The following is a 55896-nucleotide window of genomic DNA, read 5'->3' on the forward strand; positions in this document are numbered from 1 at the left end:
TCTGGCCGATGCGGTCCGCGGGCGGAGAGGCCGACATCCACGGCACCGACGGCGGCGCCGACGGCGCGGGCCTGGCCGGGATTCCCGTACTGTCCGCGCTGCATGCCCTGCACGACGCGGACCACCCGCGCGCCCGGCCGTTCCACGTACGCATCGAGGCCGACGACCAGGTCGTCACCGACTTCGACCGGCCCGTGATCCAGGTGGCGGTCACCAACTCCGCGTCCTCCGCGTCCTCCACGCCCTCCGCGTCCTCCGCGCCACCGGAGGGAGCAGCCGAGGGCGCCGGCGGGCCGGACCCGGACCGGCCGGCCGCGGATGCCGACCTCGCCGACGGGTATGTGGACGTGGTGGTCAACTTCGCGGTGGATCCGCTCGCCCGGGCCCGCCGGGTGCTGAAGCTCGGCCACGACAACGACGACGACACGGTGACGGTGCGGGCCCGCCGGGTGAGCGTGGCGGGCCAGCGCTTCTGGCTCAACTCCGACGGACAGGACAGCGGCACCGAACGCCGGTGCACCTGGAACGTCGTCCCCCAGCGCCTGCGGGTGATCGTCCCGGCCGGGAGCTGACGGTCCGCCCGTCCCCGCGCCGCCCACCCGACAGCCGGACGACAGCCGGACAACAGCCGGACCCAGACTGCGGAAGGTCACTCATGCAACTGCGTCAACTCGGCGACGTACAGGTCAGCGCCATCGGGCTCGGCGGGATGCCGATGTCCATCGAGGGCCGCCCCGACGAAACCCGCGCCCTCGCCACCATCCACGCCGCCCTGGACGCGGGCGTCACGCTGCTCGACACCGCCGACGCCTACCACCTCCACGCCGACGAGGTGGGTCACAACGAGTCGCTGATCGCGAAAGCACTGCGGACGTACGGCGGCGACACCTCCGGTGTCCTGGTCGCCACCAAGGGCGGCGCCCTGCGCCCCGGCGACGGCTCCTGGACGTTGGACGGCTCGCCCGAACACCTGCGGGAGGCCTGCGAGGCGTCCCTGCGCCGGTTGGGCGTGGACGCGATCGGGCTGTACCAGTTCCACCGGCCGGACCCGAAGGTGCCGTACGCGGAGTCCGTCGGCGCGATCCGCGACCTGCTGGACGCCGGCAAGATCCGGATGGCCGGGATCTCCAACGCCGACCCCGACCAGATCCGGCAGGCACAGGAGATCCTCGGCGGCCGGCTGGCCTCGGTGCAGAACCAGTACTCCCCCGCGTTCGTCAGCAGCCGGCCCGAGCTGGACCTGTGCGACGAGCTCGGCATCGCGTTCCTGCCGTGGAGCCCGCTCGGCGGGATCAGCGGCGCGGCCGAGCTCGGCGGCAAGTTCGCGGCGTTCGCGGAGGTGGCCAGGGAGCACGACGTCAGCCCGCAGCGAGTCTGCCTGGCGTGGATGCTGGCCACCTCTCCGGTGGTGATCCCGATCCCGGGTTCCAGTCGGCCGGAGACCGCCCACGACTCCGCGGCGGCGGCCGACCTGGTGCTCACCGCGGACGAGAAGACCGCGCTCGACGAGGCCGTCGGCGTTTTCTGACCTCGGTGGGTCAGCCCGCGAGGCCGAGTTCCTCGGCGGCGGTGGCGCTCGACTCGGCCAGGAACGTCGAGCAGCGCTCGGCCTCGTCCGCCTCGCCGATCGAACCGGCCGCCTTGGCCAGCGCCGCCAGCGCACGGAGGAAGCCGCGGTTCGGTACGTGTTCCCACGGCACCGGGCCGTGGCCGCGCCACCCGCTTCGCCGCAGCGAGTCCAGGCCGCGGTGGTAGCCGACCCGGGCGTACGCGTAACCCTCCAGGTCGCGACCCTCGGCGAGCGCGTGCTCGGCCAGCATCGCCCAGGCGAGGGAGTACGTCGGGTGGGCGCGGGCAACGTCGGCGGCGTCCGTGCCCTCGTCCAGGGCGGCGCGCGCGGCGGTGTCCTCCGGGAGTTCGGTGGCGGGCGGCTCGCCCAGCAGGTTCATGCTCATGCGCCCATCCTGCCGCCTGCGCGGGTGCGTACCCGCGCCGCCCGGGTCGAGCCCCCAAGCACTTGATCGCGTACGCGATCATGCGCCGGACATGGTCGCGGCGACGCCCCTCGTAGGCCCGGGGTTACCGGGTCGTCCGAAGCGTCGCCGCTGTCCATTAAGTTTCGTGGACCTGACGAAACGCGCGCAATACTCCAACCAGGGAGAGTTCCCGGTAATCGTGGCCGGAAACGGCCGTCGTACCTCTGGGTCGGTAAACGTTGATGAAACCCGGCGGTAAACGTTGCATCCGCGGTGACGAGACGTGACGCGACGGCGACAGAGCGAAGGAGCCAGGACGGTGGACACCGTCCTGGCTCCTCGGGTTCGAACGAAGCGCGCCGCCGGCTGCACCGGCCCGACGGCACGCACACCGGCCGTGCCCCACGAAGGGGCCGGCCCGGCGGCGTCACTTGCCGAGCGTCGTACCGGTCGACCGGAGGTTCTCGCAGGCCTCGACGACCCGCTTGGCCATCGACGCCTCGGCGGTCTTGCCGTAGGCACGCGGGTCGTACGCCTTCTTGTCGCCGACCTCGCCGTCGACCTTCAGCACGCCGTCGTAGTTGCGGAACATGTGGTCGACCACGCCGCGGGTGAAGGCGTACTGCGTGTCGGTGTCGATGTTCATCTTCACCACGCCGAAGTCGAGCGCGGAGCGGATCTCCTCCAGCAGCGAGCCGGAGCCGCCGTGGAAGACCAGGTCGAACGGCTTCTCCTTGCCGTACTTCGCGCCGACCGCCTCCTGGATCTCCTTCAGGATCTCCGGGCGCAACTTGACGTTGCCCGGCTTGTAGACGCCGTGCACGTTGCCGAACGTCAGCGCGGTGATGTAGCGGCCGTTCTCACCCAGGCCGAGTTCCTCGGCGGTGCGCAGACCGTCGCCGACCGTGGTGTAGAGCTTGTCGTCGATCGCGCCGACGATGCCGTCCTCCTCGCCACCGACGACCCCGACCTCGATCTCGAGGATGATCCGGGCGGCGGCCGCCTTCGCGAGCAGGTCCTTGGCGATCTGGAGGTTCTCCTCCAGCGGCACCGCCGAGCCGTCCCACATGTGCGACTGGAACAGCGGCTCCTCACCGCGCTTCACCCGCTCTGCCGACAGCTCCAGCAGCGGCCGGACGAACTTGTCCAGCTTGTCCTTCGGGCAGTGGTCGGTGTGCAGGGCGACGTTGACGGGGTAGCCCTTGGCGACCTCGCGGGCGTACGCGGCGAACGCGGCCGCACCGGTGACCATGTTCTTCACCGTGGAGCCGGACAGGAACTCCGCGCCGCCGGTGGAGACCTGGACGATGCCGTCGCTCTCCGCCTCGGCGAACCCCCGGAGCGCAGCGTTCAGCGTCTGCGACGAGGTGACGTTGATGGCCGGGTAGGCGAACGCGCCCTCCTTGGCGCGGTCGAGCATCTCGGCGTAGGCCTCAGGCGTGGCAACAGGCATGGGCGCTCCTCGAACTGGTCTGTCGGTCCTGCTCACGCCAAGTATCGCCGAGGCGACCGTGCCCGGGCAGGCCACCCTCCCGGCTCAGCGCGTCGCGACCGCCGGACAGGACCTCCGGCACCCCGCGTCAGCGGGCTGGATGCCAGGGCACCCGGCCGGCGTCGCTGGCCCGGGCGAGGTCGATGTGCACCTGGTAACGGTCGCCGCGGTACCACGAGGTGATCTGTTCGACCGGCCGGCCGCCGGCGGTGGAGGTGCGGTCCAGAACCAGCAGCGGCGCGCCGACGGTGACGCCGAGGATCCGGGCGGTCTGCGCGTCGGCCACCTCCGACCGCAGGGCCTGCTTGGCGGCGTCGATCACCACGCCGTACGACCGGGAGAGTACGGCGTACAGGGACTGCGACAGGTCACGGTCGAGCAGGCCGGGCGCCCGGTCCGCGGCGTACCAGCCGTTCTCCAGCGCCATCGGCACACCGTCGGCGATCCGCAGGCGTTCGACGCGGTAGGCGGTCTGCGACGCGGTCAGCCCCAGCGCCCGGCGGACCGGTGCCGGCGGAACGGCCTCGACCGAGCGCAGCACCACGGTCGCCGGCTCGTGGCCGCGGCGGCGCATGTCCTCGGTGAACGACGTGAGCTCCAGCATGGAGTCGACCCGGGGCGCCGCGACGAACGTGCCCTTGCCCCGCACGCGGTAGAGCCGGCCCTCGGTGACCAGCTGGCCGATCGCCTCCCGCACCGTCATCCGGGACACCCGGTGCGCGGCCATCAGGTCGCGCTCGGACGGGATCGGCGCGTCCGGGGCGAGTTCGTCCTCGATCAGCGACTCCAGGATCCGCCGCAGCTGGGTGTGTTTCGGCACCGGACCGTCCGTGACCACCCGGTGACGATCGTCCACCGTCGGCACCTCCCGTCCGGGCCGCCCACCAGGCGTTCTAGGGTCGCTCCGACACCGTGAGCGGCGTCGTCGCAGGCATCGTGCCACGACGGCGTACGCCCACACACGAGCCTCGCTGACGATTTCGGAGTCGCCGCATGACCACCCAGATGGCCCGGGAGATCGCTGAGCAGCCGGACGCGGTTGCCCGGACCCTGGACGGTCTCCGTCCGCTGCGCGGCGAGCTCCACCGCCTCGCCGAGGGCACCCGCCACATTCTGTTCGTCGCCCGCGGCTCGTCCGACAACGCCTGCGTCTACGGCCGCTACCTCGTGGAGACCCACGCCCACCGGATGGCGGGACTGGCCGCGCCGAGCGTGGCCACCCACTACCACGCCGAGGTCGACCTCACCGACGCGCTGGTCGTGTGCGTCTCGCAGTCCGGTGAGACCCGGGAGATCGTGGAGACCCAGGAGTGGGCGGCCGGGCGAGGGGCCCGGACGGTCGCGGTGACCAACGACGGCGAGAGCTCGCTGGCCCGCGGCGCAGACCTCACCCTCGCCACCGACGCCGGCCGCGAGTTCGCCGTACCCGCGACGAAGACCTACACCACCCAGCTCGCCGCGATGGCCGTCCTGGCCACCGCCCTCGCACCCGACCCGACGTCCCTGGACGCCGACCTGGCCCGGGTCCCGGAGCAGATGTCCGCGCTGGTCGAGCGGCGGGAGGGTGTGGACGCGGCGGCGGCCCAGCTCGCGAAGTCGGCCGAGACGCTGGTCTCCGGGCGCGGGCTGCTGTTCGGCACCGCGCTGGAGGTGGCGCTGAAGCTGGAGGAGACCTGCCTGCGTCCGGTCCGCGGACTGTCGTACGCCGACCTGCGGCACGGCCCGATCGCGGTGGTCGACGCCGACGTGGCCGCGATCGTGGTCGCGGCGAAGGACGGGCCGGTGGTGGGCGGGCTCACCGAGGTCGCCGCCGACCTCGGCCGCCGGGGTGCCACCACGATCGGGATCGGCGGCGACGCGGCGTTCGGTGCCGCGTGCGCGCTGTCGGTGCCGGGTCCGGACCTGCCGGAGATGGTGGCGCCGCTGGCCACTGTCGTACCCGGGCAGCTGATGGTGGAGAGCCTGGCCCGCCGGCTCGGCCTGGACCCCGACGCACCGCGCGGGCTGTCCAAGGTCACCCAGACCGACGCGGGCTGACCAGCCCGTCGCTCCCCTACGCCTGGAGCTCGCCGACGGCCCGCGCCCGGATATTCGGTCGCGGGCCGTCGCGTACCCGCACTATGGTCGCGGCCATGTGCGCGTTCGCGTTCTTCGTCCGCCTGCGGTTCGACCACCCCCGCCGACCTCTCGGTGACGGTCTGATCCAGGTGTCCTCGCGCTGACCCGGGCGTTTCCCCTGCGCGGCGCCCGCCTTCTGGCTGACCCAGGCATTCCCGACCTCCCGAGTGCTCTCGGTGGGGCCTTCACGGCTCCCGTTCGTGACCGCACCTCGAGGACGTCATGCCTGCCCGTTCGCCCCGCTCGTCCACCCCTGCCCGCTCGTCCACCCCTGCCCGTCGTCGTCCCGCCCGGCCGGCCACTGTCAACCACCACGGGATCCACCTCCTGCGGTCCGGTACGGCGGTGCGCGGCCTGGTCGAGTCCGCCGGCCTCGGGCCGGACTCCCTGGTCCTGGACCTCGGCGCCGGTCCGGGAACACTCACTGCTCCCCTCGCCCGCACCGGCGCCCGTGTCCTCGCGGTCGAACGCGACCCCGAGTTCCTCGCCCGGCTGGAGCGCAGGTTCGGCGCCCATCCGAAGGTCCGGGTGGTGGCCGGCGACCTGGTGACGGTGCCGTTGCCGCGACGGCCGTTCCAGGTGGTCGCGTCCATCCCGTACGACCTGTCGACCCGGCTGCTGCGCCGGCTGTTGCCGGACGCGACCGGCGGCGCGAGCGGCCTGGCCGCCGCCGACCTGGTGGTCGAGTGGGGGTTCGCCCAGCGGGTCTGCCGCGCGGTACCCCGCGACCTGGAGGCCGCCCGGTGGGGTGCGACGTACGAGTTGCGGGTGGTCCGCCGGGTCCGGGCGGCGGCGTTCACGCCCGCACCGGCGGTGGACTCCGCGCACCTGCGGATCCGGTCCCGCCCCGGGCTGGCCGGCCGGCGCGTTCGGCGGGTGCTGTACGCGATGCTGGCCGAGGCGTTCCGTCGGCCGGACCAACCGGCGCGCACCGCGGTCGCCGAGGTGGCCGTCCGGTCGGTCGCCCGCCGGGTGCTCGGTGACGCGGGCCTGGACCGGGGAGTGCGGGCGGGTGCGGTCCCGGTCGACCGGTGGGCCGACCTCGCGCGGTCGGTGATCGACCTGTCCCGGCGGCGGTGAAACGACGACGTCGCACGGCAGCAGCGACACGGCGCAGCAGTAGTCGCCGTCACCTCACCTGCGCCCCCGGGCCACCGTCGCCGGACCACCCAGCACCGGGCGGGTGTCGACCGTGCCGTCCACGATCCCGTCGGCGAGGTCGGCCAGCCGGATGCGGTTGCGCCTGGCATACCCGCGCAGCTGGGTGAACGCCTCGTCCACCCCGAACCCACCGCGTTCGGCGAGGATGCCCTTGGCCTGCTCGATCACCACTCGGCTGTCCAGCGCCGACCGCAACTGCTGAGCGAGTACGCCGGAGTGCCGCAGCGCCCGCTGGCGAGCGACCGTGGCGGCGGCGACGTCGGCCAGCCCCTGGGCGAGCACCAGCGCGTCGTCGCCGGGCCAGGTGTCGGTTCCGGTCCCGGGCGCGGGCGCGACGCGGTGCAGTGTGACGGCGCCGATCACCTCGCCCGGCAGGCGCAGCGGTACGGCGTACGCACCGGTGTAGCCGGCGCCGAGGGCCAGCGCCGTGAACCGCGGCCACCGGTCCAGGGCCGCCACCAGGTCGGGGGTCCCGACCGCGGTGAACGTCCGGTAGCAGTCCGCGCCCGGGCCGTCCGGCCCGGCCAGCGCGGCGGCCTCCACCTGGGCGACCACGTCGTCGGAGGAGGCGGCGACGCCCAGCGTCCCGTCGGCGTCGGCGAGCAGCACTCCGGCCGCGCCGACGTCCAGCAGTGACATGACACCGCGAACGAGCGACCCGAGCGGGTCGTCGGCCCCGCGGTCGTCCGGCGACCCCGCGAGCGCCACGAACGCCGCGATGAGTTCCCGTTCGGTCACTGTCTGCATCGGGCACACAGTAGACCTGCTCGCCCAGACTGTCGTCACCGGACCGGCCGGACGATCGGGGAGGGATGTCAGGAGGCGAGACGGCGAGGTGACGTCCCGAAACGGCATGGTCACGTTTTGTCCGGCAATCCGGTAACCTCGGGTTCCGGCACCGCTACCGGACCGCTATGGTCATCTCGCGATGGCCGCAGGTGGCCATCCGGCAGCCGCCCAGGTCCCTGGCAGCCGCCCAGGTCCCTGGCAGCGGCCTCTCACTCGCGGCGTCCGACGCGGTCCCGACCCGGAAGCTCGACGCGAAGTCGAGGAAGCACGCCCCAGCCGACCACGCGCCACCGCGCATCGCCGGCGAGCAGCGTTCACAGCCGCCGCGGGCCCGGTACGAGACGCCGGTTCGAGCCGCCCCGCGCCGACCTGACATCCCGCCGAGCACCGTTCCGTACGCCCGGTGCGCCGCGCGGTCGCAGGAGGGGGCGACCGCAGGCCCGCCGAGCCGGCTCACGCCGGTGCTCCCGGCCGGTGGCGAGGGGGACCTCCGCCGGTCCCGGCGCCGGAGCGGATCTCGGAGGCGGATCCGCTCCGGTGCCCACCGACCTTCCCGGGACCGGCCACCCGCCTGTTTCTCCGGCCGGCCCGGGGAGGTCGCCCGCCCTCGGGCTACGGCGTTCGGCGGAGGCCGGCCCGCTGGTCGGCTCGTGTGGTCGGCCGTTCGGCAGAGGTGCCGGCCCGTCCGCGTGACGAGGCTGGACACATGAGCACACGACCGACCGCACCGACGCACGCCTCGCCCCCCGCTCCTGCACCCGCACCGGTCCGCTCCGCGCGCCGGCCGGTCCGGCTGGGGTACGCCGCCACCGCCTGGTCCGCCCTCTACGCAGGCCTCGGCCTCTTCTGGACCGCAGGCGGACCCGGCTTCCCGTTCGGGCCCGGCCACGATCCGGTGCCGATCGAATCCGCCCTCGGCTCGGTACCTGCCGCCGTCGCCGCACCCGCCCTCGCCACCTTCGGGGCTCTCGGCGCTGTCCTCGGCCTGGCGGCCACCCGCGCCCTGGCGGCCGGTCGCACCCTCGGGCTGGCCGCGCCGGTGTTCGCCGGGTATGCCGCGGTCAGTGCGCTGGCCCTGCTGGTGGTCGTCCCGGACCGGCGGGTGCTGATGCTGGTGGCGTACGCGCCGATCCTCGCCGGGGTCGGCCTCTGCGTCCTGGTCACCGGTTCCTCGATGCCGCACCTCGGCGACCCGGGGCTGTGGACGGTCACCAACCAGGCGGTGTTCGTGCTCGGTGGCCTTGCCTGGGCCGGTCTGGCGGTGGCGACCATGCGCCGGCATCGCGCCGCCTGCCTGGACTGCGGCCGTGCGCCCGGACGGGTCTCGCGCTGGACCACACCCGCGGCCGCGGCGAGGTGGGGACGCTGGGCGGTCGGGGTGGCCGTGGCCGTACCCCTCGGCTATGCCGCGACCCGGTGGGCGTGGGCACTCGGCCTGCCGCTCGGCATCGACGCGGAGTTCTACCGGGAGGGCAAGGAGGACGGACTGTGGATGGCCGGCGCCGCCCTCGGCTCCCTCGGAATCCTCGGCGCGGTCCTCACCCTGGGACTGGTCCAGCGCTGGGGCGAGACCTATCCGCGCTGGGTGTGGTTCCGGGCCGGGAGGACCGTGCCGCCGAAGGTCGCGGTGGTCCCGGCCACGCTGGTGTCGGTCATCGTCACCTCGGCCGGACTGGAGTACTGGCGGTTGATCCGGACGCCGGTGTTCGCCGACCAGTGGTGGGCCACCATGGGGCCGGAACTGCTGTGGCCGCTGTGGGGTGCCGGGCTCGCGGCCGCCACCCTGGCGTACCACCTGCGCCGGCGTGGAACCTGCCGGACCTGCGGGCAGGGCTGATCGACGGCCTCGGCGCGCGCCGGTCCGGTCCGCTCCGGCTACGGTAGGCGCGCGGGGTCCCCGATCCGGAGGTGGCGAGTTGTCCGAACGCAGGCCGGTCGAGTGCTGGCTCGCCGACATGGACGGCGTGCTCGTCCACGAGGGTCATCCCGTTCCCGGCGCCCCGGAGTTCGTTTCCCGGCTACGCGAGTCGGGCAAACGGTTCCTCGTCCTCACCAACAACTCGATCTACACCGCGCGCGACCTGAGCGCCCGGCTGCAGGCGGTTGGACTCGACGTCAGCGAGGACCTGATCTGGACGTCCGCGCTGGCGACCGCGACCTTCCTCGCCGACCAGGCGCCGGGCGGCAGCGCCTTCGTGATCGGCGAGGCGGGGCTGATCACCGCCCTGCACGGCATGGGGTACGTCCTCACCGACCGCAACCCCGACTACGTCGTCCTCGGCGAAACCCGCACGTACAGCTTCTCCACCATCACCACCGCCATCCGCCTCGTCGAGCGCGGCGCGCGGTTCCTGGCCACCAACCCCGACACGGTCGGTCCCTCGCCGGAGGGTCCGCTGCCGGCGACCGGAGCCGTGGCCGCGCTCATCACCAAGGCGACCGGCGTCGAGCCGTACTTCGTCGGCAAGCCGAACCCGCTGATGATGCGCAGTGCCCTCAACCGCATCGAGGCGCACTCGGAGAGCACCGCGATGGTGGGCGACCGGATGGACACCGACGTCATCTCCGGCATCGAAGCCGGTCTGCGCACCGTGCTGGTGCTGTCCGGCGTCACCCGGCGTGAGGACATCGAGCGCTATCCCTACCGCCCGTCGCTGGTGGTCGACTCCATCGCCGACCTGGTGGACGGGATCTGACCTGTCGGCCCGGTCGGGCCTGACGGCGGGTCGGGCCTGACGGCGGGTCGGGCCTGACGGCGGGTCGGGCCTGACGGCGGGTCGGGCCTGACGGCGATCAGGCCTGGTCGGCGACGGCGCCCGCGCCGGTGTGCTGGCCGTAGCGGTGCCGGCGTACCCACGCGTGCATCGCCACCGCCGCGGCCGCACCCGCGTTGACCGAACGGGTCGAGCCGTACTGCGCGATGGAGAGGACGTCGGTGCACGCCTGCCGGGCTGCCTCGGACAGGCCCGGGCCCTCCTGCCCGAACAGCAGGACGCACGCCCGGGGCAGGTCGTACGTCTCCAGCTCGACGGCACCGGGCAGGTTGTCCACGCCGAGGAGCGGCAGGCCGTGCTCGGCTGCCCACGCCGCCAGCGCCGGGACGTCGGGATGGTGCCGTACGTGCTGGTACCGGTCGGTCACCATCGCGCCGCGGCGGTTCCAACGTCGCCGGCCCACCACGTGCACCTCGCGGGCGAGGAACGCGTTCGCGGTACGCACGACCGAGCCGATGTTCAGGTCGTGCTGCCAGTTCTCCACCGCGACGTGGAAGTCGTGCCGGTGCTGGTCCAGGTCGGCCACCACCGCCTCCCGGCGCCAGTAGCGGTAGCGGTCGACCACGTTTCGCCGGTCGCCGTGCCGCAGCAGCTCCGGGTCGTAGCGCGGGTCGTCGGGCCACGGCCCCACCCAGGGGCCCACGCCGACCTGCGGGCCGGGGAGGTCGGGCTCCTCGGGCTGAGGTTCGTCGGACCCGCCGGGCTGCCCGGGATCTTCACGGAGTCGCACCGCACCATCTTCGACGGACGCCGCGGGCACCGGCCCGCGACCCCCGCCTCGGCGATTCCGGCCGGGGTCCGGCCTTCTCCGGCCGCGCGTACCGGACCGGAGGGGCATCCGTGCGCATTCCGGGCGGGCCCACCGAATCATCCTCGGTACCAGATCGGACGGCGCCGAGAGGTTCCGGGGTTGGCCAGCTAGGCTCGCTGAGTGCCACCCACGACGACACTCGCGCTCCTTCCCTCCTGGCTCGACGCGCAGCAGATCCTGCACACGCTCGGCCCCTACGCACTGGTCGGGGTGCTGCTCATCATCTTCGCCGAGTGCGGGCTGCTCGTCGGCTTCTTCCTCCCGGGCGACTCGCTGCTGTTCACCGCCGGCCTGCTGGTGGCGACGGGCTCGATCGGCGCTCCGCTGTGGCTGGTGTGCGTCCTCGTCGCCATCGCCGCGACGGTCGGCAACCTGGTCGGCTACGGCATCGGCTTCCGAGCCGGGCCGAGGGTGTTCGGACGGCCGGACTCGCGGCTGTTCAAGCGGGAGTACGTCGACAAGACGCAGGACTTCTTCGACAAGTACGGTGCCCGCGCCATCGTGCTGGCCCGGTTCGTACCCATCGTCCGGACCTTCATCACCGTGACCGCCGGCGTGGCGAAGATGGACTTCCGCCGCTACGCCACCTACACCTCGGTCGGTGCGGTCATCTGGGGCGCCGGGGTCACCGTCCTCGGCTTCTTCCTGGGCCGGATCGAGGTGATCCGGTCCAACATCGAGCTGATGCTGGTCGCGGTCGTTCTCGTCTCGGTCGTCCCGATCGGCCTGGAGTTCCTACGGATGCGTGCGGCCCATCGAAGCCGGCAACCGGCGACGCCGACGCCGGAGGCGGAGCCCGAAACGCCGCAGGCCGACCGGCACAGCTGACGGCACACCTGACGACACACCCGACCGGTCCGGGGCCGCGGCTCATGTCCGCGGCTCCTGCCTACTGGTCGCCGGGCGGCGTCTGGGACGGCGTGCCCAGCGCACCGAAGTCGATCGCCGGCGCGGCGCGCACCTGCGCCTCCTCGACCTCGAAGTACTCCGCCTCCTCGAAGCCGCAGCGGGCGGCCAGCAGGCTGGAGGGGAAGGCCTCGACGCGGGTGTTGTACGCCCGTACGTTCGCGTTGTAGAAGCGGCGGCCGGCGGCGATCCGGTCCTCGGTCTCGGCCACCTGCCGCTGCAGGTCCAGGAACTCCTCGTTCTCCCGGAGGGCCGGGTGCCGGTCGGCCACCGCGAACAGCCGCCGCAGCGCCTCCGCGAGGGCCGCCTCCCGCCCGGCCCGTACGGACAGGTCGGCGCCTCCACGCGCCGCCGCCTCGGCCCGCCGGGTGACCTCGGCGAACACCTCCCCGTGGCCGGTGACGTGGGTACGCACCGAGGCGAGCAGGCCGGGCACCAGGTCGTAACGGCGGTGGAGTTCGACGTCCACCTGCCGCCAGGAGTCCTGGACGAGGTTGCGCTGGCTGACGAACCGGTTGTAGGACACCACCCCGCCCGCGACGACCAGCACGACGAGGACGACGGCGGCGGCAATCCAGATCACGAGGACCTCGTTTCAGCGGCGGGCCGGACTCGTCCGGGACAGTAGGGCTAACTACCCCAGGCCGAGGTCGGTGAGTCCGTAGACGTACCGGTAGGGCAGCCCGGCCGCCTCGACCTTCGCCTGCGCACCGGTGCTCCGGTCGGCGAGAACCGCCACCGCGACCACTTCGGCGCCCGCCTCGCGCAGCGCCTGCACCGCGGTGAGCACCGAGGAGCCGGTGGTGGAGGTGTCCTCCACCGCGAGCACCCGCCGGCCGGCCACGTCAGGTCCCTCGATCCGGCGCTGCAGGCCGTGCCGCTTCTCCTCCTTGCGGACGACGAAAGCGTCCAGCCGCCGGCCCTGCGCCGCCGCCGCGTGCAGCATCGCGGTGGCCAGCGGGTCGGCGCCGAGCGTCAGACCGCCCACGGCGTCGAAGTCGAGGTCGCCGGTGAGCTCCAGCATCTGCCGTCCGACCAGCGGCGCGGCAGCACCGTCGAGGGTGATCCGGCGCAGGTCGATGTAGTAGTCGGCGGTCTTCCCCGACGACAACGTGACGGTCTCGCGGACGATCGCCTTGGAGGTGATCTGGTCGAGGAGTTGCGAACGCTCACTGGGCACGGCGGCAAGCTTAGGGCGTGTCCCGCGGCTCGGGCGGCGAGGCCTGTCCCTGCGCAGTAGGCGTCAGCGCCGGCGCATCCGCACGCCGCGGGCGGCGGCTCGCACCAACGGCCGCGGCGCGTATCGTGCGGCACCGGCGACCATCTGGTAGCGGGTCGTCGGCACCACCACCGGGCCGGCCCGGCCCGAGTCCAGGTGGCGCAGGGTGGCCTCGACGACCTCGGGTGGGGTCAGCCACATGAAGTTCGGCAGTCCCCGCACGCGCAGGCCGGACCGCTGGTGGAACTCCGTACGCACGTAGCCCGGGCACACCGCGAACGCGCGCACACCGGTGCCCCTCAGGTCGTTCGCGACCCCCTCGGTGAACGTCGTGACCCAGGCCTTCGCCGCGCCGTAGGTGCCGTACGGCGCGAACCCGGCCACGCTGGAGACGTTGATCACCGCACCGGTACGGCGCGCCAGCATGCCGGGCAGGGCCGCCTTGGTGAGCCGCAGCACCGCGACGACGAGTACGTCGAGAAGGCGTTCCTCGTCGTCGGAGCCGCTGTCCAGGAAGCCTTCGCCCAGTCCGTAACCGGCGTTGTTGACCAGCAGGTCGACCGGCGGCTCGCCGGTGCGCAGGCGTTCCTCGACCGTACGCAGGTCGGCCTTGTCGGCCAGGTCGGCCGGGAGGACCTCGCAGTTCACCCCGAACCGGCCGGAAAGCTCGGTGGCGAGAGATCCGAGCCTGGCCCGGTCGCGGGCCACGAGCACGAGGTCGAAGCCACGACCGGCGAAGGCCTCGGCGTAGGCGCGGCCGAGGCCGGCGGTGGGTCCGGTGACGAGAGCGGTAGGCATGGTCTCCGGACTCAGACGCGCAGGCGCCGGGTCGTGGTGAACCAGGGGCGGGCGGCCGGCAGCCACAGCATCACGGCCGCCGCGGTACCGGTGAGGAGGAGGGCGAGCCCCACGATGGAAAGGCCGGTCAGGACGGTGTTGAAGACGTTCGCGACCGCGAGGACCGTGGCGACGACCCGGGCCCGGGGCTGCCCCTTGCCGTTCATCACCGCCATCAGGATCCACAGCGCCACGGCCAGCACGCCGAACACGACGTACAACGTCAGGCTGGTGTTGACGGTCGCGTCGATCTTGTCGGGGGTGAGCGGCTGCTTCTGCCCGCGGAGCATCTCGCGGGCGTCGTTGGCGAGCCGGTCGCGGGAACCGAACACCGCGATCGCCGACACCGCCGACAGCGCGGCACCGAGATACATGAGGTAGACGGCGAGCTGGACGACGCGGGGACGCTCGGCCGGCCGCGCGGGCGCGTCCTCCTCGCCGCGAGGCCACGCGGGCATCGGTGGCATCCCGGACATGCCGGAGGCCCCGGACCTGCCGGACGTGCCGGAGGTCCCGGACGTGCCGGGCCCGGCCGAGTTCGTCTCGCTCATGCGGACCTCCTGGTCGTGTGTCCTCATCCTCGCCAACGCGGGTACGCCTACCGACTGCCACCATGCCATCGGTGCCGGTCGCGGCGCGCGACCGACCCCGGACGGAGCCCCGCTCGCGCATCCGCCGGATGCGCTGCCGGTGGCCGCTCCAGGCTGAGCGCGGCGGCTTCCGGCAGTAAGGTCGGTCACCGTGACGCACCCACGGATGGCCGCCCGCCTGCAGGGTCTCGGAACGACGATCTTCGCAGAGATGTCGGCGCTCGCGCTGCGAACCTCCTCGATCAACCTCGGCCAGGGCTTCCCCGACACCGACGGCCCGACGCGCATGCTGGACGCCGCGGTCGACGCGATCAGGTCCGGTGACCACAACCAGTACCCGCCGGGCATCGGCATCGCCGCCCTGCGCGAGGCGGTGTCCGCGCACCAGCGCCGCTTCTACGACCTGGAGTACGACCCCGACACCGAGGTGCTCGTCACCGCCGGCGCGACCGAGGCGATCGCGGCCGCGCTCCTGGCCCTGGTCGAGCCCGGCGACGAGGTGGTCGCGCTGGAGCCCTACTACGACTCCTACGCGGCCGGGATCGCGATGGCCGGGGGTCGGCGCGTACCCGTCACGTTGCGGGCGCCGGACTTCCGGCTCGACGTCGACGCGCTGCGCGCCGCGGTCACCTCGCGGACCAAGCTGCTGCTGGTCAACTCACCGCACAACCCGACCGGGACCGTGCTCACCGCGGACGAGCTGGCCGCGATCGCCGAGCTCGCCGTCGAGCGCGACCTGCTGGTGGTGACCGACGAGGTGTACGAGCACCTGTCCTACGACGGCGCGCCGCACATCCCGCTCGCGACGTACCCCGGAATGCGTGAGCGGACCGTGACCATCTCCAGCGCCGGGAAGACGTTCGCCGTCACCGGCTGGAAGATCGGTTGGGTCTGCGCCACGCCGCCCCTGGTGGCCGCGGTGCGCACCGCCAAGCAGTTCCTCACCTACGTCTCCGGCGGGCCGTTCCAGCCGGCGGTCGCCGAGGCGCTGGCGTTCGGTGACGACTACTACGACGGCCTGCGGGCTTCCATGCAGGGGAAGCGCGACCTGCTCAGCGAGGGGCTGTCGTCCCTCGGGCTGGACGTGTTCGTGCCCGGCGGGACCTACTTCGTCACCACCGACGTACGCCCGCTCGGCTACGACGACGGCGTGGAGTTCTGCCGAATGCTGCCCGAACGCTGCGGCGTGGTCGCCATCCCGCACGAGGTGTTCTACGACGACAAGCAGGCCGGGCGGCCCCTGGTGCGCTGGGCGTTCTGCAAGCGGGACGAGGTGTTGTCGGAGGCGGTGGAGCGGCTGCGGTCCGGCCTGCGTGGCGGTCCGCGCTAGGGATCCTCGGCGGCCGGGCCGACGGGCTCCCTCGGGCCGTCGGCGTACAGCCGGGTGACCTCGGCGGCACTGCGCACCATCAGGTCCCGCAGCTCCGGTGGTTCCAGCACCTCGAGGTCCGGGCCGAACCGGAAGAACTCCATCCGCGCGTGGGTGGGCGTCTCGATCGGCAGCGTCGCGCGCACCCACCCGTACTCGTCCGGCGGCCCGGCGGTCTCACGCAGCGCCCGGGCCGCGTGCGGGCCGAGGTAGTACGGCACCAGGTCGCGGGCCAGCGGTGACAGCCGGACCACGGCCTCGGAACGGAACAGCCGGGCGCGGTAGTCCTCGGCCCAGGCCGCCCAGTAGGCGGCGAGGTCGAAGTCGGCGGCGCGTTCGAAGCGGTCCGGCCGCAGGGTGAGCGCGCGGATCCGGCCGACCCGGTAGCTGCGGAAGGCGCCGTCGACGCGGGCCGCGACGTACCAGACTCCGGTCTTGAGGACCAGGCCGTACGGCTCCAGCGCGCGGGTCACCTCGTCCCGGCCCCACGGCTCGTAGCGCGCCTCGACCAGCTGCTGGTTCCACACCGCCTCGGCCAGCGCCGCCAGGTGCTCGGGCCGTTCCACCTCGCGGAACCAGTTCGGCGCGTCCAGGTGGAACCGCTCCCGGATCCGGCCGGCGCGCGAGCGCAGCTCCGGCGGCAGCGCGGCCAGCAGCTTCACCTGCGCGGCCGCGAGCACCGAGCCGAGGCCGAGCTCTGCCGCCGCGTCGTCCGGGATGCCGGCGAACAGCGACTCCGCCTCGTCGCCGGTCAGCCCGGTGAGCTTCGTCCGGAACCCGCCGAGCAGCTGGTAGCCGCCGGCCGGGCCGCGGTCGGCGTAGACCGGGACGCCGGCGGCCGACAGCGACTCGACGTCGCGGTAGACGGTGCGGACCGACACCTCCAGCTCCCGGGCCAGCTCGGGCGCGGTCATCCGGCCGCGGGTCTGGAGCAGGAGCAGCAGGGACAGCAGTCGACTGGCGCGCACCTCCGCTCCTTCCATCCCTCGAGTCCTGGGCTCGGGCGCTTCGTACTCCGGTCCGGTCCCCGGGGCGTTCGTTGGAATGTTCTCGTACGTACCTGACAGTACGTGGCAGGTATCCCGGCAAGGGTTGGCCACGTGCCCGGCGATGGGCATGAGCATCAACGACGAACCAGGGAGAACCCACCCATGTCAGCCTCTTCGAACGCTCCGGCGCCCAGCACCCCGAGCGCGACCACCGTTACCGCGAGCGCGGCCGGCGACCGGCGCGCCGGCACCGAGCCGGGCGGCACGTTCGCCTCCACGGCGTGGGAGGAGACCCGGCCCGAGCCGGACGAGGAGTCTCCGCGGGTGGCGCACGCGTACACCACCAACACCTTCACCGGCGCGATCGACGGCACCGGCACAGCTCACCACGTGATGTTCTACGGGCCGGGTGAGGGGCAGTGGGGCGCCGGCCGCTACCACGGCTACGAGAAGGTGACCGGCACCGTCGGCGGGCGTACGGGCAGCTTCGTCCTCGCCCACGACGGCGCGTTCGCCGGCACGACGGTACGCGCCGACTGGACCGTCGTGCCCGGGTCGGCCACCGGCGAACTCGCCGGTCTGCGCGGCCGGGGAAGCTTCGTCGCCGAGCAGGGTGTCGGTGCCGTGGTGTACACATTCGACCACACGTTCGACGAACGGCAGCACTGAAACCGACAGCCAGACCGCCGGAGCAAAGGAGCCCCGCGATGAGTGACACCGTCCGGCCCGAGCCGGAAGCGCAGCACGATCCCGCCGGCGAACAGCCCGCCGGCCAGTCCACCGCCGAGTTGTACGACGCCTGCATGGCCCGGACCGCGGCCCTGCTTCGCGACGCCGACCCGAGCACGCCCGTCGACGCCTGCCCGGGCTGGACCGTCGAGGCGCTGGCCGCGCACCTTGCGGGGGCGCTGGCCGACTTTCTTGCCCGGCGGTTCGACGTGGCCGACGGCGACGACTTCGGGGAGCGGACCGTGCGCGAACGCCAGGGGCAGGCCGTGGCCGAGTCGCTCGCGGAGTGGGAGCGGCACCGGGCGCGCGCCGGCGACCTGCTCGCCTCGCCGATGGGTGGTGTTCTCGTCGCGGAGGTCGTCTCCCACGAACAGGACCTGCGGTGCGCCCTCGGGCGACCCGGTGCGCGTTCGGACCAGAGTGTGCGGGCCGGCCTGGACAGGCCGCTGGACCAGATCGACCAGCGGCTGCGCCAGTCGGGCGGGCCGGCCTTCCGGCTGGTGATCGGCGACGAGGAGCAACGGATCATCGGTGAGGGCGAGCCGGTCGCCACGCTGCGGGCGTCGGCGTACGACCTGCTCCGCACGATCGGTGGCCGGCGCACCCGCGACCAGGTGCGCGCCATGGACTGGGACGGTGACCCCGAGCCGGTGCTGGACTCGCTGGCACTGTTCGGGAGCTACCGCGACACTCCGTTGCGGGGCGAGTAGTCCGGCCCGGGCCGGGCGAGTCGAAGTCCGGGACACCGGAGAAGGAGTGGAGTCATGGCGCTCGAGTTCGGGCGGCAGCAGGTGCTGGCGTACCGCGCCGCCGCGCAGGGTCTGGACCGGTCCACCGACGATCCGGCCAAGCTGGGAGTCCTCGACCTCGGCGTGCAGCACAGCGCCGCGCACACCGCCCGGCTGGCCCTCGGCGCCCGGCTTCCCCGGCTGCCGGAGGGGGACGCCGACCCGTTCGCCGACGGAGGTGCATACGCGATGCTGTGGTCGGTACGGGGAGCGCCTCACCTGCACCGGCGCGGCGACCTCACCCACCTGGCCCGGGCGCTGTGGCCCCGCAGTGAGGCCGACGCGCACTCCAGGCTCGCCGCCGAACGCAAACCGCTCAAGGAGGCGGGCATCGGCGCACTGGAGGCGTTCGCCACGGCGGCCAGGGCGCTGCGGACGGTGGTGACCAGGCCGATGCCCAAGGGCGAGGTGAGCGCCGCGGTCACGCGGAAGCTGCCGGACGCGTACGCCTACGACTGCCGGACCTGCAAGGCACGCCACGTCTACGGCGGGCTGCTGCAGCAGGTCGGCCTGCCCGCCGGCGTACGCCAGGAGTTCGACACCTCCCCGCCGGTGCTGGCGCCGCTGGAGAAGCGGCCCGCGGTGCCCACCAAGCCGGCCGGGACCGCCGACCTCGTCCTCGCCTACCTCCGGCTGCACGGCCCCGCGACGGCCGGCGACGCGGCGAGCTACTTCGGCACCTCGCAGGCGGAGCTTCGGCACAGCTGGCCGGACGGGCTGGTCGAGGTTCGTGCCGACGGCCGGAAGTGCTGGCTGCCGGAGGAGGACCTCGCCGCGCTGCGCGGGGCGCCCGTGCCCGACCACGTGCGCCTGCTGCCGCCGCTGGACCCGTTCCTGCAGTCGCGCGACCGCGACCTGCTGGTTCCCGACCCGGCGCGGCAGAAGGAGGTCTGGAAGATCCTCGGCAACCCCGGTGTCCTGCTGGTCCGCGGCGACGTCGCCGGGGTGTGGCGGGCTAAGGCCGCGGGCCGGAAAGGGCTGGCGGTGACAGTGCGGGAGTTCGGCCGGATCAGCAAGGCCGAGCGGGCGCTGGTCACGGAGGAGGCCGACCGGATGGCCGGTGTCCGCGGACTCACGGAGGCTGCCGTGACGTACGAATCCTGACAAATCCGCCGGCGGCCGGGAGCCGCCGGCGGACCGGGAATACCCGCACGGCGCTGAACGCTGAAGCAGATCAGTTGAAAGTTGAACGATCTAGGGAGGCGGCAGCCGTGCAGTTCGGCATCTTCACCGTCGGCGACGTGACCGTGGACCCCACCACCGGCCGGGCACCGACCGAGCACGAGCGGATCAAGGCGATGACCGCAATCGCGCTCAAGGCCGAGGAGGTCGGGCTCGACGTCTTCGCCACCGGCGAGCACCACAACCCGCCGTTCGTGCCGTCCTCCCCCACCACGATGCTCGGCTGGATCGCCGCCCGTACGCAGAAGCTCATCCTGTCCACGTCGACCACGCTGATCACCACGAACGACCCGGTGAAGATCGCCGAGGACTTCGCGATGCTGCAGCACCTGGCCGACGGGCGGGTGGACCTCATGCTCGGCCGCGGCAACACCGGCCCGGTCTACCCGTGGTTCGGGCAGGACATCCGGCAGGGCATCCCGCTGGCGGTGGAGAACTACGCGTTGCTGCACCGCCTGTGGCGGGAGGATGTCGTGGACTGGGAGGGGCGGTTCCGCACGCCGCTGCAGGGCTTCACCTCCACCCCGCGACCGCTGGACGGCGTGCCGCCGTTCGTCTGGCACGGGTCCATCCGCAGCCCGGAGATCGCGGAGCAGGCCGCCTACTACGGGGACGGCTTCTTCGCCAACAACATCTTCTGGCCGAAGGACCACTTCCGCCGGCTCATCAACCTGTACCGCACGCGCTACGCCCACTACGGCCACGGCACGCCGGAACAGGCGATCGTCGGCCTCGGCGGGCAGGTGTTCATGCGGGCCAACTCCCAGGACGCGGTCCGTGAGTTCCGGCCGTACTTCGACAACGCCCCTGTCTACGGGCACGGGCCGTCGCTGGAGGACTTCACCCGGGAGACCCCGCTGACGGTCGGCAGCCCGCAGCAGGTCATCGAGAAGACGCTGACCTTCCGCGAGACGTTCGGCGACTACCAGCGGCAGTTGTTCCTGATGGACCACGCCGGATTGCCACTGAAGACGGTGCTGGAACAGCTCGACCTGCTCGGCGAACAGGTCGTGCCGGTGCTGCGGGAGGAGTTCGCCAAGGGCCGCCCGGCCGGCGTACCGGAGGCTCCCACGCACGCGTCCCTGCTGGCGCGCCGCGCCGGGAGCGGTGAGTCCGACGGGTCCGCCGAGAACACCGAGCGCAACAAGAACACCGAGAACGCCCAGAGCGTGAGGAGTTGATCCCGTGAACGCGCGTACGCCGCTACGGCTCACGGTCGTTTCGGCCGGGCTGGGCGTCCCCTCGTCCACCCGGCTGCTGGCCGACCGCCTCACCGACGCGACCCGGCGGGCACTGGCCGGCCGGGGGCGGGACGTGGAGGTCACGGTGGTCGAACTCCGCGACCTGGCCACCGACGTCGCCAACAACCTGGTGGCCGGCTTCCCCTCGCGGCGGCTGGCCGACGCTCTCGCGTCGGTGTCGGAGGCGGACGGCCTGATCGCCGTCACCCCGGTGTTCTCCGCCTCCTACAGTGGGTTGTTCAAGTCGTTCTTCGACGTTCTCGACAACGACGCGTTGACAGGTACGCCGGTGCTTGCCGCCGCGACCGGTGGAACGGCGCGGCACTCACTTGCCCTGGAGCACGCGCTGCGGCCGCTGTTCGCGTACCTGCGTGCGGTCGTCGTACCCACCGCGGTGTACGCGGCCGCGGAGGACTGGGGCGGGCGCGGCGACTCGATGACCGAGGGACTGCCCATCCGGATCGAGCGCGCCGCGGGCGAACTCGCCGACCTGCTGGCCGGCCGAACGCAGGGCGACGTACGTGCCGCAGACGACGGACAGGTGAACGGCACGCCCCGCGCCACGGAAGAGACCGTCGTTCCGTTCGAGCAGTACCTGGCCGCACTGAGACCCGACTAGAAGCGTCACCCCAGGCCCTACCCCAGTCACCTGCCACTCGAGCACTTCGGAGGGACCGCGATGACCGAGAGGTTCAACACCTTCCGCCCCGACGGCGAGGCCACGGCCGACCGCTGGGCCGGGGCGCTCCACCTCTTCGACCGGACTGACCAGGCCGGCCGGGCCGACCCCACTGAGGAGACGCCCGCGGACCGGTGGGAACGCGCAGGCCTGATGTTCGAGGAGCGCCGCTACATCGAGGCCGCGCGCCTGCTGGCCGGGCTCGTCGAGGAGTTCCCCCGTCACACCGCGGCCCGGCTCCTGCTCGCTCGTGCGTACTACCACTCGGCTCAGCTGAACCGGGCCGAGAAGCAACTGCGCACACTGATCGAGCACGACCCGGTGGAGCCGTACGCACACCTGTTGCTGGGCAGGGTTCTGGAGCGTCAGAACCGCCCCGATGAGGCCCGGACCTGGCTGCGCAGAGCGGACGCGTTCACCGCCGACGCATAGCCGCGTGCTCGACGCGCGACGAACTGCCGCCCTGTGGACCAGGATCACACGATTCTGGTCCACAGGGCCTTTTCAACTGGGTGGCGACGACGATTTCCCTTGTGGACAACGGGCTACTTGTCGGTGATGGCCGGTAGGGTTCGAGCGTGTCTTCGACTACCCACGAGTCTCCTCGCAGCGGAGGCGGCGCACTCCCGCCCCATCCGTTGCTGGATGCCTTGGGCATGGTCACCGCCGGCAACGACGTGGTGTTGTCCACGTCCAATATGGACTGGATCCCGGCGTCACTCCCCGACTGCGCCGTCGGCAAGCTCGCGAGCGACGTCGAGGTGGCCTGCGTGCCTCGCGTACTCCTGCAGCACGTGGAAGAGGATCCAGCCCAACGACGGCTGGGCGTCCACGTCCGCGGGAAACCTGCCACCGAGCGCGGACAGGTCCGAAAGCGCCCCGCCGGCCACGATCTCCCTGGAACGCGCTGCCTGCGCGTGGAACGCCGACAGCACATCGTCCACGGACTCCTCCGGGCGCACAAGCCATCGTCCGTCCGGCCCGTCGTCCGCCCAAGGGTCGGCGACCGGCTCCGCCAGGAAGCCCCACACCAGCCAGCGGCGTTCGACGTTGGTGAGGTGTTTGAGCAGTTGGAGCGGCGTCCAACCCGACGGAAGCCGGCTGGTTCGCAACTCCTGCTCGGACAGGCCGTCGAGCTTACGAATCACGACGTCGCGGTAGTAGTCGAGGAAGCCGGCCAAGAGGTCGCGGGGATCGGTGAGAGCGTAGTCGGGCTCGGAGGGTTCACTCACGAGCCAGACCCTAGCCATCACCGCCGAAGAGTGCCCGCCGGAGTTCCGGTGGCGGCGTCGTCCGGACCCCCGGCGGTCACGAGTACGTTCGCACCGGCGCGATCACACCTGACGGCTCACGTCAGACGCCGGCGCGAGACCCTCATACCGGGGCCGTCCCGTCCCCAGGTTCGCCGACCGTACGTCGACAGTTGAGCGCTGAGGCCGAGAGCACGGCCCAGCGCGGAGGGCCGGCGTCAGCCGAGGCCGACAGTGCGGCCCTGCGCGGCCGACCGCAGGATCGCCTCGGCGACCTCGACGATCGCCAGCCCCTCCCGCATTCCCACCACGTCGCCGCCACCGGTACTCGGATCCGCGTCCGTGTGCGTGTCTGTCTCCAGGTCCGGGCCGGCTCCGTCGCGGTTGCGCAGGATCGCGTCCCGGAAGGCGGTGAGTTCGGTACGCAGGGGTTCCGGTTTGGGGATGGCGTACCGGATCATGTCGCCTTCGGTGACTCCGCGGAACGACGCCATCGTCTCCCACTCCAACGGGCGGAGACCGTTGGCATGGAACGTCAGGTCGGCCGCGATCGTGTCCGCGACGAACGCGCCTCGTTCGCCGGTGACCACGGTGACGCGTTCCTTCATCGGGGACAGCCAGTTGACCAGATGGTTGACCACCGTGCCGTCGTCGAGCTGGCCGACCACCGCCACCAGGTCCTCGTACTCCCGGCCGCTCTTGTGCGCGGTACGGGCCGACACCGACAGGTAACGCCCGCGGGTGACCCACGCGGTGGAGTCGATGTCGTGGGTGGCGAGGTCCTTGGTCACGCCGACGTCGGCGATGCGGTTGGGGAACGGGCCCTGCCGGCGGGTGATCACCTGGTAGATCTCGCCGAGTTCGCCGTGGTCGAGGCGGCCCCGGAGAGCCTGCAACGCGGGGTTGTAGCGCTCGATGTGCCCGACACAGCCGACCAGCCCCTGCGCCTCGAACGCCGCGGCCAGCTTCTCCGCGCCCTCCACCGTGCTCGCCAGCGGCTTCTCCACCAGCGCGTGCACCCCGGCGGCGGCGAGCACCAGACCTACCTCCTCGTGGAACGCGGTGGGTACGGCGACCACACACAGGTCGATGCCCGCGGTGACCAGCTTCTCCACGTCGGGCAGCACGTCCAGCCCGCCCGCCACGCCGTGCGGGTCACCGCCTGGATCGGCGACCGCGACCAGCTCCACGCCGTCCAGCGACCGCAGCACCCGCGCGTGGTGGCGGCCCATCATGCCCAGGCCCAACAGCCCGGCCCGCAGCGCTCTCATCCGGACACCGCCCCGGTCACCTCGGCCACGACCTGCGCCAGGTCGCGGTCGGACAGGCCCGGGTGCACCGGCAGCGAGATCACCTCCCGGCTGGCCCGCTCGGTCTCCGGCAGGTCGAGGTCACGTCCGGAAGCTTCTGCGAACGACCGAAGCCGGTGGTTCGGGATCGGGTAGTAGACGCCGGTGCCCACCCCCGCCTGGGCGAGGCGCGCCTGCACACCGTCCCGGTCGGGCAGCCGCACGGTGTACTGGTGATAGACGTGCTCGGCGTCACCGGCCACCCGCGGAGTGACCAGGCCGGCGACCCCGGCCAACTGGGCGTCGAGGTACGCGGCGTTGGCCCGGCGCTGTTTGGTCCACCCCTCGATTCGGGCCAGCTGGACCCGCCCGATCGCGGCCGCCACGTCGGTCATCCGGGCGTTGAAGCCGACGAGTTCGTTCTCGTACCTGCGTTCCATGCCCTGGTTGCGCAGCAGCCGAACCGTGCGGGCGAGGTCCTCGTCCGCGCACACCACCATGCCGCCCTCGCCGGTGGTCATGTTCTTGGTGGGGTAGAAGCTGAACGCACCGAAGGTGCCGAACGCGCCGACCGGCCGGCCCGCCCACCGTGCAAGGTGGGCTTGACACGCGTCCTCGAAGAGCGCCAGGCCGTAGCGGTCGGCGAGCCGGGTCAGCGCGGTCAGGTCCGCCGGGTGGCCGTAGAGGTGCACCGGCATGATCCCGACCGTGCGCGCCGTCACGGCAGCCTCGACCGCCGCGGGGGCCAGGCAGAAGTGGTCGGGTTCGATGTCGGCGAACACCGGCGTCGCCCCGGTCAGCGCCACGGAGTTGGCGGTGGCGGCGAACGTGAACGACGGCACGATCACCTCGTCGCCCGGCCCGACACCGGCCGCCAGCAGACCGAGGTGCAGGGCGCTCGTCCCGGCGTTGACCGCCACGCAGGGCCGGTCGTCGACCAGGGCCGAGAACTCCTGCTCGAACACGGCGACCTCCCGGCCCTGCACCAGCATGCCGCTGGCGAGGACCCGGTCGACCGCGGCACGTTCCTCCGCGCCGATCATCGGCATCGCGGCCGGGATCGGGTCGGGCAGTACGTCGCCCGGCACCCCTTCTCGTACCGCCCCGTTGTTGCTCACGTCATCGACCCCCGTGGTCGTCCTGGGCTCGCTCCCGGCCCCCGCTACTGCTCACGGCCCGCACTACTGCTCTCGACCTCGCGGCCCCGGCGGCCCTCGCGTCTCCCGTCGTGCACGTCCTCGCGCAGGAGACCTCCGCGCTCGGTGTACGTGGCACCCGTACGCGGACACAGCCAGCGTCCGGCGCCCCTGCCCTCCAGTCGTACCCCCGCACGGCCGACCCACCCGACCCTGCGCGCTGGTACCCCGACCACCAGGGCGAAGTCCGGTACGTCCTGTACGACGACGGCGCCCGCGGCCACCATCGCCCACCGGCCGACCGTCACCGGCGCGACGCACACCGACCGGGCGCCGAGCGAGGCGCCCTCGCGGACCGTCACCCCGACCGCCTCCCAGTCGGCCGCGCGTTTGAGCGTGCCGTCCGGGTCGACCGAACGCGGGTACTGGTCGTTGGTCAGCACCACCGCGGGTCCGACGAAGACGCCGTCCTCCAGCACCGCCGGCTCGTACACCAGCGCGTGGTTCTGCATCTTGACCCGGTCACCGATCCGGACGCCGGCACCGACGTAGGCGCCGCGGCCGACGATGCAGTCCGCGCCGATGACGGCGTCCTCCCGGACCTGCGCCAGGTGCCACACAGCGGTCCCTTCACCGACCCGCGCCGTCGAGTGCACGTCGGCGGAGTTGGCAACGAAAAGTGCGGACATGAACTCAGAGCGTAATCATCGCGGCTCATTCCGGGGCCGCGACGCGCATCACCTTCCGGATCGCCTCCACGGTGTCGTCGATCTCCCGCTTGGTCAGCGTGGGATGCACCATCCACATCAGCGAGGTCTCGCCGAGTTCGCGGGCGACCGGCAGCGGGTGTTCGGGCCGGCCCACACTGTCGAACGCCTTCTCGCGGTAGATCTCCGCGCAGGCACCCTGCAGGCACGGCACCCCCTCCGCCTCGATCGCGGTCATCACCGCGTCCCGGTCCCATCCAGGCGCGAGGCGCTCGGGCCGGACGAAGGCGTAGTACTTGTAGTACGCGTGGCGCACGTCCGGCGGCGGGACGGGCACCCGCAGTCCGGGCACGTCGGCGAGGCCCTCGTCCAGCACCGCCGCGTGCGCGCGACGGAGTTCGGACCACTTCGGCAGCCGCGCCAGCGCCCGCCGGCCCTGCGCGGCCTGCACCTCGGTCATCCGCGCGTTGGTGCCGAACGACTCGTGCAGCCACCGGAACCCCGGCGGGTGCCTCCGCTCGTACACCGCGGCGTAGCTCTTGCCGTGGTCCTTGCGTTCCCACACTGTGCGCCAGATCTCCTCGTCGCCGGTGGTCACCGCGCCACCCTCGCCCGAGGTGGTGAGGATCTTGTCCTGGCAGAACGACCACGCCGCCGCGTGTCCCAGCGTTCCGACCGACCGGCCGGCCAGCCGCGCGCCGTGCGCCTGCGCGCAGTCCTCGACCACCACCAGGTCGTGCCGGGCCGCCAGGGCCATCAACTCCGCCATCGGCGCCGGCCAGCCGCCCAGATGCACCGGAATCACCGCCCGGGTCCGCGGCGTACGGACCGCCTCCACGGTCGCTGCGGTGAGCGCCTGACTCACCGGGTCGATGTCGGCGACCACCGGCCGGGCGCCGACCGCCACCACGGCACTGGCGGTGGCCACGAACGTCCGCGCGGGTACGACCACCTCGTCGCCCGGTCCGACCCCGACCGCGTGCAGGGCGAGTTCGAGCGCGACGGTTCCGTTGGACAGCGCCACCGCGTACGGCGCGCCGACAGCGGCCGCGAACTCGTGTTCGAACGCCCGCCCCTCCACGCCCGTCCAGTAGTTGACCCGGCCCGACCGGAGCACCCGCACCGCCGCCTCGATCTCGTCCTCGGCGAAGACCGGCCAGGGAGGGAAGGCCGCCGTTCGGACGGGGGTGCCACCCGCGACCGCGAGCGCATCTCCGGAGGTGGCAGACGTGCCGAACATGCGCGGTCAGCCTCCCAGGGTGAGGTCGGGCAGGATCGCCCCGGCCGACCACGTGGGTTCACATGGGTACGGCGGCGACGCCGGCCGCGTACGAGGCGTCCGGGCCGACCGTGGACGTCGACCGCGACGTCCACCCCTCTCGTCCCCGCATCCCGGCGTTGGTACGCACCGACCCACCGGAGGCAAGTGGATGGCCTTCCCGCGCGCCCCGGCGAAAGATCCTGTCTCCGCACTACGGCGAATGAGAATGGGCCACACCGCAGCGCCGCTCATCGACCGATCGCGTCGTCCAGCAGGGCTTCCAGACGCGCCGCCATGACCGTGCGCGAAACGTGCCGTTCCACGTAGGCGCGACCGCGCGCACCCATCCGCGCCCGCTCGTCCGCACCCAGCTCACCCAGGCCCCGGAGCGCGGCGACCAGTGCGGGCAGCGACGGCTCACCCGGCTCCGCCGAGCCGCGCACCGCGCATCCGGCCTCGACCAGCCGGCGTTCCAGGTCGCCGCCGACGTTGGTGACGACCGGGAGCCCGGCGGCGAGGTAGTCGTACAGTTTGTTCGGGCTCAGCGCCTCCTTGAACAACTCCGCCTGGGCGAGCGTGTGCAGCCCCACGTCGGCGGCGACGAACACGTTCGCCAGTTGCTCCTTCGGCACCGCGGGCAGGAAGCGCACGTTGCCGATGCCCTCCTCGCGCGCCCGGGTCACCAGGCGCGCCTTGTCCAGGCCATCCCCGACCAGGAAGAACGTGCACCCGGACAGCTGTCCGGCCGCGTCGAGGACCAGGTCGAGGCCGTTGGCGGGACCGTGGGCTCCGGCGTAGACCGCGACGAAGCCGTCCGCGCCGAGGTCGGCGCGCGCCTTGTCCCGCGACACGGTGGGTACGAAGTCGGCGGGTTCGGCGCCGTTGCTGATCAGTACGACCTTCTCCGGTCGTACGCCGAACGCCGCGAAGTGGTCCTGCCAGCCGTCGGCGACGGCCACGATCACGTCCGCGGATCGGTATACGAACCCCTCCAGGGCGACCAGCATCCGGTGCGTCCGGGAGCCGTCCGCGAGGTAGCCGAGCTCCACCATCGACCGTGGCCACAGGTCCCGGATCTCCAGGACGAACGGAACCCGCCGCAGCCACGCCAGCAGCCGGCCCGCCAGCGGGGTGAGCAGCGGCGGCGACGACGCGTACACCACGTCGTACCGGCCCGAGCGCAGGCCGGCGACCAGCGCGCCCACCGCGTACGCCAGCCAGTTCAGTACGCGGCCGGGACCGTTGGACTCGTAGTTCGGGACCGGGACCGTCACGAACGCCGGCGACCGGCTGGAGAAGCGCTCCCGGGTGGTGTAGTTGCGGTTGCCGGCCACGATGCGGTGGGACCAGCGCGAAAGCCGCCCGAAGAGCTCCACGTGGCGGGTGCCTCCGCCCTGCGACCGCGGGAGCGCGGACTGGTTGAGGACCAGCACCCGCCGGGGGCGCTGGGGACGTCGGAAACCCTGCGGACGGGGGGAACTCTCGCCACGGCTCATGAGGGTGCTCGGCCTCCCGAAAGGCGCGGACGTGGTCGCGGCCGGCCCGCCTCGGACAGGCCACGGCGGATCAGCCGCCGAATTCGCCGGCGGACGCTCCGTCGCCTGGTGGCGTCGTCGCCTGCCGGCATGAGGTAGACGACGGCCACCGCCAGCAACATGCCGTGGGTGAGGAGGACCGTCAGCATCGCGGTGTTGGAGACGCTGAAGGCCGACTGGGCGAGAGCGGCCAGGGCGAGTCCGGCCGGCAGGCCGCGGGCGGCACTGTCGGCGAAGTGCAGCACCGCGGCGAGGATCCCGGTGAACACGAAGACCCCCACCAGCCCGAAGTTGGCGTAGGCGTCGGCCCACAGGTTGGCGTTGGCGCTCATTTCCGGATTGCCGTAGTAGACCTGGCCGATCAGGAACGGCGGCTTCAGGTCGTACGGATAGTTCACCCAGTGCGACAGCACGCCGTAGCCCAGGTGTCCCTTGGGACTCTGCAGGAAGAACTCGAAGTGGTACTTCGTGTTGACCGCGCTGGTGAGCACCAGCCTGCGGACCAGGATCGACGACAGGCCCCACCCGCCGCGGGCGAAGTCGATGGCGGTGACCGCGAACACCCCGCATCCGGCCAGGACGCCGACGCGGCGGCCGATCCGGGTGAGGTCGGTCGTCCGTGCCAGCACCACCACCCCGGCGGCCAGCAGCGAGGAGAACAGCAACTGCTTGAACCCGGTGAGCGAGACGAGGTACAGCTCGGTGAGCACGCCGAGGGCGGCCCAGCTCCAGCGCCGCGTCATCAGACCGCGGGCGATGGCGACCGGCGCGATCACGTTGCCGAGCCAGGGGACGACGTACTTCGCCACCTTGGGCACCTCGCCGAAGGAGTCCCGGTAGGTGTCGCGGACCGCGTAGATCTCCGACAGCGTCACCAGCCGCAGGTGCAGGCCGTAGTAGCCGACCACGACACCGGTCATCACCAGCCAGAGCAGGGCATACGCCGGCCAGTAGATCCGCGGCGGGATCGCCGGCGGGCGGAACGCCCACAGCGGGACGGAGTAGATCCCGCCCAGCAGCCAGAACGCCGCCGCCACCCCGCCGACCATCAGCCACACCGCCGTGGACGGGTTCGTGGTGAACATCGGCAGGACGTGCACCGGGGCCACCACGACCAGGAACAGCATCCAGTACACGATCGCGGAGGGGCGTTCCCACGACTGCGGAAGCCGTCGCGCGCACAGCAGGTAGGTCGGCGCCACCACGATCCCGACCAGCGGGTTGGGCGGCACCTTCTCGAAGCCGAGGTAGGCGAACGCCGGCGCGATCACCAGGTAGTGGCACGCCATCAGGCCGAACGCGTAGACCGCCAGCCAGGCCACCGTGCGGCCACCGACCCGCGGCACGCCCCGCGGGACCGGCCGGCGGTCTGTGCGGCGCCGTCGCGGGACGTGCGCCCGTCCGGTGCGCCGGCCGGTCGCTGCCGGGCCGGTCGCTGTTTGGGCCGATGCTGGGCCGGTCGTCGCCGCGCCGGTCTTTGCTTGATCGGTGGCTGCTTGGCCGGTCGTTGGTGGGCTAGCCACGGCGCAGCACCCACCAGACCAGCGCCAGGACGCCGCCGTAGGAGAACACCAGGACCCCCGCGTAGGCGGCGACGCCGGCGAGGTCCGAACCCCCGAGCAGCCACACCAGCCACGGCACCCCGACCACCAGCAACAGCCGGACGGCCTCCCAGCCCAGCGCGACACCCTGACGTTCGACCAGGTTGAGGACGTTGGAGACCGGGCTGGCCACGAACTGCGCGAGGAACGCCACGGCCAGCAGTTGGGCGTACGTCCCGGCGCGTTCCCACTGCGCCCCGAACACCAGGCCGAACGCCCACGCCCCAACCAGCGACAAGGCGAGCGCCGGTCCGGCGCCGAGCACCGCGAGCCGGCGTACGGCGAGCCAGGTGAGCCGGGGCAGCTCACCGGTCGCGTCCCGCCGGGCGCTCGCGCCCCGCCCCAGGAACACCTGCGCCACCGCCTGGCCGACGACCGCGGCGGGCAGGGCGAGCAGCCGGGTGGTGAACGCCAGCCACCCGGTCGGGTTCTGCCCGTACGTCAACGAGAACAGCAGGTACGGCGCGTACTGCCCGATGTTGTTCAGCAGCGCCGTCCACGTGGTGAGCAGCGGGAACCTGCGGAAGCGGCGGATCGCCGCGCGGACCTGCCCGGGCGTCACCGGCTCCCGCCGGCCCGCCGCCGGAGGCGGGAACAGTCCGCCGCGGGCGATCGACGCGAGACCGGCGGCCCGGCCCACGCCCATGCCGAGCAGCAACCCGAGCGGCGCCAGTCCGGCGAACCCGAAGCCGAGTTGCGCGCCGGCCGTGCCCACGCCCTGCAGGGCGCTGCGCCCGGCGAGGTCGCGGTACCGCTCGGCGCGGACGAGCACCGCGCTCAGCAGCTGGAACACCGCGATCACCGCCACCGTCGGCGGCACCAGCCACCACGCCGACCGCAGGCCGGCCAGCGTGGGGTTGACCGCCCACAGACCCGCACTGGCCAGGCCCAGCAGCCAGATCGCGACCGCCACCACGACCGTGCCGGCCAGCCCGGCCCGCAACACCGCGCGGGTCTCGGTGACGTCGCGCGCCAGCGAGACCGCGAGGTCCAGGCGCAGGCCTGCCAGCACCGCTCCGATCGAGACGACGCCGGTGAAGATCTGCAGCAGTGCGAAGTCGGCCGGACCGTAGAGACGGGCGAGGACGGGAGCGGCGGCGATCAGCAGGCCCTGGCCGAGGACCGTACCGAGGACGATCTCCGCGACCCCGCGCCGGGCACCGGACCGTCGGGGCGGCGCCGACCTCGCACCGTCCACGTCCTTCATGCCGCGGGGTTCGGGAACGGCGGTTCCCACCGGCGCGGCGCCGGCCGCGGTGAGGTCGGGCGCCGCGCGGTCGATGCCACTCATCGGGTTCCGGCGGCGCGCACGTCGCCGGGCAGGAGGCTGTCGTACAGCGCCAGGAGCTTCGCCGCCTCCGGCCCGAACGAGTACCGCTCGTAGACAGCCTTGCGTCCGCGCCGGCCCATCGCCGCCGCCTCCACCGGGTCCGACAGCAGCCGCGACACCGCCTCCGCGGCCGCCTGGCCGTCCTGGGGGTCCACGGTGACGCCGGCCTCGGCCTCGTCGAGGATCTGCTTCCACAGCGGGAAGTGCGACGCCACCACCGGCAGCCCCTCGGCCATGTACTCGAACATCTTCGTCGGGAGGTTCCACTTGTACGCCTCCGGTCCGACCTGCAGGATCAGGCCGACGCGGGACTCACCCAGCAGCTCGCGGACCCGCTTCGGCGGCTGGACGCCCACGTAGTCGATCAGCCCGGCGAGTTCCGGCTCGGCCAGCCGCGCCTCCAGTTCGGGCGGCACGAACGCCCCGATCAGCGTCAGCCGCTCGCCGTGCCGGGTGCCGGCGATCCGGGCCACGTCGAGCATGGCCGACAGCCCACGCAGGTCCGACAGGCCGCCGACGTAGACGATCCCGCGCGGCCGCCGGTCGTACGGGATCTCCGGCGGGCACTCGGCGTTCTCCTGGCCGCCTGCCGGCCCGGCGGTCGGGTCGTCGCCGGGCAGGATCGGGAAGTTGTTCACCACCACCATCCGGCGTGCGCCGGCGTAGACGCTCTCGACCAGCGGCGACGCGGCCACCACCACGGTCACCCCCTGACCGGCGAGGCGGACCAGCAGCCGGGTGGCCCCCGCGACCACGGGCCGCAACCGGGGCGGGATCCAGGGTTTGGCCAGGATCTGTGCGGGCAGCGGCTCGTGCGCGTCGAAGACGACGTTGCGCCCGCACAGGCGCAACGCCGTCGCCAGCGGGACGAGCTCGGGGTCGTGGAAGTGGTAGACGTCGGCGGCCTCGGCCAGTAGCGGCCGGAACAACCGCCACACGCCGACGGTCATCCGGGCGGCCCGGCCGGACGGCGGCGGCACCGGCACCACGCGTACGCCGTCCTGCTCGTAGGGCCGGTCGGCACGAGGGTCCTGCAGATGGTCGGTGCGGGCGTACAGCACGACGTCGTAGCCGGCCGCGGCGAGCGTTCGGCACTGCTTGTGGAAGATCCGGATGTCGGTGGCGGCATGGACGGTCGACACGTGAACAGCCCTGGGCCGCCGGACCGCGCCGGTGTGCGTGCCGACGGGGCGCGCGTCGGATGCGGGGTTCGCGGTCATCGCCTCGTCCAGATGGTGGTGGTCAACGGCTCCGCTCCGTCCACAGGTCTCGCGTCGGGCCCTGGGGAGGGTCCGCACCCCCAGCACTTCTCCCCCGGCCGGGCGTACGAGTAAACGGCGCCGCGCCGCGTACAGTACGTACCTACTCCGGTACGCCGTGCAAGGACAGCGCGAGAACAGCGACGAGGACGACTCAGAAGGTCGCGCCGGTGGAGTTGCGCCGGTGGAGCTGTGGGGGTATCTCCGACTGATCCGCGCCCAGTGGAAGTTGTTGCTGGCGTGTGTGGTGGTCACGGTCGCCGTCGCGGCGATCGTGGTCCTGCGTACGACGCCGACGTACCAGTCCACGACCCTGTTCGTCAGCTTGGCGCCGGGGGACGATTCCACGACAAGCGCCTACCAGGGCAGCCTGTTCTCCCAGCAGCGTGCGCGTTCCTACGCCGACCTCGTACGCGGTGAGGCGGTCACCACCGCAGTGGTGAAGAAGCTCCGGCTGCCCATGTCGGCCGCCGAGCTGAGCTCCCGCATCTCCGCCCGGGTCCTTCCGGAGACCATCCTGCTCGAGATCGCCGTCACCGACACCGACCCCGCCCGCGCCCGGCAGGTCGCGACCGAGGTCGCGCCGCAGCCGTGGGGCGACATCCCGCTGGAGGTGCTGGCCAGCGGCCCGCTGCCGCCCAAACCCAGCGAGCTCCTGCAGTCCCGGGCCATGGAACTGTTGCTCGGCGACCTCGAACGCCGCGCGGACGTGGTTCTCGTCGACGCGCCGCCGTCCGGTCGCGGACCACGGGGTTAGCCGGCCGGGACGGCCTGGCTGGAGGGCGACGGCGAGCCGTCCTGCGGAGACTGCCGGCCCCAGGGCGTCCGGGTCCAGTGCCGGCCGGCGTCGGTGGTGACCCAGACCGCCTCTCCCCTGACGAGGTAGGCGCGATTGCCGTCGGCGGAGATGTCGGGACGATCCCCGCTTCGCGCCTCGTCACCGGACACGCAGGCCATCAGCTTCCAGCTCCGCCCACCGTCGGTGGTGCGGTTGACCAGCACTCCGGCACAGTTGGGGACGTCGGTACGAGCGACCAGCCCGGTTCGTTCGTTCACGAAGTCCAGGTCGGCGCCCCCTCTCACGTTCCCGCGCCTGCTCCATGTTGCGCCGCCGTCGCCGGTCGCCATCACCTCGCCGCCGTCGCACAGGACGAACGCCCTCCGTGACGACAGGGTGCTGAAACCGACCACCTCGACACCCTTCCCGCAGGGGACCACGACGTCGCCGCTGGGCGTGTGCAGCCGGGGTGCGGGCCTGGGCTCGAGGTACCAGTTGCCACTGGCCCCCTCCAGCCTGGTCCAGGTCCGGCCGGCGTCGGTGGTGACGTACGTCGCGAGCTTGCGACAGTCGGCGTCCGCGCCGATCAGGGACGTGTTCCGCGCGTCCTTCGTGATCACCCGGACGATGACCTCGGCCGGACGTACGTCGGCGAGGTCGAAGGTCCGGCCACTGTCGGTGGACAGCTGCAGGGTCGCCCCGCCCCGGCCGCATTTACCGGTGGTCGCCCGGGCGACGGCGGCGTCCGCGCCGATGTCGACCAGCGCGCGGGACCGGACGGGCGGGCTCGCGGGCGCGCCGGTGGGCGACGTCCCCGGAGTCGCCGGGGGTTCCTCCCCCGGCGACGGGGAGCCGGCCGAGTTGTCCGTAACCGAGTTGCCCGTCTTCGAGTTCTGCGTGGCCGTCCCGAGGACCGCCTCACCGGCCGAGTGCCGGATCGCCATCGTGACGAACATCGCGTCCGCCACCACGAGCCCGACCAGTCCGGTGACTGCCACCATGCCCTTCCACCGCATGTGTGGTGCATTCCCGGGATACGAAAACCCGACACCTCGGTCGGCGCGACGGGGTCACCCGCTAGCCTGACCGCCATCCGGCGGTCACCCGCCTCCGTACGCCACCTTCCACGACCGGGTGCCCGCGACCCCACCTCGACGAAGGGGAGTTCAGCGACCGTGGCCCGCGTCATGCTCGTCTACGGCACCCGGCCGGAGGCCATCAAGATGGCTCCCGTCGTCCGGGCACTCGGCGAGTCCGCCGACATCGAACCAGTCGTCGCCGTGACCGGCCAGCACCGCGAGATGCTGGACCAGGTACACGAACTCTTCGGCATCCGCCCCGATCACGACCTGGCGATCCTCGCCGCGCGGCAGACCCTGGGGCAGGTGACCACCCGCGCGCTGACCGGGCTCGAGCCGCTCGTCGCCGAGGTCGCACCGGACGCGGTGGTGGTCCAGGGCGACACCACGACGACGTTCGCCGGCGCGCTCGCGGCGTTCTACGCGCAGGTTCCGGTGGTCCACCTCGAGGCGGGCCTGCGTACCGACAACCGCTACTCGCCGTTCCCGGAGGAGATCAACCGCCGGCTCACCACCGAGCTCGCGACCCTCCACCTGGCGCCCACGCGGACCAACCGTGCCCACCTGGAGGCCGGTGGGGTGGCGCCGGAGGCGATCACCGTCACCGGCAACACCGTCATCGACGCGTTGTTCGAGGTCGCCGGGCGCCGGCCCGCCTACACCGACCCCGACCTCGCCCGCACGGTCGACGCGGCGGCGGCCACCGGCCGGCGGCTGGTCGTGGTCACCGCCCACCGCAGGGAGTCGTGGGGCGAGCCGATGCGGGAATCCTTCCGCGCAGTCGCCGAGGTCGCCCGGGCCCACCCTGACACCGACTTCGTCTTCCCGGTGCACCGCAACCCCGTGGTCCGGGAGGTGGCGGCGGCCGAACTCGGCGCCGAACCCAACGTGCTGCGCACCGAGCCGCTGTCGTACGCCGAGTTCGCGCACCTGCTGGCCAGTGCCCACCTGGTGGTCACCGACTCCGGCGGCGTCCAGGAGGAGGCACCGAGCCTGGGCAAGCCGGTGCTTGTCCTGCGGGACACCACCGAACGCCCCGAGGCCGTGACCGCGGGCACCGTCCGGCTGGTCGGCACGGATCGGGAGACGGTCCGCGACGCGCTCACCGAACTCCTGGACGACGATCAGGCGTACGCCGCGATGGCGGGTGCGGTCAACCCGTACGGCGACGGCAAGGCGGCCGCCCGCAGCGTCGCGGCGATCGAGGAACTGCTCGGGCTCGGCGTACGCCTGCCCGACTTCACCGGCTGAGCGCGTCAGCGGCCGACCGACGCCAGACACCGCGGGTGTCCACCACCTCGGCACCGGCGAGGTGCTCGGGCTCGATTCCGGCGAACTCGTCGTGGTCGACCAGCAACGCGAGCACCCCGGCCCGTTCGAGCGCCTCGGCCGCACCGACCAGCCGCACCCGGTCGTACGCCCGCAGGGCCGTGGGCAGCGTGCGCACGTGCGGCTCCACCACCAGCACCGGGACGTCAGGCAGGGCGGTGGCCACCCCGGCCACCACGTCCACGGCCGGGCTCTCCCGCAGGTCGTCGACGTTCGCCTTGAACGCCAGCCCGAAGCAGGCCACCGGCTCACCCGGACGCGACCGGGCCGCCGCGACGATCCGGCGTACCACCTGGCCCGGACGGTCGTCGTTGACCTCTCGCGCCGTCCGCATCAGCCGGGTGCCGTCGGGTGCGGCCGACACCAGGAACCACGGGTCGACCGCCACACAGTGTCCTCCCACACCGGGGCCGGGCCGCAGGATCTGCACGCGGGGATGCCGGTTGGCCAGCTCGACGACGTTCCAGACGTCGACCCCGAGCCGCTCGGCGACCTGCGCCAGCTCGTTGGCGAAGGCGATGTTGACGTCGCGGTAGGCGTTCTCGGCCAGCTTGGTGAGCTCGGCGGTCCCGGCGTCGGTGAGGTGCAGCTCGCCCTGGGCGAACGTCCGGTAGACCTCGGCGGCCCGCTGCGCGCACGCCGGGGTGATCCCGCCGATCACCCGGTCGTTGGTGACGATCTCGATCATGATCCGGCCCGGGAGCACGCGTTCGGGGCAGTACGCCACGTGCACGTCGACCGGCCCGGCGGCCCGCTGGTGGGCCAGCACGAGGTCGGGCCGCAGCTCCGCGAGCCATTCGCTCACCTGCAGGGTCGTGCCCGGCGGGGAGGTCGACTCCAGGATGACCAGCGCTCCGGGGCGCAGCCGCGGTGCGATCTCCTCGGCCGCCGCGCGGACGTAGGACAGGTCCGGTCGACGGCCGTCCTTGAACGGTGTGGGCACCGCGATGATGTACGCCGCGGCCTCCGGCATCCGGGTGGACGCGCGCAGCCGGTCCATCGACACCGCGCCGCTGACCGCCACCGCGAGGTCCGGCTCGACGAACGGCACCTCACCGCGGTTGACCGCCCGGACCGTGTCGGTGTTCACGTCGACGCCGCGGACCTCCACGCCCTGGGTGGCCAGCGCGGCCGCGGTCGGGAGACCGATGTAGCCCAGGCCGACGACGGCCACCCTTCCTATTCCTCGCGTCACGACTCGCGCCCCCGCTTCGACAGGCTCTGTGGCCTCCGGACGGCGGCGAGCCTATCCCCACGCCAGGTCGCGGCGATGGAGGCGTCCGTGGTCTGTCAGCGGCGTGCCCGCACGTGCAGCCCGGCCTCGGGGTCGACCACGACCTCCTGCGCCGCGGCCACGCCGTCGGCCAGCAGCCCGGCCTCCACCGGGACGTTGCGGCGGACCAGGGTCAGGGCCACCGGCCCCAGGTCGTGGTGGCGGGCACTGCTGGTGACGAAGCCGACCTCGCGGTCGTCGAGGGTGACCGGCGCACCGTGGCCCGGCAGCCGGTCGACCGAGCCGTCCAGGTGCAGGAACACCAGCCGGCGCGGCGGGCGGCCGAGGTTGTGCACCCTGGCCACCGTCTCCTGGCCGCGGTAGCAGCCCTTGTTCAGGTGGACCGCCGAGCCCAGCCAGCCGACCTCGTTCGGAATGGTCCTGTGGTCGGTCTCGAAGCCCAGCCGCGGCTGGTGGGCGGCGATCCGCAGCGCTTCGTACGCCCACAGCCCGGCGGGCGGCCCGGCCGTCTCGGCGTACGCGGCCAGCTCGCCCCGCGGCACGAACAACTCGCGTCCACCGACCGGGTCGCCACCCCGCCGGACGAGGTGCCCGCCGGCGTCACCGTCCACGCGCGGCTCCCACACCACGGCGTAGTCCGCGGTCACGTCGGTCACCTCGACCCGCAGCATGAACCGCATCGAGTCCAGGAAGCCGGCCGCAGCGGCGGCGGTGCCCGGCTCGACGTGCATCCAGAACGCGGTGCCGTCGTCGACGCCGTACAGCGCGTGCTCGACGTGGCCGTGCGGCGAGAGGATCAGCGTGGTGGCGCCCTCACCGGGCCCGAGCCGCTCCAGCGCCTGGGTGCTCAACGAGTGCAGCCAGCCCAGCCGGTCCGGTCCGCCGACCCGCACGACGCCGCGGTGGGACAGATCGACGAAGCCGGCCCGGTCGCGTTCCAGGCGGCGCTGCTCGATCAACGGCTCGCCGTAGTGCGCGGCGACGCCGGAGTCCGGGGGGTCGCCGGCCACCGCGCCCGGCAGACCGAGCAACGGGCTCTGCGCCTGGGCGGGCTGGCCGGGCTGGCCGGGCTGGGCGGGCTGGCCGGGCTGGGCGGGCTGGCCGGCCTCAGGCTGGTCGGGTGTGCTGGAGGAGCTGGTCACGCGTTCGAGGTTACGACCCGGGTGCCACTTGGCCGAGCGGTCGGGGGTTCCTACGGGCAGTCGGTTCCTTCGCGACATTCGGCGCACTGCCCGAAGACGGTCAGGTGGCGTACGTCGGTGTCGAAGGCGTAATGCTCGCGCAGTCGTTCGGCCAGCGGCTCGACCGCGTCCGGCGGCACCTCGATCACCCGGCCACAGGCACGGCACACCAGGTGGGCGTGGTCGGCGGTGGTGGCGGCGTGATAGGTCGGGGCGCCGTGGCCGAGGTGGGCGTGCGAGACCAGGTCCAGCCCCTCGAGGAGCTCGAGGGTGCGGTAGATCGTCGACATGTTGACCCCGCGCGCCTTGCGCCGGACGGCGTTGAGGACCTCCTCGGGCGTCGCGTGCCCGAGATCCTCCACCGCCTCCAGCACCAGCTGACGTTGCGGGGTCAGTCGGTACCCACGGGCGCGCAGCTCCTCGTGCAGCGCGCCGGCGGCCACGGCGTCGTGGCCGTGGTGGTGGTCGTGCGAATCGCCCATCAGGTCGAGTCTAGGGTCGGCGCCGGCGGACGACGGCTGTCGCGGCGCGAGCCGTCCGGGGTCAGTCACCTTCCGGGGCGGGCGGCGCCCCCTCGGGTGCGGCGGCCTCCGATCCCGGAGCTTCGGCCGCCGGGGAGCCGGACGTGCCGTTGCCGGGCGGCGCCACCGCCCCGGCGCGTTCCAGCTTGGCCCACAGGTGCGGCTGCAGGCTCTCCCCGCGCGCCGCCATGTCGAAGGTCCACATCAGCGCGCCCTGCACGAGGCCGTACAACCGCTGGCCGCCGGAGTAGTCCTTCGCGGTGGTCGTACGAGCCACCAGGTCGGTGGCGAGCTCGATCTTGGCGCCCTCGATCCGGCCGTACCACACCTCGGCGTACCCGGTGGGATGCGCGAGCACCACCTCCAGGCCGTGGTCGGGCTGCGGCCGCCAGAAGCCCGTCTCCATCGCCAGCGGCCGGACGGCGGTGCCTTCCTCGTCCAGCAGCCAGGTGCGGCTCGTGTAGTAGAGGAACGCCTTGCCGTTGTGGCTGAAGACGATTTCCTGGCCGAACGTGAACGGCTCGATCGTGGGGTAGTCGCCGTGCCCCTTGCCCTCCCAGCGGCCCAGCAGGAAGGCCAACTGGACGCAGTCGGGGTGCAGATCGCCGGGGATCTGGAACGGCGCCGGCGTCGACAAGGCGGATCAACTCCCGTTTCGCTGGTCGGTGTCCTGTGGGCCACGCCGGGGGCGGCGGAGCAGGTTACGGAGGACGTACGCCCCGAGCATGCCGACGGCGAGCACGAGCACGAGCAGCACCGCCACGAACGCCGCCTCCCACACGCGCCCGAGTCTAGGGTCTGCCCTGCGGATCCCGGGTTTGCGGTCCGACCGGGCAGGCGAGAGGCGCCGGAGCGACCCGGAGACAGGCCGGACGCTGCCCCGGGGTCGACAGACCTGGAACAGGCCGGACAAAATGGACCCCGGGACGAAGTCGGGCAAGTGCCCCCTGCCGGTCGTACGAAGCGGGTCCGCCCCACCCGCCCCGTACGATATTGCTCGGCCGGCAGGTGCGACATCGTCAGCGAAGCGGGGTATCCCCTTCGGAAGACAACCGGGGCAGCCGGTCGCGCGTCAGTGCTGTCGAAGGTTCCCACGTTCGGGACACCGTTCGCAGACGCGCTGACGCGCGTCGAGTTCAGCCGGGGCGGACGTCCGCCACTCACGGGGGATGAGGAATCAGGGACGCTAATGAGTGACTACCGCACCGACGAAGGGTTGCGTTCGATCCGCATGCGCGAGGAGGAGGAGGACAGCCCGGGTGGCCGCCGCTCCGCCGGTCATCGCCGCCGATCGAGCCGCACCAAGACCACACTGCTGATCCTGCTGTCCCTGGTGCTGATCCTGGGCGGCGGCGTCGCGCTGACCGGCTACCTGCTGTCGGAGAAGTTCGGCAACCAGGTGTCGCGGGTGCCGGCGTTCTCCCAGTTGCCGGAGGCCCTGCGGCCGAAGAAGCCCGCGAAGGGCGCACCGGGCGCGAACGCCATGAACATCCTGCTCGCCGGCAGCGACGCCCGCACCGACGACGCCAGCGGCGGCACCACCGGCGCCGGCAAGGGCAAGGCCTGGGAACGCGGTGGCCAGCGCAGCGACACGATCATGCTCCTGCACATCACCGGTGACCGGAAGGCCGCCTATCTGATCTCGATTCCCCGGGACTCCTGGGTGTCGATCCCGGGGCACAAGCCCAACAAGATCAACGCCGCCTACTCCTTCGGCGGCCCGCCGCTCTACATCCAGACGGTGGAGAAGCTGACCGGCCTGCGGATCGACCACCTCGCGGTGATCGACTGGACCGGCTTCAAGGCGCTGACCGACGCGCTCGGCGGCGTACAACTGACCTTCCAGCAGGAGACCCGCTTCGCCAGCGGGAAGATGTACGCCGCCGGCCAGCACACCCTGTCCGGCGAGGAGGCGCTCGACTACGTGCGGGAGCGCCACCACCTGCGCAACGGCGACTTCGGTCGGATCCAGCGCCAGCAGAACTTCCTGCGCGCGCTGATGCGGCAGACCCTGTCCAACGGCACGCTGACCAACCCGCTGAAGCTCGGCCGGGCGCTGGACGCGATCACCCACAACCTCTCCGTCGACGAGGAGTTCAGCACCGGGCAGATGCGCTCGCTGGCCCTGGAGATGAAGGATCTCCGGCAGCACAACGTGACGTTCATGACGGCGCCGCACAAGGGCACCGGCATGGAGGGCAGCCAGTCGGTCGTCTTCCTCGACAAGGCCAAGGACGACACCTTGTGGAAGGCGATCCGCGACGACCAGGTGGGTGAATGGCTGAAGGCCAACGGCCAGGACGAGGTGCTCGGCGAGCGGGTCCGCTGACGCGGCATCACCCCGCGGGCAGGGCGCCGGAGCAGGGCCCCGGTCGTACGTGGTGAAAGGCAGTTGAACGAGCCAGGCAGTACGAAACTCACGAGCGAGGGCATTCCCGGTGCGCGAACCGCGCGGGGAGCGCCCTCGCTCGTTTCTCTGGAAGGTCCAAGAGACGCCCGGCCGGGTACGGCGCAGGTGCCGTTCGGTCAGTACGCGCCGTTGCGGCTGAGCACCGCGCCGACCGTCTTGGCGAGGATCACCAGGTCGGCTGACAGCGACCAGTTCTCTACGTAGTAGAGATCGAGGCGCACCGAGTCGTCCCAGGACAGGTTGGACCGGCCGGACACCTGCCACAGGCCGGTGATGCCGGGCCGGACGAGCAACCGGCGGCGTACGTCCTCGGCGTAGGCGTCGACCTCCGCCGGCAGCGGTGGCCGCGGGCCGACCAGGCTCATCTCGCCACGCAGGACGTTGAACAGCTGCGGAACCTCGTCCAGCGACAGCTTCCGGATCACCTTGCCCACCCGGGTGATCCGCGGGTCGTTGCGGATCTTGAACAGCACCCCGTCGTGCTCGTTGGCCGCCCGCAGCTCCGCCAGCCGCTGCTCCGCGTCGACGACCATCGACCGGAACTTGAAGCAGGTGAACTCGTTGCCGTGGACGCCGACCCGGGTCTGGCGCAGCAGCACCGGCCCGCCGTCGTCGCACTTGATCGCCAGCGCGATCACCAACATCACCGGGGTGGCCAGGATGGTGATGATTCCGGCGCCCACCCGGTCGAAGATGTTCTTGACGATGCGGCGCGCGCCGGTGAACTCCGGCTCCTCCACGTGCAGCAGCGGCAGGCCGGCCACCGGCCGGTGGTGGATGCGCGGGCCGGCGACGTCGGTGAGGCTGGGCACGACCACCAGGTCGACGCCGAGGCCCTCGAGCGACCACGACAGCCGGCGCAGCAGCCGCGACGAACGGCCGGGCAGGGCGCTTACCACGACCGTGTCAGCGCCGGAGCGCTCGACGGCGGAACGGACGTCGTCGAGGTAGCCGTAGATCGGCAGCCCCTGGTCGGCCACCTCGTCACCGGGGTCCTTGGACAGCCGCGGCAGGCAGGCGCCGACGACGGAGAAACCCATCTTCGGCTCGCGGCGCATCACCTCGAGCAGTTCGGCCACTCCCGCCGGCATGCCGACCAGCAGGACGCGGTGGACGAGCTGGTCGCGGGCACGCAGCCGGTGCAGAAGCTTCCGGGCGCTGAAGCGCCCGGCCACCAGGAGCACAGCACCGATGGGGAACGCAAAACCGAGGAAGGCCCGGGACAACTCGATCTTGGCGAGGTAGCAGACGATCGCGATCAGCCCGGCGGTCAGGACGCTGCCGCTCAGCACGAGCTTGTACTCGTCCGCACCGGAGCCGAACGTGCGACCGGAGTAGCCTCCGCGCACGGCCAGGACGGCGATCCACACGACGGCCACCATCACCACGACGGCGGAGTACGGCACTCCGCTGAGGTTGGAGCCGCGCCATCCCCCGGCGATGTTGGTGGTCGGCTCGCCGAACCGCGTCACGGCGGCGAGCATGCCGGCGCACAGGATCAGCACCGTGTCCAGCACCATCACCACCGTGGCGAACCACGCCATACCGCGGGCGGTGGCCCGGCGATCCGGCAACGGGGCCGTGGTGCCGGGCACGGCCCGCCCGGCGATCGTTTCGTCGAGTTGCTTCAGCGTCACCATGTGTTTGTTTCCGTCCCCCCGAACGTCTTCTGCGTATTACGTACCACGGGGCTCATCGGTTGCCGGCGAAATCGGTGCAAGCCCTGGGCATCGTTACGGGCCACTCATATCGTCCGCCTGGCAGCCGAGGCTCACCGTAGTCCCTCACGCAATACCATTCGACATCAGATCGGCTGAGGGGGATGAAGTGGGACATCTCAGTACCAACCGCAGGGCCGTGGTCACCGGCGGTGCCGGGTTCCTCGGCAGCCACCTGTGCGAGCGGTTGCTGGGCGACGGCTACGAGGTCGTCTGCCTGGACAACTTCCTCACCGGGCGGCCGGAGAACGTCGCACACCTTCTTCCCCACCAGGCTTTCCGGCTCCTGCGGTGCGACGTGACCGACTACATCCACGTCGGCGGGCCGGTCGACGTGGTCCTGCACTTCGCCTCCCCCGCCTCACCGATCGACTACCTCCAACTCCCGATCCAGACTCTGAAGGTCGGCTCGATCGGCACCCTCCACGCGCTCGGCCTGGCCAGGGACAAGGGCGCGCGCTTCGTTCTGGCCTCCACCTCCGAGGTGTACGGCGACCCGCTGATCCACCCACAGGAGGAGGAGTACTGGGGGAACGTCAACCCTGTCGGGCCCCGCGGGGTCTACGACGAGGCCAAGCGGTTCGCGGAGGCGCTCACCATGGCCTACCGCTCCACCCACGGGCTGGACGCCGCGATCGTACGGATCTTCAACACGTTCGGGCCCAGGCTGCGGCCGGGCGACGGCCGGGCCATCCCGACGTTCGTCCGCCAGGCACTCAAGGGCCAGCCGATCACCATCGCCGGTGACGGCTCGCAGACGCGCTCGATCTGCTACGTCGACGACACGGTGGAGGGCATCCTCGCGATGGCCCACTCCGACCACCCGGGGCCGGTCAACCTGGGCAACCCGCACGAGCTGTCCGTGCTCGACCTGGCCCGGTGGATCCGGGACCTCACCGGGTCGGCCTCCGAGCTCGCGTTCGTCCCCCGCCCGCAGGACGATCCGCGCGTACGCCAACCGGACATCTCACGCGCCCGCGACCTTCTCGGCTGGGAGCCGAAAGTGCCGGTCGAGGACGGCCTTCGACTGACCATCGAGTGGTTCAGGGCCCACCCCGAGCTGGTGTGAGCTGGTCTGCGCTGATCTTTGCCGGACACGCGACGCGGGGCGTCCCGGATCCCGGTGGGCGGTGACCCGCCGGAAAGGGACGCCCCGCGAGGCGTTCGTCCTGCGTTCGTTCTGCGTTCGTTCTGCGTTGGTTCAGCGCGAACGGCGATGCGGCTCAGGCCGGGGTGAGCGCGAGCTCGACCTCGGCGATCTTGCCGAGCTCGGCCTGCACCGAGCCCTCCGCCGTGGCACCGCGCGGCGCGAGCGCACGCACGGTCCAGGTGCCCGGCCCGGCGAAGAAGCGGAACACTCCGTCAGCGTCGGTGGGGACCTCGGCGGTGAACTCTCCGGACCCGTCCAGCAGGCGCACGTAGGCGCCCGACACCGGGGCGGCGTCCGAGCGGACGACACCCTGGATCACTGCTTCCTTGGCCAGGTTGACCCCGGCCAGAGCGGCGCCGCCGGTGGGCGCGCCGCAACCGTCGTTGGCACTCATGAGGCATCTCCAGGCTGGTCACCGAGCGAAACGGGAACGCCCACGAGGGAGCCGTACTCGGTCCAGCTCCCGTCGTAGTTCTTGACGTTCGGCTGCCCGAGAAGCTCGTGCAGCACGAACCAGGTGTGCGAGCTGCGCTCGCCGATCCGGCAGTAGGCGATGGTGTCCTTGTCGAAGTCGACGCCGGCCTTGCCGTAGATCTCGCGCAGCTCGTCGTCGGACTTGAACGTGCCGTCCTCGTTGGCCGCCTTGCTCCACGGCACGTTGACCGCGGTGGGCACGTGGCCGGCCCGCTGGGCGACCTCCTGCGGCAGGTGCGCCGGAGCGAGGAGCTTGCCGGAGTACTCGTCGGGCGAGCGGACGTCGACCAGGTTGAGCTGGCCGATGGCGTCCACGACCTCGTCGCGGAACGCGCGGATGGACAGGTCGGGGTCGGAGGCGACGTACTGCGTGGGGGCGTACGACGGCACGTCCTCCACCAGCGCGCGGCTGTCGAGCTCCCACTTCTTGCGGCCGCCGTCGAGCAGCTTGACGTCCTGGTGGCCGTAGAGGCGGAAGTACCAGTAGGCGTACGCCGCGAACCAGTTGTTGTTGCCGCCGTAGAGGATCACGGTCTGGTCGTTGCTGACGCCGCGGGACGACAGCAGCTTCTCGAACTGCTGCTTGTCCACGAAGTCGCGCCGGACCTTGTCCTGCAGGTCCTCACGCCAGTCCAGCTTGATGGCGCCCTTGATGTGGCCCTTGTCGTAGGCGCTGGTGTCCTCGTCGACCTCGACCAGAACGATGTTGGGGTCGTCCAGATGCTCTTCCACCCATTCGGCGGAGACGAGGACGGAGTCACGGCTCATGCGGAAACCTCCATGCGAGCGGTTGTGGGACGTTGGCCGCTGAGCGCGGCGGCGAGCATTTGGGGCGTGGCGGCCCTGGATCGTCCGGGGGCACTGCGGACGGCGTGAGATCCGAACCCGCTGGTACTGAGGTCGGCGCGGAGCGCGGGCGGCGGGAGGAGCGGACGGCCGTCGGTCAGGAGGCCGGACACAAACAGGTCGAAGTGCGGCAGTTGTCCACCGCACGGCGCTTGGTCAGCAGGGTCCTCCGCAGCACGAGCATCAGCGTACGGACCCTGCACGACACTGTCACGGTCGTCTCACATGTTGGGAATTCAGGTCAATTGGTGAGACGACTACCAGAGGCCCCCGGAACGCGTCAGGCGATCAGCCGCCGGGACCGGAACGGGCCGCGCCGCTCGCCTCGCGACAGCCGGGTCGCCGATCCCGCCCGGCGTACCGCCCGGCCGTAGATCGCCGCCATCCGCTGGGCGTACTCCGACGGCGGATTTCGCCTGGCCCGCCGCCGGGCCTCCTCGCCCACGCACGCCCGGCGCACCGGGTTGGTCAGCAGGTCCTCCAGCGCCTCGGCGTAGCGCATCGGGTCCGGCCCGGCGAGCACACCGGTGCCCGCCAGCGGGCCGCTGGCGTACAGCGCCTCGTCGGCGAGTACCGCGGGCAGCCCGGCCAGCGCCGCCTCCTGGATCACCAGCCCCTGCGTGTCGGTCAGGGAGGGGAACGCGAACACGTCGCTCGCGGCGTACGCGGCGGCGACCTCGGCGGGCGGCAGCTGGCCGGTGAGCACGGTGCGGTCGGCGACACCGGCCTGCTCCAGCAGCCGCTGCACCCAGCGGCTGTCGTACACCGCGCCCACCAGCAGCAGCCGGGCCGCGGGCACGACGTCGCGCAGCCGGCCGAACGCCTCGGTCAGCAGGTCGATGCCCTTCTCGCGGTTGACCCGTCCGACGAACAGGACGACCGGCTCGTCCGGCCCGATCCCGTACCGCCGGCGAAACGCCGGCCCCGCGTCGGCCGGGACGTCCTGCAGCGACACACCCGTGGGCGCGACGTAGATCCGGTCGTCGTCGATCGGCAGCCGGCAGCGGGTGAGGATCGCGGGAGTGGGAACGAGCACGGCGTCGGCGTCGGCCAGCAACAGGCCGGTGCCGGCGTCGACCAGGGCGTCCCGGCGCTCGGTGCGGTTGCCGCCGCGCGGCAGCGCCAGCTTGGGCGAACCCAGCCGGCGGGCGTAGCAGCGCAGAACCCCCTCGATCACCGAGGTGGGCAGGCGGTACGCGTCGGCGTAGGCGCGCAGATCGGTGTGGTACGTCTGCACCAGCGGCAGGCCGAGCCGGCGCGCGGCGAAGATGCCCAGCAGGCCGACCGGCCCGGGCGTGTGCACGTGCACCACGTGCGGGAGCCAGTGCGCGACCCGCTCCACGTGCCGGCTGCGCGGCCAGGCCGCCAGCCGGAACTGCGCCACACCGCACGGCAGCGACCGCAGCCGCAGCAGCTCCTCGTCGGCCGGCTGGTCGGGGTGCTTCGGCACCACCAGCAGGCTCGCGTGGCCGAGCTCGGCCATCGCGGCGGTGAGGCTCTGCAGCGAAGTCACCACGCCGTCACGGCGCGGGAGGTAGGTGTCGGTGAAGTGCGCGACCCGCAGCGTCGGCCGGGCCGTACGGGCCGCGGCGGCCGGGTCGAGCGCGATCACCGAGGCGAGGTCGCCCCGCACGGACGTACGGCCGCGGCGGATGCGACGTGCCCCCATCAGTGGGCGGAGGTCCATGGACCGGCTCCTTGTGTCGGCCTGCGTGACCCGGACGATTCGGGACATCATGACCCAGACCCCACGTGTGCTCCCATCGGGGATCGCCCGGATCCGCCCGGCACCCGCTGTTCCACACGCGCGTTCCTACCCGGGATGGAACGCCCGTAGGCGTGGCCTTTCGGCCCGAATCCGGCCCGAACGGAGGTAAGCCGAGGGTTCGGTGCGGCCGGCCCGAACACTGTCAGACCGACCGCGCGTCAGCGGCCCGGTCCACGGCGGCGACGACCTGGGTCCGGCGCGGCACGCCGCTCGCCCGCGTGACGACCCGGCCGTCGGCGGCCAGGACCAGCACGGTGGGCGTACTCCGGACGTCCAGCCGGCGGACCAGCTCCAGATGGGACTCCGCGTCGAGTTCGACGTGGGCGACGCCCGGCTCGCCGGCCGCGACCGCACGCAGCACCTGCCGGGTCGCCCGGCAGGGCGCACAGAAGGCGGTCGAGAACTGCACGAGCGTCGCCCGGGTGCCGAGCGGGACACCCAGAACTCCCGCGTCCAGCCGATCGTCGTCCACCCGTGCAGGGTAGGAGGTCCGCTCACTCAACCGTCGATGGTGAGCAGCGGCCGCTCACCGGTGGCGGTGATCTCGATCCTGACCACCTCGTCCGCGGGTACGGCGATGCCGCCGCTCCACCGCACGCCGTCCTGGTAGGCCACCCGCCAGCTCCCGCCGTCCCAGCGCCGCCCCGAGCGGTCGTACACCGTCAGCGAGCACACCTGCCCCTGCTTCACGCCGTGCAGCACGATGTCGACCCTGGTGCCCCACGGAACGCCGTTCATGGTGGCGGTCCCGTCGACGGCGAGCGTGGCGTTCGTCGCCGACCAGCGCACCGGGGGCGCGGTCACGTGTGCCGTGGGAGTGGGAGTGGGGGTCGGCCCGGCGACCGGCGTACCGGACGGGGCGAGCGCCTGCCCGGCCGCCCACCCGCCGATGCCGGCGACCGCCACGGTCACTGCGGCCGCCGCCAGCGCCATGACCAGCCTGCGGCGGCGTTCGCGGGCGCGTTCGGCCCGGACCCGCACCAGCAGCCGCCGCAGGCCCACCTCGTCCACGGAGTCCGGGGAGCCCGGGGAGTCCGGGGAGCCCGGGGAGTCAGCCGGCCCGCCGGCGCCCGCGGGCGGGGCCACACCGACGGCCGCAGCCTCCTCCGCACCGACCAGGCCGAGCAGCGCGGGCAGCCCGGCGAGTTCGTCGTACGCCGCGCGGCAGTCGGCACACTCGGCCAGATGGGCGTCGACGGCGGCCGCCTCGTCCGCGTCCAGCGCCCCGAGCACGTGCGCACCGATGGCGGCGCGCACCTCGGCGCAGGTGTAGGCACTTTCGCTCACAGCGCCACCTCCGCGGTGAGGCCGCGCTCCTCCAGCAGCAGCCGCAGCTGGCGCAGGGCGTAGTAGGTGCGGCTCTTCACCGTCCCCGGCGGTACGCCGAGCCGCTGTGCCGCCTCGGCGACGGAGTTGCCGCGGTAGTAGACCTCCACCAGAACCTGCCGGTGGTGCGGCGGGAGCTCGGCCAGCACCTCCATGACCTCCCATGCCACCATCGCCCGGTCGAGGTCCTCCTCGCCGGTGGGTACGACGTCCAGCGCCTCCTCGCCCACCTCGGGCGGCCGCGCCCGGCGGGCCCGGTCCCCGTCGAAGACCAGGTTGCGGGCCACCGTCACCAGCCACGCCCGCGCCGGGCCACGGGCCGGGTCGAGCGCCTCGGGATGCCGCCAGGCCCGCAGCAACGTCTCCTGTACGACGTCCTCGGCCCGCTGCCGGTCGCCGCGGACCAGCCGCAGGACGTAGCCGAACAGAGCTCGGCCGTGCTCGGCGTACAGCCGGCGGACCAGCTCCTCGTCAGCGGTCGCGCCCTCCGGCGCCGCCGCACCCATGCTGTCCACACGGCGCGCGGGGCGAGGTGGTTCAGTCATCGCGGTTCATCCGTCGAGATCCATCGCGCAAACCCGTCCTCAGCCGCCCGCGAACGGCGGAAGCAGTTCGATCCGGGCGCCCTCGGCCAGGCGTACGGTCGCCGGGTCGCGGCCGCCCACGGGGTCGCCGTCGATCAGCACCGAGCACAGGCCGAGCACCTGCTCGAACCTTGGCCGGTCGCCGTGCCGGGACCTGGCTTCCGCGAGGGCGTCGGCGAGCGTGCCCGCCTCCACCTGCTCCTCGGCCAGTCCGGCAGCCTCCTTCGCGGCCGCCCAATAGCGCACCGTCACCGTCGTAGGGGAAGACACGTGGGATATCCTGCCTGCAACCGGCGGACCTGGGCGACAGCGCCGTCCCGAGTGCCAGGTCCCCACTGACCAGGGGAGACGTCCGGTGAGCACAATCATCCTGCTCACGAACGCCCTTCAGCCGTCGGCGGAGATCGTTCCGGCACTCGGCCTGCTCGCGCACCACGTGCGCGTGGCTCCTGCCGAGGCGAGCGCACTCCTGGACGTGGGCCCGGCTGACGCGGTGCTCGTGGACGCACGAAGCGACCTGGTTCAGGCCCGCAGCCTGACCAGGATCATCCGGACCACCGGCATCGGCGTCCCGCTGCTGGTGGTCGTGACCGAGGGCGGCCTGGCCGCCGTCAACGCCGACTGGGGACTGGACGACGTACTGGTCCACAACGCCGGTCCGGCCGAGGTGGACGCCCGGCTGCGCGTGGCGATCGGCAAGCTCGCACTGCAGACCACCGAGGACGAGCACCCCAACGTCATCCGGCGCGGCGAGCTGGTCATCGACGAGGACACCTACACCTCCCGGCTCGCCGGGCGAACGCTCGACCTCACGTTCAAGGAGTTCGAGCTGGTGAAGTTCCTCGCCCAGCACCCCGGCCGGGTGTTCACCCGGCAGCAACTGCTGCAGGAGGTGTGGGGGTACGACTACTTCGGCGGCACACGTACCGTCGACGTGCACGTACGCCGGCTGCGGGCCAAGCTCGGCCCGGAGTACGAATCCCTCATCGGCACGGTCCGCAACGTCGGCTACCGCTTCGTCTCCCCACCGGTCACGCCCGTGCCGGAGGACGACGAGGACTCGTCCGGCTCGCCGCGGGTGCCCGACGACGCGCGGTCGCTCACCGGAGAGGCTTCCTAGCCCACGGCCCCCGCGTCGCGCAGCAGCGGTAGGAGCTGCTCTCCCTGCCGCCTGATCTCCGGCAGGTAGGGCGTGTCGGAGAGCACGAAGTGGGAGATGCCGAGGCTCTCGTACTTGCGCAGTGACTTCGCGACGTCCTCGGCCGAGCCGACCAGCCAGGTGGTGCCCGCGCCACCGCCGCCGTACCTGCCGGGGGTGGTGTAGAGGTTGTCGTCCAGCACCTCTCCCCGGGCGTGCAGGTCGAGCAGCCGCTGCTGCCCGACGGCTCCCCGCCAGTTGGGGTGTCGCGAGCCGGGCACCGTCCCCTTCGCCATCTCCGCAACCTTGGCCTCGGCGTCGGCCCAGGCCTGCGCGGTGGTGTCCCGTACCAGGGTGGTGATCCGCAGCCCGAACTCCAGCGGCGGGTGCTCGCGCCCCAGCTTCTCGCCGAGGTCCTTCAGCCGCTCGATCCGCTCCCGTACGCCGTCGAGGGGCTCGCCCCAGAAGAGCTGGACGTCCGCCTCGGTGGCGGCCACCTTCTCGGCGGCCTCGGAGGCGCCGCCGAAGTAGAGCCGCGGGTGCCGGCGTCCGCCCAGCTCGACCGGCCGGGACGCCAGCGTCGAGTCGGTGACGTCGAAGTGCTCGCCGTGGTAGGTGACGTTCTCCTCGGTCCAGAGGCGCCGCACGATCTGGAGGAACTCCTTCGTGCGGGCGTAGCGCGCGGCCTGGTCGCCCTCACTGTCGCCGTACGCCGCGAGGTCGTCCCGGCCGGACACGACGTTGACCAGCACGCGGCCACCGGTGAGGTGGTCCAGGGTCGCGGCGGCGGAGGCGAAGTTGGCCGGTCGCCAGTAACCGGGCCGGATCGCGATGAGGGGCCGGAAGGTCGTCGTCCGTGCGGCCAGGGCGGTGGCGACCGTGAAGGTGTCCGGCCGGCCCCAGCCGGTGCCGAGGAGCGCGCCGTGCCAGCCGTGGTCCTCGAGCGCTCGGGCGTGGCTGGTGAGGGTGTCCAGACTGTTGTGACCCGTAACCACGGCGTCACCACGGTGACCGGGCTGGACCTGGTTCGGGATGTACCAGAGGAACTCGGGGCTCATGCAGCAAACCATACCCAACAAGTAGGCATTGTCGGGATTGGTGGGCGACGCCCACGAAAGCGGCGGGCCGGGCGGTCGTCCCGCCCGGCCCGCCGAGTGCGCCGTACGTCAGCGCGCTGTACGTCAGTGCGCCGTACGTCAGCGCGCTGTACGTCAGTGCGCCGTACGTCAGTTGGTGGCGGTGATCCGGCCCTCGCCCCCGACCGGGTAGTCGGCCGCCCGGACCTTCCCCGACAGCCCCTCCTCGAGGTAGCCGCGCAGCGCGCCCTGGTAGGTCGTGCCGACCGGAGTGAAGTCCAGCCCCTTCAGCGGGTAGGCGTCCCCGCCGCGCGCGGAGAAGTCGTTCGTCGCCACCGGGATCGGCGCGCCGTCGACCACCTGGCCGTCGCGGACCAGGACCGTCCCGTCGTCGAGTACGACGTCGCGCACCCGCTCGCCCGGAGTGAGGATCTCCCCGGTCGACTCGTTCACCACCTGCGCCTGGCGGCTCACGTCGTAGCTGAACGCCAGCCCGGACACCTGGATGAACGCTCCCGCGGCCGACGGTGCGGCGGCGACCCCGCGTTCGAGGAGCTGCCGCAGCGTGTCCCGGGGCACCTCGGGTACGACCGCGACGAAGTTGGCGAACGGCGCGACGTCGTAGGTGTCCAGTGCGGTCACCGGACCGGCCGGGATCACCGCGTCGTTGCGCAGACCGCCGCCGTTCTGGATGCCGACCACCGGCGCGGGTACGCCGTACTCCGCGGCCTTCTGCGCGCCCGCCCACACCAGCGCGTCGGCCACCATGTCACCGAGGTTGGTCTCCTTGCTGCGGACGTCGCCCCGGACGCCGTTCAGCGGGACTTCGCTGTCGGCGACGACCGTCTCCCGCAGGGAGGCCAGGTGGCTCTCGACCGGAGCCTCGACGTTGGCGCGAGTCCAGGCGTCCTTGGCCACCGCGTCTGCTCCGACACCCGCCACCCGGACCGGGCGGCTCTGCTGATCGTCGGCGCCGAGCAGCCGGCCGGCGCGATCGAAGCGCAGGACGAGCTGCCCGACGTACTTGTAGTTGCCCGTCGTGGTGGCCACCGGCACCTGGCGGCCGTCGGCGTCGGTCGCCCACAACGGGTAGCCGCGTTCGGCCCGGTCGCCGGGGATCAGCGGGTCGCCCTGGTCGGCCAGGATCTCCCCGCCGCCGGCACCGAGTACGACGTCGATGTCACGCAGCTGCGGCACCAGCGCGAGTTCGTTGTCGATGTCCTGCAGGTGACTGACCAGGATGATCTTGTCGACTCCCTGCCGGGTGAGCGCGCTCGCCGCGTCGTTGGCGATCCGGGCCAGCTCGGTGCGCACCCGGACGTTGCGCGGGCTGGAGATGGTGGGCAGCTCCGGCGTGGTCAGCCCGATCACACCGATGCGTTCGCCGCGCTCGCGAACCACGGTGGTGGCGCGGATGACGCCCTGGCCGGCGTACTTCGCCAGCGCGGGTTCGCCGCTCACGTCCAGGTTGGCCGAGACGAAGGGGAACGAGCCGCCGGAGCCCGCCGTGCTCCGCACGCTGGCCACGAAGTCGGCGAACACGTCCGGCCCGAAGTCGAACTCGTGGTTTCCGATGGCGGACGCGTCCAGTCCGAGCCGGCTCAGGGCGAGCGCGTCGTAGAACGGCACACCGTGCTCGATGCTGGCCGAGAACTCCGGCCCGGCGAGGTAGTTGTCACCGCCGGAGATCGACACCACGGCGCGATTGCCGCCCTGGGCCGGGCGCCCGGCCTCTGCCTGCCGGCGCAGCTTCTCCCACAGCGTGGTGTAGCGGGCGGCGCCGCCGTAGGCGCGGGTCTCGTCCGGCTCGATCGTGCCGTCCCCGTCGGTGTCGCCGTCGACGCCGAGGAGCTGGGACTCGTCGTCGTTGGTGTGCAGGACGGTGAGGGTGAGGTCGGTACGCGGACCGCTGTCGGCCGCCGCGGACCGGACGCCGACCGTGCCCACCAGCCCGGCGGCGACCGCGCCGAGTCCCAGCACGCCGGCCGCGCCCAACGCGACGGTGCGCCGGAACGGCTGCCTGCCCGAGGACCTGCCCGGGAATCTGCGCCGTGTCGTGCCCGACGACGACATACCCGGTGACATGCCCGGTGACATGCCCGGTGACGTGCCCAGTGTCATGCGCGCTCCTTGCTCTCCCCCGAGGGGCGACTGGGTCCGGCCCTGCCGGACGGTGCCTGCTGCGGTACCGCACCGGCCGGACGCCGGATCGCCGAGGCGGACGCCGGTGGGTGACCCGTACGGTAGCGGTGTGGGTAACTCGCCGGGTGAAATCGAGATCACCGGTCGCCTCACGGCGGCCGAACGCACGGAAGTGGACGCCCTGATCGAGGCCGCCGCGGCCGAGGACGGCGTGCGCGCCCTCGACGAACGCGCGACGTTGCTCCTCGGCATGCCCGACGCCACCCGCCACCTGCTGGCCCGGGCCGGCAAGGCGAGCGCGGAGGGCGACGAGAGCGGGGAAGTCGGTGAGGTGGTGGGGTACGCCCACCTGGACCTGCCGGCCGTCATCACCGACGAGCCCCCGAACGCGCCCGCCGCCGGCAGTCCGGCCGAGGCGGCCACCGCCGACCTGGTGATCCGCCCCGACCACCGCGGCCGCGGCATCGGCCAGGCGCTGGCCGACGCGCTGATCGCCGAGGCAGGCCGGGTGCCGGTGCAGGTGTGGGCACACGGCCCGCACCCCGGGGCGGCCCGGCTGGCCGCGGCCACCGGGTTCACCGCCGACCGGGCGCTGGCCTGGATGCGCCGCCCGCTGAACGGACCGAACGCCCGGCCGCTTCCGGACATCGCGCCGCCGGCCGGGGTCACGATCCGCACCTTCGCCCCCGGCAACGACGAGCAGGCCTGGCTGGCGGTCAACGCGGCTGCGTTCGCCGCCCACCCCGAGCAGGGCCGCTGGACCCGCGCCGACCTCGACGCCCGGATCGGCGCCGAGTGGTTCGACCCGGCGGGCTTCTTCGTCGCCGAGCGCGACGGGGAGCTGGTCGGCTTCCACTGGACGAAGGTGCACACCGGGCAGGTACGCGGAGACGAGCCCGGCCCGGCGGGTGAGATCTACGTGCTGGGGGTGGCCCCGCACGCGCAGGGCGGCGGGCTGGCCAAGGCGCTGGCCGTGGCCGGGCTGGCGTACCTCCGCGACCGTGGCCTGCCGACCGTGATGTTGTACGTCGAGGCCGGCAACCGCGCCGCGGTCGGCCTCTACGAGCGGCTGGGCTTCACCCGGGCCGCCACAGACGTGATGTACCACCACGAACCGGCCGGTTGAGATCCGCGCTACCGCTCGTTCACGCGGCGGTGAAACGATGACAGGGTGAGCACCCAGATCGCGCGGCCCGAGATCACCGAGTACGACGTCGAACCCCCGTACGACGTGACCGAGGGCGACCTGCCCGACGACCGGTTCCTCGACCGGGAGCTGTCCTGGCTGCACTTCAACACCCGGGTGCTCGAACTCGCCGAGGACCCGCAGATGCCCCTGCTGGAACGCGTGCGGTTCCTCGCGATCTTCGCCAACAACCTGGACGAGTTCTTCATGGTCCGGGTCGCCGGCCTCAAGCGCCGGATGGCTGCGGGCGTGGCCGTGCGGGCCGCGTCCGGCCTGCTTCCCCGCGAGGTGCTGGAGAGCATCTGGGCGTGCACCCGCGAGCTGATGGTCCGCCACGCGAACGTGTGCCACGACCAGGTGCTTCCCGAGCTGGTGGCCCAGGGGATCGAGGTGCTGCGCTGGGACGACCTCGACGAGGACGCCAAGGACCGCCTGCACGAGCTGTTCGGCGCCCGGGTGTTTCCGGTGCTCACGCCGCTCGCGGTCGACCCGGCGCATCCGTTCCCTTACATCTCCGGGCTGTCCCTCAACCTCGCGGTGGTGGTGCGGAACCCGCAGACCGGCGGTGAGCACTTCGCCCGGGTGAAGGTGCCGCAGATCCTGCCGCGGTTCGTTCCCGTCGACAAGCAGCGCTACGTCCCGCTGGAGGACGTCATCGCCGCGCACCTCGACCAGCTCTTCCCCGGCATGGAGATCCTCCAGCACCACTCGTTCCGGGTGACCCGCAACGAGGACCTCGAGGTGGAGGAGGACGACGCGGAGAACCTCCTGCAGGCGCTGGAGCGGGAGCTGCTGCGGCGCCGGTTCGGGCCGCCGGTACGGCTGGAGGTGGAGGCGTCCATCGACCCGCACGTGCTGGAGCTGCTGGTGTCCGAGCTCGGCGTCAGCGACGAGGAGGTGTGCCGGCTGACCGGGCCGCTGGACCTGTCCGGCCTGTC

57 protein-coding genes (2 of these 57 cut by a window edge) are annotated in these 55896 nt (G+C 72.4%); 21 read left to right on the forward strand and 36 right to left on the reverse strand.

Annotation, left to right across the window (positions count from 1 at the left end):
* On the forward strand, window positions 1–572 hold the 3' portion of the coding sequence (locus BLU27_RS02580; RefSeq protein WP_157728167.1) for a diacylglycerol/lipid kinase family protein. Its footprint begins 451 nt before the window's first position; the window shows 572 of its 1023 coding nt (coding positions 452–1023); its start codon lies beyond the left edge, outside the window; the stop codon is at window positions 570–572.
* 83 nt (window positions 573–655) lie between these two features.
* On the forward strand, window positions 656–1528 hold the full coding sequence (locus BLU27_RS02585; RefSeq protein ID WP_092650201.1) for an aldo/keto reductase: 873 nt from the start codon (window positions 656–658) through the stop codon (window positions 1526–1528).
* Between the two features lie 10 nt (window positions 1529–1538).
* On the opposite strand, the gene BLU27_RS02590 is transcribed toward BLU27_RS02585, so the two are convergent.
* The 3 genes from BLU27_RS02590 to BLU27_RS02600 form a co-directional block, all read right to left on the reverse strand.
* Window positions 1539–1955: a DUF3151 domain-containing protein gene (locus BLU27_RS02590; protein ID WP_092650203.1), complete on the reverse strand. Its 417-nt coding sequence runs from the start codon at window positions 1953–1955 to the stop codon at window positions 1539–1541.
* Window positions 1956–2403: 448 nt separating this feature from the next.
* The gene (fbaA, locus tag BLU27_RS02595) at window positions 2404–3429 is read right to left on the reverse strand and encodes a class II fructose-bisphosphate aldolase (protein WP_092650205.1); all 1026 of its coding nucleotides are present in this window, start codon (window positions 3427–3429) and stop codon (window positions 2404–2406) included.
* A 127-nt stretch (window positions 3430–3556) separates the two neighbouring features.
* The gene (locus BLU27_RS02600; RefSeq protein WP_092650207.1) at window positions 3557–4324 is read right to left on the reverse strand and encodes a GntR family transcriptional regulator; all 768 of its coding nucleotides are present in this window, start codon (window positions 4322–4324) and stop codon (window positions 3557–3559) included.
* Window positions 4325–4461: 137 nt separating this feature from the next.
* Between BLU27_RS02600 and BLU27_RS02605 the strand changes: the two genes are divergently transcribed.
* Both BLU27_RS02605 and BLU27_RS02610 read left to right on the forward strand, forming a co-directional pair.
* Window positions 4462–5505, forward strand: coding sequence for an SIS domain-containing protein (locus BLU27_RS02605; protein WP_092650209.1), 1044 nt, complete (start codon window positions 4462–4464; stop codon window positions 5503–5505).
* Window positions 5506–5808: 303 nt separating this feature from the next.
* Window positions 5809–6666: an rRNA adenine N-6-methyltransferase family protein gene (locus BLU27_RS02610; RefSeq protein WP_092650210.1), complete on the forward strand. Its 858-nt coding sequence runs from the start codon at window positions 5809–5811 to the stop codon at window positions 6664–6666.
* A gap of 54 nt (window positions 6667–6720) precedes the next feature.
* On the opposite strand, the gene BLU27_RS02615 is transcribed toward BLU27_RS02610, so the two are convergent.
* Window positions 6721–7494: a GAF and ANTAR domain-containing protein gene (locus BLU27_RS02615; protein WP_092650212.1), complete on the reverse strand. Its 774-nt coding sequence runs from the start codon at window positions 7492–7494 to the stop codon at window positions 6721–6723.
* A 748-nt stretch (window positions 7495–8242) separates the two neighbouring features.
* Between BLU27_RS02615 and BLU27_RS02625 the strand changes: the two genes are divergently transcribed.
* Window positions 8243–9373 carry a hypothetical protein gene (locus tag BLU27_RS02625; RefSeq protein ID WP_092650216.1) on the forward strand — a complete coding sequence of 377 codons (1131 nt, stop codon included), beginning with the start codon at window positions 8243–8245 and terminating at the stop codon, window positions 9371–9373.
* Between the two features lie 118 nt (window positions 9374–9491).
* The gene (locus BLU27_RS02630) at window positions 9492–10232 is read left to right on the forward strand and encodes an HAD-IIA family hydrolase (protein WP_172805065.1); all 741 of its coding nucleotides are present in this window, start codon (window positions 9492–9494) and stop codon (window positions 10230–10232) included.
* Between the two features lie 97 nt (window positions 10233–10329).
* Here BLU27_RS02630 and BLU27_RS02635 read toward each other — a convergent pair whose 3' ends face one another.
* Entirely contained in the window at window positions 10330–10953 is a 624-nt protein-coding gene (locus BLU27_RS02635; RefSeq protein WP_241827980.1) for a TrmH family RNA methyltransferase, read from the reverse strand.
* Between the two features lie 288 nt (window positions 10954–11241).
* Here BLU27_RS02635 and BLU27_RS02640 point away from each other — a divergent pair, with 288 nt between their 5' ends.
* Window positions 11242–11949 carry a DedA family protein gene (locus BLU27_RS02640; RefSeq protein ID WP_092650222.1) on the forward strand — a complete coding sequence of 236 codons (708 nt, stop codon included), beginning with the start codon at window positions 11242–11244 and terminating at the stop codon, window positions 11947–11949.
* A gap of 61 nt (window positions 11950–12010) precedes the next feature.
* Here the strand turns inward: BLU27_RS02640 and BLU27_RS02645 are convergent, their stop codons facing one another.
* The 4 genes from BLU27_RS02645 to BLU27_RS02660 form a co-directional block, all read right to left on the reverse strand.
* On the reverse strand, window positions 12011–12610 hold the full coding sequence (locus BLU27_RS02645; protein ID WP_092650224.1) for a LemA family protein: 600 nt from the start codon (window positions 12608–12610) through the stop codon (window positions 12011–12013).
* Between the two features lie 51 nt (window positions 12611–12661).
* Window positions 12662–13207 (reverse strand): orotate phosphoribosyltransferase, encoded by a 546-nt coding sequence (gene pyrE, locus BLU27_RS02650; protein ID WP_092650226.1) that lies wholly within the window; start codon window positions 13205–13207, stop codon window positions 12662–12664.
* Window positions 13208–13270: 63 nt separating this feature from the next.
* Window positions 13271–14044 carry an SDR family NAD(P)-dependent oxidoreductase gene (locus BLU27_RS02655; RefSeq protein ID WP_092650228.1) on the reverse strand — a complete coding sequence of 258 codons (774 nt, stop codon included), beginning with the start codon at window positions 14042–14044 and terminating at the stop codon, window positions 13271–13273.
* Window positions 14045–14055: 11 nt separating this feature from the next.
* Complete coding sequence (locus BLU27_RS02660; RefSeq protein ID WP_157728172.1) at window positions 14056–14634, reverse strand: hypothetical protein; 579 nt, start codon at window positions 14632–14634, stop codon at window positions 14056–14058.
* A gap of 205 nt (window positions 14635–14839) precedes the next feature.
* Between BLU27_RS02660 and BLU27_RS02670 the strand changes: the two genes are divergently transcribed.
* Complete coding sequence (locus BLU27_RS02670) at window positions 14840–16003, forward strand: pyridoxal phosphate-dependent aminotransferase (protein WP_092650234.1); 1164 nt, start codon at window positions 14840–14842, stop codon at window positions 16001–16003.
* On the opposite strand, the gene BLU27_RS02675 is transcribed toward BLU27_RS02670, so the two are convergent.
* Complete coding sequence (locus tag BLU27_RS02675) at window positions 16000–17010, reverse strand: helix-turn-helix transcriptional regulator (RefSeq protein ID WP_092657072.1); 1011 nt, start codon at window positions 17008–17010, stop codon at window positions 16000–16002. The two genes, BLU27_RS02670 and BLU27_RS02675, sit on opposite strands and share 4 nt — an antisense overlap.
* Before the next feature lie 183 nt (window positions 17011–17193).
* Between BLU27_RS02675 and BLU27_RS02680 the strand changes: the two genes are divergently transcribed.
* The 6 genes from BLU27_RS02680 to BLU27_RS02705 all read left to right on the forward strand — a co-directional run bounded on the left by BLU27_RS02680 (window position 17194) and on the right by BLU27_RS02705 (window position 22082).
* A complete protein-coding gene (locus tag BLU27_RS02680) occupies window positions 17194–17700 on the forward strand; it encodes a DUF3224 domain-containing protein (protein WP_092650236.1) in 507 nt (168 codons plus the stop codon).
* 38 nt (window positions 17701–17738) lie between these two features.
* Window positions 17739–18470 carry a maleylpyruvate isomerase family mycothiol-dependent enzyme gene (locus tag BLU27_RS02685; protein WP_092650238.1) on the forward strand — a complete coding sequence of 244 codons (732 nt, stop codon included), beginning with the start codon at window positions 17739–17741 and terminating at the stop codon, window positions 18468–18470.
* A 54-nt stretch (window positions 18471–18524) separates the two neighbouring features.
* Complete coding sequence (locus BLU27_RS02690) at window positions 18525–19652, forward strand: winged helix DNA-binding domain-containing protein (protein ID WP_092650240.1); 1128 nt, start codon at window positions 18525–18527, stop codon at window positions 19650–19652.
* Between the two features lie 107 nt (window positions 19653–19759).
* Window positions 19760–20911 (forward strand): LLM class flavin-dependent oxidoreductase, encoded by a 1152-nt coding sequence (locus BLU27_RS02695; protein WP_092650242.1) that lies wholly within the window; start codon window positions 19760–19762, stop codon window positions 20909–20911.
* Window positions 20912–20915: 4 nt separating this feature from the next.
* On the forward strand, window positions 20916–21590 hold the full coding sequence (locus BLU27_RS02700) for an FMN reductase (protein ID WP_092650244.1): 675 nt from the start codon (window positions 20916–20918) through the stop codon (window positions 21588–21590).
* Between the two features lie 60 nt (window positions 21591–21650).
* The gene (locus BLU27_RS02705; RefSeq protein ID WP_092650246.1) at window positions 21651–22082 is read left to right on the forward strand and encodes a tetratricopeptide repeat protein; all 432 of its coding nucleotides are present in this window, start codon (window positions 21651–21653) and stop codon (window positions 22080–22082) included.
* 284 nt (window positions 22083–22366) lie between these two features.
* Here the strand turns inward: BLU27_RS02705 and BLU27_RS02710 are convergent, their stop codons facing one another.
* The 9 genes from BLU27_RS02710 to BLU27_RS02755 all read right to left on the reverse strand — a co-directional run bounded on the left by BLU27_RS02710 (window position 22367) and on the right by BLU27_RS02755 (window position 32979).
* Complete coding sequence (locus BLU27_RS02710; RefSeq protein ID WP_241827746.1) at window positions 22367–22882, reverse strand: DinB family protein; 516 nt, start codon at window positions 22880–22882, stop codon at window positions 22367–22369.
* 236 nt (window positions 22883–23118) lie between these two features.
* Window positions 23119–24171, reverse strand: a complete 1053-nt coding sequence (locus tag BLU27_RS02715; RefSeq protein WP_092650250.1) for a Gfo/Idh/MocA family protein — start codon at window positions 24169–24171, stop codon at window positions 23119–23121.
* On the reverse strand, window positions 24168–25238 hold the full coding sequence (locus tag BLU27_RS02720) for a DegT/DnrJ/EryC1/StrS family aminotransferase (protein ID WP_092657074.1): 1071 nt from the start codon (window positions 25236–25238) through the stop codon (window positions 24168–24170). The genes BLU27_RS02715 and BLU27_RS02720 overlap by 4 nt, the downstream gene beginning before the upstream one ends.
* Before the next feature lie 113 nt (window positions 25239–25351).
* Window positions 25352–26014, reverse strand: a complete 663-nt coding sequence (locus BLU27_RS02725; protein WP_092650252.1) for an acyltransferase — start codon at window positions 26012–26014, stop codon at window positions 25352–25354.
* 25 nt (window positions 26015–26039) lie between these two features.
* Window positions 26040–27272: a DegT/DnrJ/EryC1/StrS family aminotransferase gene (locus BLU27_RS02730; protein WP_092650254.1), complete on the reverse strand. Its 1233-nt coding sequence runs from the start codon at window positions 27270–27272 to the stop codon at window positions 26040–26042.
* Between the two features lie 269 nt (window positions 27273–27541).
* Complete coding sequence (locus BLU27_RS02740) at window positions 27542–28789, reverse strand: glycosyltransferase family 4 protein (RefSeq protein ID WP_092650258.1); 1248 nt, start codon at window positions 28787–28789, stop codon at window positions 27542–27544.
* The gene (locus BLU27_RS02745; RefSeq protein WP_172804849.1) at window positions 28786–30150 is read right to left on the reverse strand and encodes a hypothetical protein; all 1365 of its coding nucleotides are present in this window, start codon (window positions 30148–30150) and stop codon (window positions 28786–28788) included. The genes BLU27_RS02740 and BLU27_RS02745 overlap by 4 nt, the downstream gene beginning before the upstream one ends.
* Window positions 30151–30343: 193 nt before the next feature.
* On the reverse strand, window positions 30344–31720 hold the full coding sequence (locus tag BLU27_RS02750) for a lipopolysaccharide biosynthesis protein (protein ID WP_092650262.1): 1377 nt from the start codon (window positions 31718–31720) through the stop codon (window positions 30344–30346).
* A complete protein-coding gene (locus BLU27_RS02755) occupies window positions 31717–32979 on the reverse strand; it encodes a glycosyltransferase (protein WP_092650264.1) in 1263 nt (420 codons plus the stop codon). Before BLU27_RS02755 ends, BLU27_RS02750 begins: the two co-directional genes overlap by 4 nt.
* A gap of 157 nt (window positions 32980–33136) precedes the next feature.
* On the opposite strand from BLU27_RS02755, the gene BLU27_RS02760 reads away from it, so the two are divergent.
* Complete coding sequence (locus BLU27_RS02760; RefSeq protein WP_241827747.1) at window positions 33137–33775, forward strand: Wzz/FepE/Etk N-terminal domain-containing protein; 639 nt, start codon at window positions 33137–33139, stop codon at window positions 33773–33775.
* Here BLU27_RS02760 and BLU27_RS02765 read toward each other — a convergent pair.
* A complete protein-coding gene (locus tag BLU27_RS02765; RefSeq protein ID WP_157728174.1) occupies window positions 33772–34797 on the reverse strand; it encodes a sialidase family protein in 1026 nt (341 codons plus the stop codon). The genes BLU27_RS02760 and BLU27_RS02765 overlap by 4 nt on opposite strands.
* 174 nt (window positions 34798–34971) lie before the next feature.
* On the opposite strand from BLU27_RS02765, the gene wecB reads away from it, so the two are divergent.
* Window positions 34972–36126, forward strand: a complete 1155-nt coding sequence (gene wecB, locus BLU27_RS02770) for a non-hydrolyzing UDP-N-acetylglucosamine 2-epimerase (RefSeq protein WP_092650270.1) — start codon at window positions 34972–34974, stop codon at window positions 36124–36126.
* On the opposite strand, the gene wecC is transcribed toward wecB, so the two are convergent.
* The 5 genes from wecC to BLU27_RS28735 form a co-directional block, all read right to left on the reverse strand.
* Window positions 36116–37378 (reverse strand): UDP-N-acetyl-D-mannosamine dehydrogenase, encoded by a 1263-nt coding sequence (wecC, locus tag BLU27_RS02775; protein ID WP_092650272.1) that lies wholly within the window; start codon window positions 37376–37378, stop codon window positions 36116–36118. The genes wecB and wecC overlap by 11 nt on opposite strands.
* 116 nt (window positions 37379–37494) lie before the next feature.
* A complete protein-coding gene (gene ygfZ / locus BLU27_RS02780; protein WP_422386096.1) occupies window positions 37495–38460 on the reverse strand; it encodes a CAF17-like 4Fe-4S cluster assembly/insertion protein YgfZ in 966 nt (321 codons plus the stop codon).
* 170 nt (window positions 38461–38630) lie between these two features.
* On the reverse strand, window positions 38631–39101 hold the full coding sequence (locus tag BLU27_RS02785; RefSeq protein ID WP_092650276.1) for a Fur family transcriptional regulator: 471 nt from the start codon (window positions 39099–39101) through the stop codon (window positions 38631–38633).
* Between the two features lie 61 nt (window positions 39102–39162).
* Window positions 39163–39777 (reverse strand): heme-binding beta-barrel domain-containing protein, encoded by a 615-nt coding sequence (locus tag BLU27_RS02790; protein ID WP_092650278.1) that lies wholly within the window; start codon window positions 39775–39777, stop codon window positions 39163–39165.
* Between the two features lie 6 nt (window positions 39778–39783).
* Window positions 39784–39921: a hypothetical protein gene (locus BLU27_RS28735; RefSeq protein WP_157728176.1), complete on the reverse strand. Its 138-nt coding sequence runs from the start codon at window positions 39919–39921 to the stop codon at window positions 39784–39786.
* Window positions 39922–40329: 408 nt separating this feature from the next.
* On the opposite strand from BLU27_RS28735, the gene BLU27_RS02795 reads away from it, so the two are divergent.
* Window positions 40330–41469 (forward strand): LCP family protein, encoded by a 1140-nt coding sequence (locus BLU27_RS02795; protein WP_092650280.1) that lies wholly within the window; start codon window positions 40330–40332, stop codon window positions 41467–41469.
* Window positions 41470–41666: 197 nt separating this feature from the next.
* On the opposite strand, the gene BLU27_RS02800 is transcribed toward BLU27_RS02795, so the two are convergent.
* On the reverse strand, window positions 41667–43190 hold the full coding sequence (locus BLU27_RS02800) for a sugar transferase (RefSeq protein WP_092650282.1): 1524 nt from the start codon (window positions 43188–43190) through the stop codon (window positions 41667–41669).
* Window positions 43191–43377: 187 nt separating this feature from the next.
* Here BLU27_RS02800 and BLU27_RS02805 point away from each other — a divergent pair, with 187 nt between their 5' ends.
* Entirely contained in the window at window positions 43378–44337 is a 960-nt protein-coding gene (locus BLU27_RS02805; protein ID WP_092650284.1) for a UDP-glucuronic acid decarboxylase family protein, read from the forward strand.
* 154 nt (window positions 44338–44491) lie between these two features.
* On the opposite strand, the gene BLU27_RS02810 is transcribed toward BLU27_RS02805, so the two are convergent.
* From BLU27_RS02810 to BLU27_RS02840, 8 genes are all read right to left on the reverse strand, one after another.
* Window positions 44492–44812, reverse strand: a complete 321-nt coding sequence (locus BLU27_RS02810; RefSeq protein ID WP_092650286.1) for a DUF1416 domain-containing protein — start codon at window positions 44810–44812, stop codon at window positions 44492–44494.
* Window positions 44809–45660 (reverse strand): sulfurtransferase, encoded by an 852-nt coding sequence (locus BLU27_RS02815; protein ID WP_092650288.1) that lies wholly within the window; start codon window positions 45658–45660, stop codon window positions 44809–44811. Before BLU27_RS02815 ends, BLU27_RS02810 begins: the two co-directional genes overlap by 4 nt.
* A gap of 175 nt (window positions 45661–45835) precedes the next feature.
* The gene (locus tag BLU27_RS31070) at window positions 45836–45922 is read right to left on the reverse strand and encodes a putative leader peptide (protein ID WP_354938856.1); all 87 of its coding nucleotides are present in this window, start codon (window positions 45920–45922) and stop codon (window positions 45836–45838) included.
* Between the two features lie 96 nt (window positions 45923–46018).
* A complete protein-coding gene (locus tag BLU27_RS02820; RefSeq protein ID WP_172804850.1) occupies window positions 46019–47425 on the reverse strand; it encodes a glycosyltransferase in 1407 nt (468 codons plus the stop codon).
* Window positions 47426–47648: 223 nt separating this feature from the next.
* A complete protein-coding gene (locus BLU27_RS02825) occupies window positions 47649–47978 on the reverse strand; it encodes a thioredoxin family protein (RefSeq protein WP_092650292.1) in 330 nt (109 codons plus the stop codon).
* 26 nt (window positions 47979–48004) lie between these two features.
* On the reverse strand, window positions 48005–48793 hold the full coding sequence (locus BLU27_RS29720) for a zf-HC2 domain-containing protein (RefSeq protein ID WP_197681645.1): 789 nt from the start codon (window positions 48791–48793) through the stop codon (window positions 48005–48007).
* Window positions 48790–49377, reverse strand: a complete 588-nt coding sequence (locus BLU27_RS02835; RefSeq protein WP_449709928.1) for a sigma-70 family RNA polymerase sigma factor — start codon at window positions 49375–49377, stop codon at window positions 48790–48792. The genes BLU27_RS29720 and BLU27_RS02835 overlap by 4 nt, the downstream gene beginning before the upstream one ends.
* Before the next feature lie 39 nt (window positions 49378–49416).
* The gene (locus BLU27_RS02840) at window positions 49417–49686 is read right to left on the reverse strand and encodes a MoaD/ThiS family protein (RefSeq protein WP_241827748.1); all 270 of its coding nucleotides are present in this window, start codon (window positions 49684–49686) and stop codon (window positions 49417–49419) included.
* Between the two features lie 85 nt (window positions 49687–49771).
* Here BLU27_RS02840 and BLU27_RS02845 point away from each other — a divergent pair, with 85 nt between their 5' ends.
* Window positions 49772–50536: a winged helix-turn-helix transcriptional regulator gene (locus BLU27_RS02845; protein ID WP_092650296.1), complete on the forward strand. Its 765-nt coding sequence runs from the start codon at window positions 49772–49774 to the stop codon at window positions 50534–50536.
* Here the strand turns inward: BLU27_RS02845 and BLU27_RS02850 are convergent.
* Window positions 50533–51612: an LLM class flavin-dependent oxidoreductase gene (locus BLU27_RS02850; protein ID WP_092650298.1), complete on the reverse strand. Its 1080-nt coding sequence runs from the start codon at window positions 51610–51612 to the stop codon at window positions 50533–50535. The genes BLU27_RS02845 and BLU27_RS02850 overlap by 4 nt on opposite strands.
* Window positions 51613–51780: 168 nt before the next feature.
* A complete protein-coding gene (locus BLU27_RS02855) occupies window positions 51781–53751 on the reverse strand; it encodes a bifunctional metallophosphatase/5'-nucleotidase (protein WP_241827749.1) in 1971 nt (656 codons plus the stop codon).
* A 130-nt stretch (window positions 53752–53881) separates the two neighbouring features.
* Between BLU27_RS02855 and mshD the strand changes: the two genes are divergently transcribed.
* A complete protein-coding gene (gene mshD / locus BLU27_RS02860) occupies window positions 53882–54898 on the forward strand; it encodes a mycothiol synthase (protein WP_197681646.1) in 1017 nt (338 codons plus the stop codon).
* A gap of 45 nt (window positions 54899–54943) precedes the next feature.
* Window positions 54944–55896, forward strand: partial view of an RNA degradosome polyphosphate kinase gene (locus BLU27_RS02865; protein WP_092650302.1) — the 5' end (the start) only. It continues 1204 nt past the right edge of the window; the window shows 953 of its 2157 coding nt (coding positions 1–953); the start codon lies at window positions 54944–54946; the stop codon falls past the right edge of the window.

It is taken from the genome of Actinopolymorpha singaporensis (genome assembly GCF_900104745.1).
GTDB lineage: Bacteria > Actinomycetota > Actinomycetes > Propionibacteriales > Actinopolymorphaceae > Actinopolymorpha > Actinopolymorpha singaporensis.

Excerpts from the sequence above, each read along its gene's own strand:
- BLU27_RS02585 (WP_092650201.1), top strand. The coding sequence starts at position 656 with ATGCAACTGCGTCAACTCGGCGACGTACAGGTCAGCGCCATCGGGCTC.
- BLU27_RS02590 (WP_092650203.1), bottom strand. The coding sequence starts at position 1,955 with ATGAGCATGAACCTGCTGGGCGAGCCGCCCGCCACCGAACTCCCGGAG.
- fbaA (WP_092650205.1), bottom strand. The coding sequence starts at position 3,429 with ATGCCTGTTGCCACGCCTGAGGCCTACGCCGAGATGCTCGACCGCGCC.
- BLU27_RS02605 (WP_092650209.1), top strand. The coding sequence starts at position 4,462 with ATGACCACCCAGATGGCCCGGGAGATCGCTGAGCAGCCGGACGCGGTT.
- BLU27_RS02610 (WP_092650210.1), top strand. The coding sequence starts at position 5,809 with ATGCCTGCCCGTTCGCCCCGCTCGTCCACCCCTGCCCGCTCGTCCACC.
- BLU27_RS02615 (WP_092650212.1), bottom strand. The coding sequence starts at position 7,494 with ATGCAGACAGTGACCGAACGGGAACTCATCGCGGCGTTCGTGGCGCTC.
- BLU27_RS02625 (WP_092650216.1), top strand. The coding sequence starts at position 8,243 with ATGAGCACACGACCGACCGCACCGACGCACGCCTCGCCCCCCGCTCCT.
- BLU27_RS02630 (WP_172805065.1), top strand. The coding sequence starts at position 9,492 with ATGGACGGCGTGCTCGTCCACGAGGGTCATCCCGTTCCCGGCGCCCCG.
- BLU27_RS02655 (WP_092650228.1), bottom strand. The coding sequence starts at position 14,044 with ATGCCTACCGCTCTCGTCACCGGACCCACCGCCGGCCTCGGCCGCGCC.
- BLU27_RS02660 (WP_157728172.1), bottom strand. The coding sequence starts at position 14,634 with ATGAGCGAGACGAACTCGGCCGGGCCCGGCACGTCCGGGACCTCCGGC.
- BLU27_RS02670 (WP_092650234.1), top strand. The coding sequence starts at position 14,840 with ATGGCCGCCCGCCTGCAGGGTCTCGGAACGACGATCTTCGCAGAGATG.
- BLU27_RS02680 (WP_092650236.1), top strand. The coding sequence starts at position 17,194 with ATGTCAGCCTCTTCGAACGCTCCGGCGCCCAGCACCCCGAGCGCGACC.
- BLU27_RS02685 (WP_092650238.1), top strand. The coding sequence starts at position 17,739 with ATGAGTGACACCGTCCGGCCCGAGCCGGAAGCGCAGCACGATCCCGCC.
- BLU27_RS02690 (WP_092650240.1), top strand. The coding sequence starts at position 18,525 with ATGGCGCTCGAGTTCGGGCGGCAGCAGGTGCTGGCGTACCGCGCCGCC.
- BLU27_RS02705 (WP_092650246.1), top strand. The coding sequence starts at position 21,651 with ATGACCGAGAGGTTCAACACCTTCCGCCCCGACGGCGAGGCCACGGCC.
- BLU27_RS02715 (WP_092650250.1), bottom strand. The coding sequence starts at position 24,171 with ATGAGAGCGCTGCGGGCCGGGCTGTTGGGCCTGGGCATGATGGGCCGC.
- BLU27_RS02720 (WP_092657074.1), bottom strand. The coding sequence starts at position 25,238 with ATGCCGATGATCGGCGCGGAGGAACGTGCCGCGGTCGACCGGGTCCTC.
- BLU27_RS02725 (WP_092650252.1), bottom strand. The coding sequence starts at position 26,014 with ATGTCCGCACTTTTCGTTGCCAACTCCGCCGACGTGCACTCGACGGCG.
- BLU27_RS02730 (WP_092650254.1), bottom strand. The coding sequence starts at position 27,272 with ATGTTCGGCACGTCTGCCACCTCCGGAGATGCGCTCGCGGTCGCGGGT.
- BLU27_RS02740 (WP_092650258.1), bottom strand. The coding sequence starts at position 28,789 with ATGAGCCGTGGCGAGAGTTCCCCCCGTCCGCAGGGTTTCCGACGTCCC.
- BLU27_RS02750 (WP_092650262.1), bottom strand. The coding sequence starts at position 31,720 with ATGAGTGGCATCGACCGCGCGGCGCCCGACCTCACCGCGGCCGGCGCC.
- BLU27_RS02755 (WP_092650264.1), bottom strand. The coding sequence starts at position 32,979 with ATGACCGCGAACCCCGCATCCGACGCGCGCCCCGTCGGCACGCACACC.
- BLU27_RS02765 (WP_157728174.1), bottom strand. The coding sequence starts at position 34,797 with ATGGTGGCAGTCACCGGACTGGTCGGGCTCGTGGTGGCGGACGCGATG.
- BLU27_RS02785 (WP_092650276.1), bottom strand. The coding sequence starts at position 39,101 with ATGGGCGATTCGCACGACCACCACCACGGCCACGACGCCGTGGCCGCC.
- BLU27_RS02795 (WP_092650280.1), top strand. The coding sequence starts at position 40,330 with ATGAGTGACTACCGCACCGACGAAGGGTTGCGTTCGATCCGCATGCGC.
- BLU27_RS02800 (WP_092650282.1), bottom strand. The coding sequence starts at position 43,190 with ATGGTGACGCTGAAGCAACTCGACGAAACGATCGCCGGGCGGGCCGTG.
- BLU27_RS02810 (WP_092650286.1), bottom strand. The coding sequence starts at position 44,812 with ATGAGTGCCAACGACGGTTGCGGCGCGCCCACCGGCGGCGCCGCTCTG.
- BLU27_RS02815 (WP_092650288.1), bottom strand. The coding sequence starts at position 45,660 with ATGAGCCGTGACTCCGTCCTCGTCTCCGCCGAATGGGTGGAAGAGCAT.
- BLU27_RS31070 (WP_354938856.1), bottom strand. The coding sequence starts at position 45,922 with ATGCTCGTGCTGCGGAGGACCCTGCTGACCAAGCGCCGTGCGGTGGAC.
- BLU27_RS02820 (WP_172804850.1), bottom strand. The coding sequence starts at position 47,425 with ATGGACCTCCGCCCACTGATGGGGGCACGTCGCATCCGCCGCGGCCGT.
- BLU27_RS02835 (WP_449709928.1), bottom strand. The coding sequence starts at position 49,377 with ATGACTGAACCACCTCGCCCCGCGCGCCGTGTGGACAGCATGGGTGCG.
- BLU27_RS02850 (WP_092650298.1), bottom strand. The coding sequence starts at position 51,612 with ATGAGCCCCGAGTTCCTCTGGTACATCCCGAACCAGGTCCAGCCCGGT.
- BLU27_RS02855 (WP_241827749.1), bottom strand. The coding sequence starts at position 53,751 with ATGACACTGGGCACGTCACCGGGCATGTCACCGGGCATGTCACCGGGT.